This is a genomic window from Streptomyces jeddahensis (assembly GCF_001642995.1).
GTDB lineage: Bacteria > Actinomycetota > Actinomycetes > Streptomycetales > Streptomycetaceae > Streptomyces > Streptomyces jeddahensis.
This window is the reverse complement of record NZ_LOHS01000066.1, coordinates 1-49366: the sequence shown is the minus strand read 5'-3', so window position 1 is coordinate 49366 and position 49366 is coordinate 1. Positions and strand designations below refer to the sequence as shown.

General features: G+C 68.2%; 52 protein-coding genes. 24 read left to right on the top strand and 28 right to left on the bottom strand.

The features are described 5' to 3' along the window. Window positions 1–55: 55 nt before the first annotated feature. The 3 genes from STSP_RS11375 to thyX form a co-directional block, all read right to left on the bottom strand. Window positions 56–1741 (bottom strand): ribonuclease J, encoded by a 1686-nt coding sequence (locus STSP_RS11375; protein ID WP_067275604.1) that lies wholly within the window; start codon window positions 1739–1741, stop codon window positions 56–58. Between the two features lie 132 nt (window positions 1742–1873). Next, the gene (dapA, locus tag STSP_RS11370; RefSeq protein ID WP_067275601.1) at window positions 1874–2773 is read right to left on the bottom strand and encodes a 4-hydroxy-tetrahydrodipicolinate synthase; all 900 of its coding nucleotides are present in this window, start codon (window positions 2771–2773) and stop codon (window positions 1874–1876) included. 225 nt (window positions 2774–2998) lie between these two features. After that, the gene (gene thyX / locus STSP_RS11365) at window positions 2999–3739 is read right to left on the bottom strand and encodes an FAD-dependent thymidylate synthase (RefSeq protein WP_067275598.1); all 741 of its coding nucleotides are present in this window, start codon (window positions 3737–3739) and stop codon (window positions 2999–3001) included. 201 nt (window positions 3740–3940) lie between these two features. Between thyX and STSP_RS11360 the strand changes: the two genes are divergently transcribed. Further along, entirely contained in the window at window positions 3941–4180 is a 240-nt protein-coding gene (locus tag STSP_RS11360) for a hypothetical protein (protein WP_067275595.1), read from the top strand. A gap of 144 nt (window positions 4181–4324) precedes the next feature. Next, window positions 4325–4876: a hypothetical protein gene (locus tag STSP_RS11355; protein ID WP_067275594.1), complete on the top strand. Its 552-nt coding sequence runs from the start codon at window positions 4325–4327 to the stop codon at window positions 4874–4876. Window positions 4877–5034: 158 nt separating this feature from the next. On the opposite strand, the gene STSP_RS11350 is transcribed toward STSP_RS11355, so the two are convergent. The 6 genes from STSP_RS11350 to eccD all read right to left on the bottom strand — a co-directional run bounded on the left by STSP_RS11350 (window position 5035) and on the right by eccD (window position 12333). Then, window positions 5035–5487: a tetratricopeptide repeat protein gene (locus STSP_RS11350; protein WP_067275591.1), complete on the bottom strand. Its 453-nt coding sequence runs from the start codon at window positions 5485–5487 to the stop codon at window positions 5035–5037. 60 nt (window positions 5488–5547) lie between these two features. Further along, the gene (gene dapB, locus STSP_RS11345; protein WP_067275589.1) at window positions 5548–6300 is read right to left on the bottom strand and encodes a 4-hydroxy-tetrahydrodipicolinate reductase; all 753 of its coding nucleotides are present in this window, start codon (window positions 6298–6300) and stop codon (window positions 5548–5550) included. Between the two features lie 143 nt (window positions 6301–6443). Beyond that, the gene (locus STSP_RS11340; RefSeq protein WP_067275587.1) at window positions 6444–7823 is read right to left on the bottom strand and encodes a M16 family metallopeptidase; all 1380 of its coding nucleotides are present in this window, start codon (window positions 7821–7823) and stop codon (window positions 6444–6446) included. After that, entirely contained in the window at window positions 7820–10042 is a 2223-nt protein-coding gene (locus STSP_RS11335) for a polyribonucleotide nucleotidyltransferase (protein WP_067275584.1), read from the bottom strand. The genes STSP_RS11340 and STSP_RS11335 overlap by 4 nt, the downstream gene beginning before the upstream one ends. 319 nt (window positions 10043–10361) lie before the next feature. After that, entirely contained in the window at window positions 10362–10649 is a 288-nt protein-coding gene (gene rpsO / locus STSP_RS11330; protein WP_067275582.1) for a 30S ribosomal protein S15, read from the bottom strand. 226 nt (window positions 10650–10875) lie between these two features. Further along, window positions 10876–12333, bottom strand: coding sequence for a type VII secretion integral membrane protein EccD (eccD, locus tag STSP_RS11325; RefSeq protein WP_078067082.1), 1458 nt, complete (start codon window positions 12331–12333; stop codon window positions 10876–10878). A 270-nt stretch (window positions 12334–12603) separates the two neighbouring features. On the opposite strand from eccD, the gene eccCa reads away from it, so the two are divergent. The 7 genes from eccCa (at window position 12604) to STSP_RS11290 (ending at window position 26640) form a co-directional block, all read left to right on the top strand. After that, the gene (gene eccCa / locus STSP_RS11320) at window positions 12604–16548 is read left to right on the top strand and encodes a type VII secretion protein EccCa (protein WP_067275580.1); all 3945 of its coding nucleotides are present in this window, start codon (window positions 12604–12606) and stop codon (window positions 16546–16548) included. Window positions 16549–16686: 138 nt separating this feature from the next. Further along, window positions 16687–17094 (top strand): hypothetical protein, encoded by a 408-nt coding sequence (locus STSP_RS11315; protein WP_107441262.1) that lies wholly within the window; start codon window positions 16687–16689, stop codon window positions 17092–17094. Window positions 17095–17245: 151 nt separating this feature from the next. Further along, window positions 17246–21694, top strand: coding sequence for a toxin glutamine deamidase domain-containing protein (locus STSP_RS11310; protein ID WP_232789595.1), 4449 nt, complete (start codon window positions 17246–17248; stop codon window positions 21692–21694). A 73-nt stretch (window positions 21695–21767) separates the two neighbouring features. Beyond that, window positions 21768–22775, top strand: coding sequence for a HEAT repeat domain-containing protein (locus STSP_RS11305; protein ID WP_232789593.1), 1008 nt, complete (start codon window positions 21768–21770; stop codon window positions 22773–22775). 103 nt (window positions 22776–22878) lie between these two features. Further along, a complete protein-coding gene (locus STSP_RS11300) occupies window positions 22879–24804 on the top strand; it encodes a hypothetical protein (RefSeq protein ID WP_067275572.1) in 1926 nt (641 codons plus the stop codon). A 126-nt stretch (window positions 24805–24930) separates the two neighbouring features. Beyond that, window positions 24931–26259 (top strand): SUKH-4 family immunity protein, encoded by a 1329-nt coding sequence (locus STSP_RS11295; RefSeq protein ID WP_067275568.1) that lies wholly within the window; start codon window positions 24931–24933, stop codon window positions 26257–26259. Window positions 26260–26313: 54 nt separating this feature from the next. Beyond that, entirely contained in the window at window positions 26314–26640 is a 327-nt protein-coding gene (locus tag STSP_RS11290) for a hypothetical protein (protein WP_067275562.1), read from the top strand. Here the strand turns inward: STSP_RS11290 and STSP_RS11285 are convergent, their stop codons facing one another. Together STSP_RS11285 and STSP_RS11280 are read right to left on the bottom strand one after the other, a co-directional pair. Next, window positions 26641–27069 (bottom strand): hypothetical protein, encoded by a 429-nt coding sequence (locus tag STSP_RS11285; RefSeq protein ID WP_157902819.1) that lies wholly within the window; start codon window positions 27067–27069, stop codon window positions 26641–26643. 145 nt (window positions 27070–27214) lie between these two features. Continuing rightward, entirely contained in the window at window positions 27215–27607 is a 393-nt protein-coding gene (locus tag STSP_RS11280; protein WP_067275555.1) for a hypothetical protein, read from the bottom strand. A gap of 68 nt (window positions 27608–27675) precedes the next feature. On the opposite strand from STSP_RS11280, the gene STSP_RS11275 reads away from it, so the two are divergent. The 3 genes from STSP_RS11275 (at window position 27676) to STSP_RS11265 (ending at window position 29506) form a co-directional block, all read left to right on the top strand. Beyond that, entirely contained in the window at window positions 27676–28338 is a 663-nt protein-coding gene (locus STSP_RS11275; protein WP_067275553.1) for a hypothetical protein, read from the top strand. A gap of 80 nt (window positions 28339–28418) precedes the next feature. Continuing rightward, window positions 28419–28733, top strand: coding sequence for a type VII secretion target (locus STSP_RS11270; protein WP_067275550.1), 315 nt, complete (start codon window positions 28419–28421; stop codon window positions 28731–28733). A gap of 26 nt (window positions 28734–28759) precedes the next feature. Further along, window positions 28760–29506: a WXG100-like domain-containing protein gene (locus STSP_RS11265; RefSeq protein ID WP_157902818.1), complete on the top strand. Its 747-nt coding sequence runs from the start codon at window positions 28760–28762 to the stop codon at window positions 29504–29506. A 161-nt stretch (window positions 29507–29667) separates the two neighbouring features. Here the strand turns inward: STSP_RS11265 and STSP_RS11260 are convergent, their stop codons facing one another. Then, a complete protein-coding gene (locus STSP_RS11260; RefSeq protein ID WP_067275544.1) occupies window positions 29668–29919 on the bottom strand; it encodes a hypothetical protein in 252 nt (83 codons plus the stop codon). Window positions 29920–30094: 175 nt separating this feature from the next. On the opposite strand from STSP_RS11260, the gene STSP_RS11255 reads away from it, so the two are divergent. Next, window positions 30095–30400 carry a hypothetical protein gene (locus tag STSP_RS11255; protein ID WP_157902817.1) on the top strand — a complete coding sequence of 102 codons (306 nt, stop codon included), beginning with the start codon at window positions 30095–30097 and terminating at the stop codon, window positions 30398–30400. Window positions 30401–30403: 3 nt separating this feature from the next. Here STSP_RS11255 and STSP_RS11250 read toward each other — a convergent pair whose 3' ends face one another. The 3 genes from STSP_RS11250 to STSP_RS11240 form a co-directional block, all read right to left on the bottom strand. Next, complete coding sequence (locus STSP_RS11250) at window positions 30404–30793, bottom strand: hypothetical protein (RefSeq protein WP_067275538.1); 390 nt, start codon at window positions 30791–30793, stop codon at window positions 30404–30406. Window positions 30794–30918: 125 nt separating this feature from the next. Then, the gene (locus tag STSP_RS11245) at window positions 30919–31953 is read right to left on the bottom strand and encodes a WXG100-like domain-containing protein (RefSeq protein WP_067275536.1); all 1035 of its coding nucleotides are present in this window, start codon (window positions 31951–31953) and stop codon (window positions 30919–30921) included. Between the two features lie 50 nt (window positions 31954–32003). After that, window positions 32004–32330: a WXG100 family type VII secretion target gene (locus tag STSP_RS11240; protein ID WP_067275534.1), complete on the bottom strand. Its 327-nt coding sequence runs from the start codon at window positions 32328–32330 to the stop codon at window positions 32004–32006. Window positions 32331–32531: 201 nt separating this feature from the next. On the opposite strand from STSP_RS11240, the gene STSP_RS39100 reads away from it, so the two are divergent. The 3 genes from STSP_RS39100 to STSP_RS11235 all read left to right on the top strand — a co-directional run bounded on the left by STSP_RS39100 (window position 32532) and on the right by STSP_RS11235 (window position 33741). Continuing rightward, window positions 32532–32852, top strand: a complete 321-nt coding sequence (locus tag STSP_RS39100) for a hypothetical protein (protein ID WP_157902816.1) — start codon at window positions 32532–32534, stop codon at window positions 32850–32852. 28 nt (window positions 32853–32880) lie between these two features. Further along, on the top strand, window positions 32881–33051 hold the full coding sequence (locus tag STSP_RS39095) for a hypothetical protein (protein ID WP_157902815.1): 171 nt from the start codon (window positions 32881–32883) through the stop codon (window positions 33049–33051). Window positions 33052–33132: 81 nt separating this feature from the next. Further along, window positions 33133–33741: a hypothetical protein gene (locus STSP_RS11235; protein ID WP_067275531.1), complete on the top strand. Its 609-nt coding sequence runs from the start codon at window positions 33133–33135 to the stop codon at window positions 33739–33741. A gap of 100 nt (window positions 33742–33841) precedes the next feature. Here the strand turns inward: STSP_RS11235 and STSP_RS11230 are convergent, their stop codons facing one another. Beyond that, window positions 33842–34465, bottom strand: a complete 624-nt coding sequence (locus STSP_RS11230; protein ID WP_157902814.1) for a hypothetical protein — start codon at window positions 34463–34465, stop codon at window positions 33842–33844. A gap of 7 nt (window positions 34466–34472) precedes the next feature. Then, on the bottom strand, window positions 34473–34610 hold the full coding sequence (locus STSP_RS39090; protein ID WP_157902813.1) for a hypothetical protein: 138 nt from the start codon (window positions 34608–34610) through the stop codon (window positions 34473–34475). A 266-nt stretch (window positions 34611–34876) separates the two neighbouring features. Here STSP_RS39090 and STSP_RS11225 point away from each other — a divergent pair, with 266 nt between their 5' ends. From STSP_RS11225 to istB, 5 genes are all read left to right on the top strand, one after another. Then, window positions 34877–35206, top strand: coding sequence for a type VII secretion target (locus STSP_RS11225; protein WP_067275523.1), 330 nt, complete (start codon window positions 34877–34879; stop codon window positions 35204–35206). Window positions 35207–35208: 2 nt separating this feature from the next. Continuing rightward, entirely contained in the window at window positions 35209–36468 is a 1260-nt protein-coding gene (locus tag STSP_RS11220) for an amidase domain-containing protein (RefSeq protein ID WP_067275512.1), read from the top strand. Next, a complete protein-coding gene (locus STSP_RS11215; protein ID WP_067275509.1) occupies window positions 36468–36908 on the top strand; it encodes a hypothetical protein in 441 nt (146 codons plus the stop codon). Before STSP_RS11220 ends, STSP_RS11215 begins: the two co-directional genes overlap by 1 nt. Before the next feature lie 377 nt (window positions 36909–37285). Then, entirely contained in the window at window positions 37286–38944 is a 1659-nt protein-coding gene (istA, locus tag STSP_RS11210; RefSeq protein ID WP_067275507.1) for an IS21 family transposase, read from the top strand. Continuing rightward, window positions 38941–39729 carry an IS21-like element helper ATPase IstB gene (gene istB, locus STSP_RS11205; protein WP_067275505.1) on the top strand — a complete coding sequence of 263 codons (789 nt, stop codon included), beginning with the start codon at window positions 38941–38943 and terminating at the stop codon, window positions 39727–39729. The genes istA and istB overlap by 4 nt, the downstream gene beginning before the upstream one ends. A 52-nt stretch (window positions 39730–39781) precedes the next feature. On the opposite strand, the gene STSP_RS11200 is transcribed toward istB, so the two are convergent. Beyond that, window positions 39782–40378: a DinB family protein gene (locus tag STSP_RS11200; RefSeq protein ID WP_067275501.1), complete on the bottom strand. Its 597-nt coding sequence runs from the start codon at window positions 40376–40378 to the stop codon at window positions 39782–39784. After that, the gene (locus STSP_RS11195; protein ID WP_067275491.1) at window positions 40375–41013 is read right to left on the bottom strand and encodes a hypothetical protein; all 639 of its coding nucleotides are present in this window, start codon (window positions 41011–41013) and stop codon (window positions 40375–40377) included. Before STSP_RS11195 ends, STSP_RS11200 begins: the two co-directional genes overlap by 4 nt. On the opposite strand from STSP_RS11195, the gene STSP_RS11190 reads away from it, so the two are divergent. Beyond that, window positions 41006–41509 carry a transposase gene (locus STSP_RS11190; RefSeq protein ID WP_269801039.1) on the top strand — a complete coding sequence of 168 codons (504 nt, stop codon included), beginning with the start codon at window positions 41006–41008 and terminating at the stop codon, window positions 41507–41509. The two genes, STSP_RS11195 and STSP_RS11190, sit on opposite strands and share 8 nt — an antisense overlap. A gap of 12 nt (window positions 41510–41521) precedes the next feature. Here the strand turns inward: STSP_RS11190 and STSP_RS11185 are convergent, their stop codons facing one another. Continuing rightward, window positions 41522–41962 carry a VOC family protein gene (locus STSP_RS11185; RefSeq protein ID WP_067275611.1) on the bottom strand — a complete coding sequence of 147 codons (441 nt, stop codon included), beginning with the start codon at window positions 41960–41962 and terminating at the stop codon, window positions 41522–41524. A gap of 66 nt (window positions 41963–42028) precedes the next feature. Then, the gene (locus tag STSP_RS11180) at window positions 42029–42883 is read right to left on the bottom strand and encodes a hypothetical protein (RefSeq protein ID WP_157902812.1); all 855 of its coding nucleotides are present in this window, start codon (window positions 42881–42883) and stop codon (window positions 42029–42031) included. A 213-nt stretch (window positions 42884–43096) separates the two neighbouring features. Between STSP_RS11180 and STSP_RS11175 the strand changes: the two genes are divergently transcribed. After that, window positions 43097–43531, top strand: a complete 435-nt coding sequence (locus tag STSP_RS11175; protein ID WP_067275479.1) for a VOC family protein — start codon at window positions 43097–43099, stop codon at window positions 43529–43531. Between the two features lie 69 nt (window positions 43532–43600). On the opposite strand, the gene STSP_RS11170 is transcribed toward STSP_RS11175, so the two are convergent. Beyond that, on the bottom strand, window positions 43601–44362 hold the full coding sequence (locus tag STSP_RS11170) for a transposase (RefSeq protein ID WP_067275608.1): 762 nt from the start codon (window positions 44360–44362) through the stop codon (window positions 43601–43603). A gap of 46 nt (window positions 44363–44408) precedes the next feature. Continuing rightward, the gene (locus tag STSP_RS40770) at window positions 44409–44681 is read right to left on the bottom strand and encodes a DUF6233 domain-containing protein (RefSeq protein ID WP_269801038.1); all 273 of its coding nucleotides are present in this window, start codon (window positions 44679–44681) and stop codon (window positions 44409–44411) included. Between STSP_RS40770 and STSP_RS11165 the strand changes: the two genes are divergently transcribed. Next, on the top strand, window positions 44610–44936 hold the full coding sequence (locus tag STSP_RS11165) for a hypothetical protein (RefSeq protein WP_157902811.1): 327 nt from the start codon (window positions 44610–44612) through the stop codon (window positions 44934–44936). The two genes, STSP_RS40770 and STSP_RS11165, sit on opposite strands and share 72 nt — an antisense overlap. Window positions 44937–45537: 601 nt before the next feature. On the opposite strand, the gene STSP_RS11155 is transcribed toward STSP_RS11165, so the two are convergent. The 5 genes from STSP_RS11155 to STSP_RS40110 form a co-directional block, all read right to left on the bottom strand. Next, the gene (locus STSP_RS11155) at window positions 45538–46044 is read right to left on the bottom strand and encodes a hypothetical protein (protein WP_067275474.1); all 507 of its coding nucleotides are present in this window, start codon (window positions 46042–46044) and stop codon (window positions 45538–45540) included. A gap of 265 nt (window positions 46045–46309) precedes the next feature. Then, the gene (locus tag STSP_RS11150; RefSeq protein WP_067275472.1) at window positions 46310–47506 is read right to left on the bottom strand and encodes a S8 family peptidase; all 1197 of its coding nucleotides are present in this window, start codon (window positions 47504–47506) and stop codon (window positions 46310–46312) included. Between the two features lie 7 nt (window positions 47507–47513). Continuing rightward, a complete protein-coding gene (locus STSP_RS11145) occupies window positions 47514–48233 on the bottom strand; it encodes a hypothetical protein (RefSeq protein WP_107441261.1) in 720 nt (239 codons plus the stop codon). A gap of 551 nt (window positions 48234–48784) precedes the next feature. Next, window positions 48785–48988 (bottom strand): DUF397 domain-containing protein, encoded by a 204-nt coding sequence (locus STSP_RS36895; protein WP_078067078.1) that lies wholly within the window; start codon window positions 48986–48988, stop codon window positions 48785–48787. Further along, on the bottom strand, window positions 48985–49366 hold a 382-nt coding region (locus STSP_RS40110; protein ID WP_232789592.1), incomplete at its 5' end, for a DUF5753 domain-containing protein. The genes STSP_RS40110 and STSP_RS36895, both read right to left, overlap by 4 nt.

The window sequence follows — 49366 nt, the reverse complement described above, 5'->3', positions numbered from 1 at the left end:
CGGGGCCTCGATGCAAATCGAGGCGCCCCGCTCCTGGCTGATGTCCGACGGACCGTCAGACGTCCACCACCACAGGGAGAATCATCGGGCGTCGGCGGTAGGTGTCCGAGACCCACTTGCCCAGCGTGCGGCGGATGAGCTGCTGCAGCTGGTGCGGGTCCACGACGCCGTCCTGGCCCGTGCGCTCCAGGGCCTCCCGGATCTTCGGGATCACGTCGTCGAAGGCCGAGTCCTCGATGCCGGAGCCACGGGCGTGGACGTGCGGGCCCCCGGTGACCTTGCCGGTGGTGGAGTCCACCACGACGAAGACCGAGATGATGCCCTCTTCGCCGAGGATGCGGCGGTCCTTGAGCGAGGTCTCCGTGACGTCGCCGACCGAGAGGCCGTCCACGTACACGTAACCGGCCTGGACCTTGCCGGAGATCTTCGCCTTGCCCTCGACGAGGTCGACGACGACGCCGTCCTCGGCGATGACGATGCGGTCGTGCGGAACGCCCGTGAGGGCGCCGAGCTCGGCGTTGGCGCGCAGATGGCGCCATTCGCCGTGCACCGGCATCAGGTTCCTGGGCCGGCAGATGTTGTAGAAGTACAGGAGCTCGCCGGCCGAGGCATGGCCGGAAACGTGCACCTTGGCGTTGCCCTTGTGGACGACGTTGGCGCCCCAGCGGGTCAGACCGTTGATCACCCGGTACACCGCGTTCTCGTTGCCCGGGATGAGTGACGACGCCAGGATCACCGTGTCGCCCTGGACGATGCGGATCTGGTGGTCGCGGTTGGCCATGCGGGACAGGGCCGCCATCGGCTCGCCCTGGGACCCCGTGCAGACGAGTACGACCTCGTCGTCCGGGAGGTCGTCGAGCGTTCTGACGTCGACGACGAGGCCCGGCGGGACCCTCAGGTAGCCGAGGTCGCGGGCGATGCCCATGTTGCGGACCATCGAGCGGCCGACGAAGGCGACCCGGCGGCCGTACTCGTGGGCGGCGTCCAGGATCTGCTGGATGCGGTGGACGTGGCTGGCGAAGCTGGCCACGATGATGCGCTTGCGGGCGCCGGCGAAGACCTGCCGCAGGACGTTCGAGATGTCGCGCTCGTGCGGCGTGAAGCCGGGGACCTCGGCGTTCGTCGAGTCCGAGAGGAGGAGGTCGATGCCCTCCTCGCTCAGCCGCGCGAAGGCGTGCAGGTCCGTGAGGCGGTTGTCCAGCGGGAGCTGGTCCATCTTGAAGTCGCCGGTGTGGACGACCATGCCCGCGGGCGTGCGGATGGCGACGGCGAGCGCGTCGGGGATCGAGTGGTTGACCGCGACGAATTCGCAGTCGAAGGGCCCGAGGCGTTCGCGGTCGCCCTCGGCGACCTCGAGTGTGTAGGGGCGGATGCGGTGCTCCTGGAGCTTGGCCTCGATCAGGGCGAGGGTCAGCTTGGAGCCGATCAGCGGGATGTCCGGCTTCTCACGGAGCAGGAACGGCACGCCGCCGATGTGGTCCTCGTGGCCATGCGTGAGGACGATGCCGTCGATGTCGTCGAGGCGGTCCCTGATGGACGTGAAGTCCGGGAGGATCAGGTCGATTCCGGGCTGCTCCTCCTCGGGGAACAGCACTCCGCAGTCGACGATCAGCAGGCGGCCGCCGTACTCGAAGACGGTCATGTTCCGGCCGATCTCGCCGAGGCCGCCCAGCGGGGTGACGCGGAGGCCCCCTTCCGGCAGTTTCGGCGGTGCGCCGAGTTCAGGATGCGGATGACTCAAAAGACTCTCCTGCCCATGCGCGCCACGTGCCGGACGGCAGATGGCGCGCATGACGTTCGTGCAATTGCGTATATGGATGGACTGCAGGTCCTTGACCTGCGGGTTCTGTGTATTGAGTTGTGAAGTCCGTGGTCAGAGCTCTACCCCGCCGGCCGCCAGATCGATCTTGAGCTGGGCGGTTTCCTCGGGCGAGAGCTCGACGAGGGGAAGGCGCAGCGGCCCGGCGGGCAGGCCCTGGAGTGCGAGCGCGGCCTTGGTCGTGATGACACCCTGTGTGCGGAACATGCCGGTGAAGACCGGGAGCAGCTTCTGGTGGATCTCGGTGGCCTTCTGGACGTCGCCGGTCGTGTGGGCGTCGAGCATGGCGCGCAGGTCGGGCGTGACGACGTGGCCGACGACCGAGACGAAGCCGATGGCGCCCACGGAGAGCAGCGGCAGGTTGAGCATGTCGTCGCCGGAGTACCAGGCGAGGCCCGAGCGGGCGATGGCCCAGCTGGCGCGGCCGAGGTCGCCCTTGGCGTCCTTGTTGGCGACGATGCGCGGGTGCTCCGCCAGGCGCACGATCGTCTCGGTGTTGATCGGCACGCCGCTGCGGCCCGGGATGTCGTAGAGCATCACCGGCAGCTCGGTGGCGTCGGCGATCGCGGTGAAGTGCCGGTAGAGGCCCTCTTGCGGCGGCTTGTTGTAGTACGGCGTGACGGTCAGCAGGCCGTGGGCGCCGGCCTTCTCGGCGGCGCGGGCCAGCTCGATGCTGTGGTGGGTGTCGTTGGTGCCGACGCCGGCCACGACGTGGGCTCGGTCGCCGACGGCCTCCAGCACCGCTCGTACCAGCTCTGTTTTCTCCGCGTCGCTGGTGGTCGGGGACTCGCCGGTGGTGCCGTTGACGACCAGGCCGTCGTTGCCTGCGTCCACCAGATGGGCGGCGAGCCGCTGCGCGCCGTCGAGGTCGAGTGCGCCGTCCGCCGTGAAGGGCGTGACCATGGCGGTGAGGACCCGCCCGAAGGGGGTCTGCGGAGTAGAGGTCGGAGCCATGGGTAACACGCTACTCGCTGCTCAGTGCGGGGTCCCCCCTCGGGGCATGCGACAAGTCGCGACAAATGCGGAGCCCGGCACTGCCTGCTCGGGGGTTCAAGCAGTGCCGGGTCCGTTTGATCAGGCTAGATGAACTTCGCCAAATGCCGCAATACGGACACTTCGCTCGGCTGATGCGCACATCTGTACCGGCTGTCTGAGCCGAGCCGCGAGCCCCTGTGGTCGCTACGGGGCCACGCGTCCGTTGGCGTTGAAGGCCGCGTACGTGAGGGGCATGAGCTTCGCCCACTCCGCCTCCATCTTCTCGCCGACCATCTCGATCTCCCGCTGCGGGAAGGACGGGACCTTCGCCAGCTCGTGCTGGGTGCGCAGGCCGAGGAAGTGCATCAGCGAGCGCGCGTTGCACGTGGCGTACATCGACGAGAACAGGCCGACCGGGAGGACCGAACGGGCCACCTCGCGCGCCACGCCCGCCGCGAGCATCTCCTGGTACGCCTCGTACGACTCGCGGTACGAGTCCTCCATCACGCGGCCGACGAGCTCCTGCTGCGCCTGGGTGCCCTCGACGAAGACGTACTTCCCGGGGCGGCCCTCCTGGACCAGCTTGCGGGACTCGTCGGGGACGTAGAAGACCGGCTGCAGCTCCCTGTACCGGCCGGACTCCTCGTTGTACGACCAGCCGACGCGGTGGCGCATGAACTCGCGGAAGACGAAGATCGGGGCGCTGATGAAGAACGTCATCGAGTTGTGCTCGAAGGGGCTGCCGTGCCGGTCCCGCATCAGGTAGTTGATCAGGCCCTTGGAGCGCTCCGGGTCCTTCTTCAGCTCGTCCAGGGACTGCTCCCCTGCGGTGGAGACGCGGGCGGCCCACAGCACGTCGGAGTCGCTCGCCGCGTGCTTCACCAGCTCCACGGTGACATCGCTGCGGAAGCTGGGCTTGGGGTCGTCGACGGGGCTGTCGGTCACGGCTCTGGGGGTCCTTCCATCACTTCTCTCGGGCGGCGCCCACTCTACGACCCGGCACTGACAACCGGCCGATCCAGGAGTGCCGCGACATTCGGCGTCGAACTTCGGAGAATTCCCCAAATCAGGGCACCATGGGAGATCGTCGAGCGTCTGTGTAGGTAGCAGCGTTCCGTTCGATTCATCCGAGGAGAAGCACCACCCATGTTCCGTCGGCGCGAGCCCGTCCCGTTCGCCTTCATCGCCGAAGCCGACAAGTTCCGCAGCAACGTCACTCCCCCTCCCCGTGAACGCGCCAGCGCCGGCCAGATCGCCGGGCGGACGCTCATCGGGCTCACCGTGGTCGCCGGGCTCGTGGGCTCCCTGCTCTTCGGGGTCCCCGCGCTGTCGGCCGACCAGTCGCCTGCGCATACGCAGCAGTCCGAGGCGTCCGACGGCCGCTGACGCTTCTGGCTGCCCGAACGGCGGTGCGTACCCCCATGGCCCGAGGGGTGCGTACCCCCATGGACCCCCAAGGGTGGTAGGCGGGGGCGCGGCTCGGTAGCCTCCTCGGGCACGAACCCGTGCGTGATCGAGTGAGGAACAGTCGTGCCCCTGCCCTTCCTGACCGCAGACCGCGCGTTTGACGAGGCAGCTAGCGATATCGCGCTGCCGTTCGACGACCGCGACCGGTGGCGGCGCCCCTACCGGCCGGGGCCGTGGCGGGTGGGTGCCGCCGCGCTTCTGCTGCTGCTCGCGTCGTACGTCCTCGTCGCCGCCGTGATCATCACCTTCGCCGGCAAGGCGTCGGGCGGTGCCGCGTGTGGAGGGCTGGCCGCGCTGATCATCGTGAGCGCGCTGCGGCTGCTGCGGGTGGGCACCTGGGTGAGCGCCCACGGGCTGCGCCGTGTGCGCTTCTTCGTGACCCGTACGGTGCCCTGGGGGCAGGTGGCGGCCGCGCGGACGGTTCAGCAGCCGGTGCGGTGGCTGGGCCTGCCGCGGACCGTGCAGGGGCAGGCCCTCGTCCTCGTACGCGCGGACGGGAGCGGTGAGCAGGAGCCCCTGCTCACCACCCACGACGCCGACTTCCTGGCCCGCCTCGAGGCCTTCGACCGGGCGGCGGACTCCGTCGAGGCGTGGGCCTACGAGTACCGGCGCTAGGCGCTCCGCGCTCCTCTGCTGGGGGGTGCCACGCTATGCCGTCGTATCGGTGCGGCGCCGTTGTGGCTGGTCGCGCAGTTCCCCGCGCCCCTATTGGGTGCAGCCACCGTCAGAAGGCCCCTGCCCGCCGTGGCCGGGGCCTTCAGAGGCGTATGCCTTCAGGCCCCGACCTCTTTCCCGTCGTGCAACGCGATCGCGCGTTGCATCGCCTTGCGGGCGCGTGGGGTGTCGCGGGCGTCGTGGTAGGCGACTGCGAGGCGGAACCAGCAGCGCCAGTCGTCCGGGGAGTCCTCGGTCTCGGCCTTGCGCTTGAGGAACACGGCGTCGGCCGAGTCGCGGTCGATGCGGCCGCCGGGCGTGCGGGCCAGCTCGTCCACCGGCAGGCCGCCCTCGGCGTCGAGCTCGGCGGCCAGCCGGTTGGCCTTCTGCACGAACTGTGTGTTCTTCCAGAGGAACCACAGGCCGATGACCGGCAGGATCAGCACCGCGACACCGAAGGTGACGGTGAGCGCGGTGCCCTGCTGTATCAGCAGCACCCCGCGGCTGCCGACCAGGACGAAGTAGACGACCAGGACGGCAGCCGTGACGACATAGGTGATCTTTGCGCGCATCTCTTCAGCTCTTGCAGCTCGTGAAGTTCTTGCAGCTCTTGCGTCGGCTCGGCCCGTGCCTCAGCCCAGGTCCAGGAAGTGTTCCAGGCCGAAGGTCAGGCCGGGAGTGGACACCACACGGCGGACGCCGAGCAGGATGCCCGGCATGAAGCTGCTGTGGTGCAGCGAGTCGTGGCGGATCGTGAGGGTCTCGCCCTCGCCGCCGAGCAGGACCTCCTGGTGGGCGAGGAGGCCGCGCAGGCGGACGGAGTGGACGGGGATCCCGTCGACGCTCGCGCCGCGCGCGCCGTCCAGGGCCGTCTCCGTGGCGTCCGGCGCCGGTGCCGTGCCCGCCGCACGCCGCGACTCGGCGATGAGCTGGGCCGTGCGCGTGGCGGTGCCCGAGGGGGCGTCGACCTTCTTCGGGTGGTGCAGCTCGACGACCTCCACCGACTCGAAGTAGGGCGCGGCGATCTGCGCGAACTTCATGTTCAGTACGGCCCCGATGGAGAAGTTCGGCGCGATGAGCACGCCCGTCTCCGGGGACTCGGCCAGCCAGCCCGTCAGCTGCGCGAGGCGCTCGTCCGTCCAGCCGGTCGTGCCGACGACGGCGTGGATGCCGTGGCGTACGCAGAAGTCGAGGTTGTCCATCACCGAGGCCGGCGTGGTCAGCTCGACGGCGACCTGGGCGCCGGTCTCGGCCAGCGTCTCCAGCTTGTCGCCGCGGCCCAGGGCCCCGACCAGTTCCATGTCCTCGGCGGCCTCGACGGCCTTGACCGCCTCGGAGCCGATGCGCCCCTTGGCTCCGATTACCGCCACGCGCAGCTTGCTCATCCCTTGTTCCTTACGTTCCGACGGGAGTGGGGAGACCGCCCGTACGACGGTCAAGCGGTCAAGCGATCCGGCGATCAGGGACCGCCACCACGGCGGTTCCCGGGCACGACACGCGCGCAGCCCGGAAACCGCCCTCAGCGCGGTCAGGAGACCGCTTCGTGCAGACGCGCGGCCTGCTTGTCCTTCAGCGGGCCGATGACCGACAGGGACGGCCGCTGCCCCAGGATGTCGCGGGCCACCTCGCGGACGTCGTCGGGGGTGACCGCCGCTATGTTCGCCAGCATGTCGTCGACCGACATCTGCTCGCCCCAGCACAGCTCGCTCTTGCCGATGCGGTTCATGAGCGCACCGGTGTCCTCCAGGCCGAGGACGGTGGAGCCGGAGAGCTGGCCGATGGCGCGGCCGATCTCGTCGTCGGACAGGCCGTGCTCGGCGACGTGCTCGAGCTCGTCGCGGCAGATCTTGAGCACGTCGTGGACCTGGCTGGGCCGGCATCCGGCGTAGACGCCGAAGAGTCCGCAGTCGGCGAAGCCCGAGGTGTACGAGTACACGCTGTAGGCCAGGCCGCGCTTCTCCCGGACCTCCTGGAAAAGCCGCGACGACATGCCGCCACCGAGCGCGGTGTTGAGCACGCCCATGGCCCAGCGGCGTTCGTCCGTGCGGGCGAGGCCGGGCATGCCGAGGACGACGTGGGCCTGCTCGGTCTTGCGGCCGAGCAGCTCGACGCGCCCTGCGGCGCGGATCGCCTTCCGGCCCTCGCGCGGGCCGAGGGGTTCGGCTGCGTTCCCCAAGAGCGCTCCGGCCTTCTCGAAGGCGGCGCGGACCTGGCGTACGACCTTGGCGTGGTCGACGTTGCCCGCGGCCGTCACGACCAGGTGCGTCGGGTCGTAGTGGCGCTTGTAGAAGCGGCGGATGCGGTCCGCGGTGAGGGCATTGACCGTGTCGACCGTGCCGAGGACCGGGCGGCCGAGGGGCGTGTCGCCGAGCATCGTGTGCGCGAACAAGTCGTGCACGCAGTCGCCCGGGTCGTCCTCGGTCATCGCGATCTCTTCGAGGATGACGCCGCGCTCGGCGTCGACGTCCTCTTCCTGGATCAGCGAGCTCGTCAGCATGTCGCAGACGACGTCGATCGCGAGGGGCAGGTCGGTGTCGAGCACGCGCGCGTAGTAGCACGTGTACTCCTTCGCCGTGAAGGCGTTCATCTCGCCGCCGACCGCGTCGATGGCGGCTGAGATGTCGAGGGCGCTACGGCGTGACGTGCCCTTGAACAGGAGGTGCTCGAGGTAGTGCGTGGCGCCGTTCAGCGTCGGGGTCTCGTCGCGGGAGCCGACGTGTGCCCAGATGCCGAAGGTCGCCGAGCGTACGGAGGGCAGGGTCTCGGTGACGACGCGGAGGCCGCCCGGCAGGGTCGTACGGCGGACCGTGCCGATGCCGTCCTTGCCCTTGAGGAGGGTTTGGGTACGGGCGACGGCCCGCGCCTCCGAAGAGGTGCGGGCCGTCGCCTTGGAGCTACGGGACGTCACTGGTCGGCGTCGTCCTTCTTTTCGTTGTCGGAGCCTTCCTCGCCCTCGATCACGGGAACGAGGGAGAGCTTGCCGCGGGAGTCGATCTCGGCGATCTCGACCTGGACCTTCTGGCCCACGCCCAGCACGTCCTCGACGTTCTCCACACGCTTGCCGCCGGCGAGCTTGCGGATCTGCGAGATGTGCAGCAGGCCGTCCTTGCCCGGGAGCAGCGAGACGAACGCACCGAAGGTGGTGGTCTTCACGACCGTGCCCAGGTAGCGCTCGCCGACCTCCGGCATGGTCGGGTTGGCGATGCCGTTGATCGTGGCGCGGGCGGCCTCCGCGGATGGGCCGTCGGCGGCGCCGATGTAGATCGTGCCGTCGTCCTCGATGGTGATCTCGGCGCCCGTGTCCTCCTGGATCTGGTTGATCATCTTGCCCTTGGGGCCGATGACCTCGCCGATCTTGTCCACGGGGATCTTGACGGTGATGATCCGCGGGGCGTTCGGGGACATCTCGTCCGGGCGGTCGATCGCCTCCATCATCACGTCGAGGATGTGGAGACGGGCGTCGCGGGCCTGCTTGAGGGCCGCGGCCAGGACGGAGGCCGGGATGCCGTCCAGCTTGGTGTCGAGCTGGAGGGCGGTCACGAACTGCTTCGTGCCGGCGACCTTGAAGTCCATGTCACCGAAGGCGTCCTCCGCACCGAGGATGTCGGTGAGGGTGACGTAGTGCGTCTCGCCGTCGATCTCCTGGGAGATCAGGCCCATGGCGATACCGGCGACCGGGGCCTTCAGCGGCACACCGGCGTTCAGCAGCGACATGGTGGAGGCGCAGACCGAACCCATGGACGTCGAGCCGTTGGAGCCGAGGGCCTCGGACACCTGACGGATCGCGTACGGGAACTCCTCGCGCGTGGGCAGCACCGGCACGAGCGCGCGCTCGGCCAGGGCGCCGTGGCCGATCTCGCGGCGCTTGGGGGAGCCGACGCGGCCGGTCTCACCGGTGGAGTACGGCGGGAAGTTGTAGTTGTGCATGTAGCGCTTGCGGGTCACCGGGGAGAGGGTGTCCAGCTGCTGCTCCATGCGGAGCATGTTCAGGGTGGTGACGCCCAGGATCTGGGTCTCGCCACGCTCGAACAGGGCGGAGCCGTGGACCCGCGGGATCGCCTCGACCTCGGCGGCGAGCGTACGGATGTCCGTGACGCCGCGGCCGTCGATGCGCTTCTTCTCCTTGATGACGCGCTCACGGACCAGGGTCTTGGTCAGCGAGCGGTACGCCGCGGAGATCTCCTTTTCGCGGCCCTCGAACTGCGGGAGCAGCTTCTCGGCGGCGAGGCCCTTGACGCGGTCCAGCTCGGACTCGCGCTGCTGCTTGCCCGCGATGGTGAGCGCCTGGGCGAGCTCGTCCTTGACGGCGGCGGTGAGCGCCTCCAGGACGTCGTCCTGGTAGTCGAGGAAGATCGGGAACTCGGCGGTCGGCTTCGCGGCCTTGGCGGCCAGGTCGGCCTGGGCCTTGCACAGGACCTTGATGAACGGCTTCGCGGCGTCCAGGCCCGCAGCGACGACCTCCTCGGTCGGCGCCTCGGCACCGCCCTCGACGAGCTTGATCGTCTTCTCGGTCGCCTCGGCCTCGACCATCATGATCGCGACGTCGCCGTCCTCCAGGGTGCGGCCCGCGACGACCATGTCGAAGACGGCGTCCTCGAGCTCGGTGTGCGTCGGGAACGCGACCCACTGGCCGCGGATCAGCGCGACGCGGACGCCGCCGATCGGGCCGGAGAAGGGCAGACCGGCCAGCTGGGTAGACGCGGACGCGGCGTTGATCGCGACGACGTCGTACAGGTGGTCGGGGTTGAGGGCCATGACCGTCGCGACGACCTGGATCTCGTTGCGCAGGCCCTTCTTGAAGGACGGGCGCAGCGGGCGGTCGATCAGACGGCAGGTGAGGATGGCGTCCTCGGAGGGACGGCCCTCACGGCGGAAGAAGCTGCCGGGGATCTTGCCGGCGGCGTACATCCGCTCCTCGACGTCCACCGTCAGGGGGAAGAAGTCGAGCTGGTCCTTGGGGTTCTTGGAAGCTGTGGTGGCCGACAGCACCATGGTGTCGTCGTCCAGGTACGCCACGGCGGAGCCGGCGGCCTGCTTGGCCAGGCGGCCCGTCTCGAAGCGGATGGTACGGGTGCCGAAGGAGCCGTTGTCGATGACGGCTTCGGCGTAGTGGGTCTCGTTCTCCACCAGCGGAATCTCCTCGTTGTCGTCCCCGAGCCCGTGTGGCGGGGGACGGTGGCGGAGAAGCGCGCCTTGTGTGCTGGCCGGTCTTCGATCGAAGCACCCGGGGGTTGGTGCCCGGGGGCCACTACCGAGGACCGGCGGCGGCTAGGGGCGCTCCTCCTCGATGTGTGGTGCGTGGCCGTACGCCGCGTCGCTTCGCGTACGTCACGTGTCCGATTTCGTATTGCGTTGTGCCAGCCAGCCTACAAAGTCGCAGTGACACTCCGCACGTACAGCAAAGGGAGCGGCCCCCTGTAGCGGGAACCGCTCCCTTCACGGCGTCTTACTTGGCGCCCGCCGCACCGCGGCGGATGCCGAGGCGGTCGACCAGCGCACGGAAGCGCTGGATGTCCTTCTTGGCCAGGTACTGCAGCAGACGGCGGCGCTGGCCGACCAGGATCAGAAGACCACGGCGGGAGTGGTGGTCGTGCTTGTGGGTCTTGAGGTGCTCGGTCAGGTCGGAGATCCGGCGCGACAGCAGAGCGACCTGGACCTCGGGGGAGCCGGTGTCACCCTCCTTGGTGGCGAACTCCGACATGATCTGCTTCTTCGTAGCGGCGTCGAGCGACACGCGTACTCCTCGTAGTCTCTTCGTGGCCACCGAGTGCCCCTGGTCCACTTCTCAGGGGAGCTTCCGTTACTCGGGAGGCGGGGCTCGCTGGGCGCGTCCTCCAGGGCCCTTGGGTCAGCCCTTGCGGGGCTTTCGGGCGGTCCGGGGGTGCGTACACAAACGGCCGTCACACAGCGTACCAGCCCGCACGTGGCCGGTTTTCCACCGGCGGCTCGGCGGGACCCCTTCAGACGCCGCCGCGGACCTTGCTGTAGACGTCGAGGACGGCCAGGCAGACCGGGACCAGGGACAGCAGCACCAGCGAGTCCGCGAGGTCCAGCATGCGGCCCCAGAAGGGGGAGAGGCCCTTCCGCGGCACGATCAGGGCGATCGCGATCAGGAGCAGTACGCCGGCTCCGACCGAGGCGCCGAGCCACAGGGTCCGTACGTCGACGGGACCGGAGTTGCCCTGGGCCAGGTCCATGAGGATCTGGTCCGGCGGCGAGATCGCGAGGCCGAGTACCAGCAGGCCGAGTGTGACGACACCGGCCACGAAGAGGCAGGTGACCTGCGCGGTGTACCGGAACAGGCGCGCCCGCAGCATCGCGGCGAGGCCGGTGCACAGGGCCAGCAGCTGGGCCCAGCCGCTGTCGCTGAAGCCGAGCACCGCGCCACCCGCTCCGATGACGACGACGGCGCAGCCGCCGACCAGTCCGAGCAGCAGTTCGTGGCCCCGGCTGGTCTGGGCGACGATGCGCTGGACGTCGACGGCCTCGAGGTCGCCCTCCTGGCCGTCGCGGCGGGCCCTGGCCAGGTCCTCCGGGTTGCGGAAACCGATCGGCAGCTTGGCGAAGCGGGCCGACCAGCCGGGCAGGAAGCCGACGACCGCCAGGGCGACGACCGCGGTGCCGGCGGCGATCTCCCGCGGTTTCGCCTCGGTGAGCACACCGCAGAACACGGCGAGCGTGCCGATCCCGGCGGCCAGTGCACCGGCCACGAACGGGGCGTCCCCCTGTGGCAGCAGCATGATCAGCACGACGGAGAAGATCAGTACGGCGACGCAGCCGACGAGGAACTGGAGCCTGCCGGGGCCTTCGCCCGCGTCCTGCGGAATGACGCCGGAGCCCGCGATGAGCGCGTGCGGCAGCGCCGAGACGCCGAGCGCGACGGCCGACCCGCGGTCCTCGTACACCCGGGCCCGTACGCCTGCGAGTGCCGTCAGGGCCAGTGCCGTCACGCCGGCGAGGATGCCCTGGAGGCCGTGCATGTCGTGCCGTATCGGGTCCGCGAACCAGAAGACGAAGCCGAGCATGATCAGCAGCAGCGATCCCGCGACAAGACCGGCAACCCGCATCAGGTTGTCGTTCCAGCTGCGGACGTCCTGCTTGACCGCGGCGGCGATCGCGTCCACCACGTCGTCGTGGACGGCCGGCGGCAGTGAGTCGGCGAACGTCCGCAGCAGGAGCACCTCGCCGTCCCTGACCCGGTGCTCGAGCAACGAACGGCTCGCGTCGAGCACTTGGCCGTCGCGGCTCACGAGGTGGTAGCCGGCGGGGCTGGTGTCCGACTGGACCAGGCCCGAGAGCCTGATGATCTCAGGAAAGAGGTCCTGGATCGGCAGGTCCTCGGGCAGCGCGACATCGACACGGCTGTCCGGCGCTGCGATGGTGATTCGGCAGAATCCCGTCGAAGTCCCCGTGCTCACCTGGTAGTTCCCCCTGCTAGACAAGGCTCCTTCGCGCCGTTCGTACGACGCGAAGCGCCACCCTATCCGTTGCCGTGGCGGGCGCAGGGCCTGCCTCCCTCATTCCTTCCAGGACCCCCTCCGCATCTCCATGCTCCTGACTCCCTCGGGCACTGGTCGCATCAGTAGGATCAACGCCTACGCGGACGACGCCTACGCGAACGAGAACACGTCGCGGTACACGGGGGCGTCGGTGCCAGGACGTATCAATCGCGAAGGATGAGTGCATCGGTGAGCGTCGTCATCATCAAACGGCCGCCGCGGATAGCGCCCCCGGTGGTCCCGGACGGCGAGGTCAAGCTCGAGACGCCGCCCGAGATCCCGCGCGAGGGCGACGAGAGCATGCTCATGAACCTGCTGCCCATGATGGGCATGGTGGGTTCCGTCGGCTTCTTCTTCATGCCGGGTCTGCCCTCCTACATGAGGGTGGTCGGCGGGCTGATGCTGGCCTCCACCTTGGCCATGGCCATCGCCCAGTTCGCCAGGGCCCGGCAGGGCGGCGGCGCGGGGATGGCCCAGGACCGGCGTGACTACTTCCGCTATCTCGAGCAGGTCCGCAAGGACGTGCACAAGACCGCGGAGCTGCAGCGGCGCAGCCAGCTCTTCCAGCATCCGGACCCGGACCAGCTGTGGGCGGTGGCGGCGGACGGCAAGCGCCTGTGGGAGCGGCGCCCGACCGACGCGGACTTCGCCTCCGTACGGGTCGGCCGTGGCGTCCAGCAGCTGAACACTCCGCTCGTCGCTCCGGAGACGGCGCCCAAGGACGAGCTGGAGCCGCTGACCGCGGCGGCCATGAAGGCCTTCCTCGACGCGCACGGCAGCCTGTCCGACCTGCCCGTCTCCGTCTCGCTGCGCGCCTTCTACCACGTGACGGTGTGCGGGGACACCGACACGGTCTACGGCAACGCCCGTGCCGCCCTGTCCCAGCTGGCGACGTTGCATTCGCCCGAGGACCTGCTGATCGCCGTGGTGGCGCACCCGTCGGCGGCGGCGGACTGGGACTGGATCAAGTGGCTGCCGCACAGCCAGCACCCGAAGGCCAAGGACGGAGCGGGCTCGGCCCGGCTGCTCTTCGACGATCTGGGAGAGCTGGAAGAGGCGCTGGCGGACCAGCTGGACGACCGGCCCCGCTGGAACCGTGAGGCGACTCCGGTCTACGACCAGCCGCACCTGATCGTGGTGCTCGACGGCGGCACCGTGCCCCCCGACTCCGAACTCGCCAGTGCCGAGGGGCTCCAGGGCGTCACGTTCCTCGAGATCGCCCCCGGCGAGCTGGAGGAGGAGCTCCGCGCCGGACTGACGGTCTACGCCAAGCCGGACAGGATGCGGCTGTTCGTCGGCCACGAGTCCGCGTACAGCGGCAAGCCCGACGTATTGAACGCGGCGCAGGCCGAGTCGCTGGCACGGCAGCTGGCCCCCTTCCGGGTCGGCTCCGCGGAGGAGGGCGAACCCCTCCTGTCCAACCTGGACTTCACGGATCTCATGGGCATCGGCGACGCGGGTTCCGTCGATGTCTCCCGCACCTGGCGTCCGCGCACCCTGCACGAACGGCTGCGGGTGCCGATCGGTGTCGGCGAGAACGGCGAGCCGGTCATGCTGGACCTCAAGGAGGCCTCGCAGGAGGGCATGGGCCCGCACGGCCTGTGTGTCGGCGCGACCGGCTCCGGCAAGTCCGAGCTGCTGCGTACGCTCGTGCTCGGTCTCGCGGTGACGCACTCCTCGGAGACGCTGAACTTCATCCTCGCGGACTTCAAGGGCGGTGCAACCTTCGCGGGTATGGCCGACATGCCGCACACCGCGGCCGTCATCACCAACCTCGCGGACGACCTCACGCTCGTCGACCGTATGCGGGACGCGATCACCGGTGAGATGCAGCGCCGGCAGGAGCTGCTGCGCACGGCGGGCAACTACGCCAACCTGCACGACTACGAGAAGGCCCGGGCGGCGGGCGCCGCCCTCGAGCCGATGGCCTCGCTGGTGATCGTGCTCGACGAGTTCTCCGAACTCCTCACCGCCAAGCCGGACTTCATCGACATGTTCATCCAGATCGGCCGCATCGGCCGTTCGCTGGGTGTGCACCTGCTGCTGGCCTCGCAGCGCCTGGAGGAGGGCAAGCTGCGCGGCCTGGACACCTATCTGTCGTACCGGATCGGTCTGCGCACGTTCTCCGCCGCCGAGTCCCGTACGGCGATCGGTGTCCCCGACGCCTACCACCTGCCGTCGATCCCCGGCTCCGGCTATCTGCGGTACGACACCGACACCATGGTCCGCTTCAAGGCCGCGTACGTGTCGGGGCCGTACCACGGCGAGGGCCCCTCCCGGGTGCACCGCTCGACCCAGCTGCGGCCCGCGCTGTTCACGGCGGAGCACGTGGCGCTGCCCCCGCAGCCGGTGATCGAGGAGCCGGAGGCGGACAACAGGGTGGACGATGCGCTCGCCGACACCGTCCTGGACGTCATCGTCGGCAAGATGGTCAACCAGGGACCGCCCGCCCACCAGGTGTGGCTGCCCCCGCTCGACGAGGCACCCTCCCTCGAGCAGCTCCTCCCCCAGCTCGCCGTCACCCCGGAGCGCGGCCTGACCGCGCCCGAGTACACGGCGCTCGGCCGGCTCACCGTGCCGGTCGGCCTGGTGGACAAGCCGTTCGAGCAGCGGCGCGACGTGCTGTACCGGGACTTCTCCGGCGGTGCGGGCCACGGTCTGTTCGTCGGTGGCCCGCAGTCCGGCAAGTCGACGCTGCTGCGCACGCTCATCTCGTCGTTCGCCCTCACCCACACGCCCACCGAAGTGCAGTTCTACTGCCTGGACTTCGGCGGTGGCGGTCTGATCTCGATGGAGGACCTGGCGCACGTCGGCGGGGTCGCCAACCGGCTCGACGCCGAAAAGGTCCGCCGGACGGTCAGCGAGGTCGAGGGCATCCTCAACACCCGCGAGGAGTACTTCCGGGCGAACAACATCGACTCGATCCAGACGTACCGTCAGCGCCGGGCGGCGGGACAGCTGCCCGACCAGCCCTGGGGAGACGTCTTCCTCGTCATCGACGGCTGGGCCACCTTCAAGACGGACTACGAGCTGCTCGAGTCCACCGTCACCGAGATCGCGACCCGCGGCCTCGGCTTCGGTGTGCACGTGATCCTGACCGCGAGCCGCTACACCGAGGTGCGGCCCGCGCTGAAGGACATGCTGCAGAACCGCATCGAGCTGCGGCTCGGCGACCCGACCGAGTCCGAGATCGATCGCAAGGTCGCGCAGAACGTCCCCGCCACCGTGCCGGGCCGTGGTCTGAGCCCGGACAAGCTGCACTTCATGACCGCACTGCCCCGGGTCGACGGCTCCTCGGAGACGGAGGACCTGGCGGAGGCGACGGCGATCCTCATCCGCGGCATCAACGACAACTGGGGGGCCAGCCACGCTCCGGCCGTACGGCTGCTGCCCACGCTCCTGCCGGCGGACCGGTTGCCCAAGGGTTTCGAGCACCCCGACCGCGGTGTGGCCATCGGTATCGACGAGTCGTCGCTCTCGCCGGTCTTCGTCGACTTCGAGACGGACCCGCTCTTCATCGTGTTCGGTGAGAGCGAGTCCGGTAAGTCCGCGATGCTGAGGCTGCTCGTCAAGCAGATCACCGAGCGGTACACGCCGGATCAGGCGAAGATCGTCATGGGTGACTACCGGCGCGCCCATCTGCAGGGCGTGCCGGAGACGCACCTGTCGCGGTACTGCGCGGCGGCGCCGGCCCTGGCCGAGACGCTGGAAGGTCTGGCCGGCTCCATGAGCCGTCGTATGCCGGGCCCGGACGTCACGCCCGAGCAGCTGCGCAACCGCAGCTGGTACAGCAGCCCGGACGCATTCGTCATCGTCGACGACTACGACCTGGTGGCGACGGGCATGAACCCGCTGGCCCCGCTCCTCGAGTACCTTCCCTTCGCCCGTGACGTCGGTCTGCGCGTCATCATCGCGCGCTCCTCGGGCGGTGCCAGCCGGTCGCTGTACGAGCCGGTGATGCAGCGGATGCGCGAGCTCGGCGCCCAGGGCGTCGTGCTCTCCGGCGACCGGACGGAGGGCGCGCTGCTGGGCAACATCACTCCGTCGCAGCTGCCGCCCGGGCGAGGGTACTTCCACACGCGGCGGCGCGGTGGGCAGCTGATCCAGACCGGGTGGCTTCCGGCCCGGTTCTGAGTCGCGGCGCTGAGTCGCGGCGCTGAGCGCGGAAGGGGCGGCACCCAGGGGGTGCCGCCCCTTTCTTGGGGTGGGTCTTGTCGGATGCCCTCGCTAAGGTGGCGTTGCGACAGAAGTGCCGAGTTACGGGGGGCAGTTGTGGCCAGCGACTGGATGGACGCCGATCCTGCGGTCCTCAAGACCGAGGGCTTCAACATGTTCACGGTGGGCCAGGACTTCAGCAAGGCCGTGCAGAGCCTGCAGAAGGGACTGAGCGCGCTCGAGGGCGGCACCGGCGCCACTCCGCCCTGGGGCGACGACGACATCGGCGAGAAGTTCGGAGTCGTCTACGAGGGCCTGCGCGACGGCATGTACCAGTCGATGGGCAGCCTGGCGGAGCGGCTTGCGGGGATAGGGCTGGCCTTCACCGAGATGGGCGTGCGGCACGAGCGCAACGAGGGGAACGAAGAAGCTGCTTGGCGTGACCTGACCTCCCAGCACGACGGCCAGGTGGAGATGCCGTCGGGCCCGATACACGGCACGCTGCGTCCTCATCAACAGCTCTGACCTGCAACGGATTTGTGACAGCAGCCTCTCAAGGTGCCTGCGGGTAAGTCCGTAAGCTTTGGGGAACGGCTGTCCTTCTGCGTGATGTCCCTTGCTGCTGAGGGGAGTTGTACGGCCGTTGGTCGTCTGACGGGGGAGCTTTGCTGTGTCGATGATGCTGCCGGACGAGCTCGAATGGGTTCTCGAGATGCTCGGCTACAACTGGCCGACGGCAGACGAGGACAAGCTGAGAGAATCCGCCGCCCTGTGGCGGAAGTTCGGCGACGACGTCACGGAGCTGCACGCCGCGGCGAACACCAGCGCCCGGACGGTGACCGCCCACAACGCCGGCGAATCGATCGACGCGTTCACCAAGACGTACGCCAAGTTCGACGGCGGCAACGGCTCCGACGGCTACCTCGCGAACGCGGCGCAGGCTGCCTACATCATCGCGACCGTGATGGAGTCCTGCGCCTACCTCGTCGAGTTCGCCAAATGGGCGGTGATCGCCCAGCTGATCGCCCTGGCCATCGAGATCATCGCAGCGCAGGCCGCCGCCCCCTTCACCTTCGGCCTGTCCGAGGTCGCCGCACTCGGCGCCACACAGGCCACCCGGCTGATCGTGCGACGCCTCCTCGACGAGCTCAAACAGGCCCTCATGGAGGCGATCGTCGAGGCGATGAAAGAGCCCGCCGTCTCGGCCATCGAGGCGATCATCACCGATCTGGTGAGGCAGTCGGTGAACGTCGGGTTCGGCGCCCAGCAAGGCTACGACCTCGGCCAGACCGTGAAGGCCGGTGCCGTGGGCGGCTGGGAGGCCATCAAGCAGACCCCGCAGACCCTCGCCGAAGGCGTGCGCGACAGCCTGGGCAGCAAGGCCGGCAACCGCTTCCACCACGCCATCGACAGCCGCATCGACGGTTACCACACACCGTCCGAGAAGCCGGGCAGCGACAGCGGGACCGGTAAGGGAGACGGCGACGGAAGTTCCGACTCCGTCTCCAAGTCTTCCTCTGGCTCCTCTTCGTCCTCCTCCAACGGCTCCGGGTCGTCGGGGCCGGACTCCTCCCCGTCGACGCGTACGAGCACCGGCTTGGGAACGAACATCGGCGGCGGGATATCCGCCGACACCGGCGGCACCGGCATCGGCACTCCGGATGTGGGCGCGGGCCCCGGCTCCGACTCGGACTCCGGGTCCGGGTCCGGGTCCGGGTCCGGGCAGAGTCCCTCTTCCTCGGACTCGCCGTACTCCAGGCCGACGCCGTCGCTGTCAGGGCCGTCCCTGTCGGACTTCGACGACCCCACGTCCGGCGGCCCGTCGTCCAGCGGCCCCGACACCAGCAGTTCCTCCGGCACTCCCGGCACCTCCGGCCCAACCGGCAACAGCGGCGGTCCTTCCGTCTCCGGCCTCTCCTCGCCGTCCCCACAGTCCGCACCCACGCCCGCGTCCTCCGGCGGTACGTCGTCGTCGCCGGGGGGCGGTGCGATCGGCACCTCGATCGACAGCCTGGCGGCGAGCGTCCCCACGCAGTCCAACGCGGCGCCCACGCCGACGACGACCGATCCGTCCCCGGCCGGCACCGGCGGCCGTACGGATGGCGGCTCGACCGTGCCGACGTCGCCCATGGCATCCTCCACCGCGGGTGGTGGTCCCGGAACGCACCACGGCGCGAGCGCCTCCGGCGGCACCCCGTCCGCCACGGGTCCTACCAGCCCGAATCCCAACTCGGGTGCGGCGAGGAATCCTTCCGCCAGCACACCCGGCACATCCGGCATCCCGTCCCCCACGGGAACCGGTCCCGCCTCCACTCCGAACCCCACGTCGCCGACGACGCCTCGGTCGACCCCGACGCCGACACCGGACGGCCGCGTACCCGGTACGGCGGACGGCCGCACTCCTGGCACGCCGGACGGCCGCTCGACCGGCACGCCGGACGGCCGCATACCGACTCAGCGCACCCCCGGGGGCACAACGCCGGGTGACGGCACCACGCCCCGCAACACCCCCGGGAGCACAACGCCGGGTGACGGCACCACGCCCCGCAACACCCCCGGTACGACGCCCGGCGACCGCACACCGCCCCGCAGCACCACGGACTCGATCGGCGGCACCCGTACCCACACCCCGGGCCAGAACCCGAGTACGACCACCCCGAACCAGAACCCGGCCCAGTCGACTCCCCCGAGGACCGCATCGCCGTCCACCAGCACACCGAACTCCCCGACCCAGCCCGGCCCCACCGCGCAGGGCGCCCCCGGCACACCCGGCACCCATAACCAGCCGGGCACCGGCACCGGCTCCACTCCCACCAGGCCGCCCCACCAGCACGCAGGCAGCGCGCCCAACACCCCCAACGCCCCGCAGCAGCCGCCCGCACAGCCCCACAAGCCGGAGAACACGCCGCCCAACCCGCAGCATCAACAACAGCCGCAGGTCACGGCGGTGCCGATCCACACCGTCGTCACCACCCCGAGTTCCTCCGGGTCACCGTCGCATGCGGGCCACGCCACGCCGCAGCCGCCGGGCTCATCCCAGGCCGACCCCGGAGCCGCCAAGGACCAGCAGCCGCAGCAGGACAGCCTGGACGACATCCGCGCCGACCTGGACCACTATCCGGGAGGCCTGTCCGAACCGGACCCGGCTGATCAGCAGGCACTGGTCGACGCGATCCCGCACGACGAAGACGGCACCCCGGAACGCTTCCCGGACCCCTTCGGCCCCTGGACCCAACTGCAGAACGACGGCGGCAACACCGTCCCCGGACGCAGCAACAACTGCGCCGACTGCTCCCGTTCCTTCCTGGAGACCTGGTACGGCAACCCCCAGGTCTCCGCCCCCCGAACCCTCGACCTCGACGAGAACGGCAAGCACAACCCGTTCACCCCCGAAGACAACGCGAACGACAACCAGATCCGCTGGACAGGCGCCGCGCACACCTACGCCGGCCCGGGCAACGACCCCGACACCGCCGACAACATCGCATCGGTCCTCCAGCAAGCCGGACACGGCTCAGCGGCCATCGTTCAGGTCGACTGGCCCGGCGGAGGCGGCCACGCCTTCAACGTCGTCAACCACAACGGCGACATCATCTGGATCGACACCCAGAGCGGAGAGGTCAGCAACGAGCCCCTCCACATCGACAAAGCGACACACGTCTGGCACATCCCGCTGGACGCCGACCGCAACCCCATCGACACCACACAGGCCGACGCCGAGGACTCCGAGAGCCAGAACAACGGATCGCAGCAGCCGACCGCGGCGACGGAGAGCCCGGCCCGGCCTGCATCCCCTGGGTCCACCCAAGACACCACAGATGACCAGGCCAATAAGCCCTACACCGATCCTCACGACCGCGGCGACAGTGACACCTCAGACGAGAGCCGCCGTGTCACCGAGGACGGCCCGGACAGCGACACCTCGCGTACACATGCAGATCCGGAAGACAGGTATTCCAGGGAATACGGTATTGAGCCCGACCAACTGCAGAGCGATCTGCGCGAGGATCGGGACGTCCACAGGGTCGAGCTGGACCGGGTTCACGACGGCCTCCAGCGGTGGGCGGAGTCGGGCGAACTCACGCGCGTACTGCAGGCGACCTCCGGAGACGGCCCGCACCCCAACCCCGACGGCCCACGAAGCTTCACCCGGGCCCAACTCAGCCAGCATCTGGACCGGTTCGATCGACTTTCGCGGGGGGAGCAGCAGGCAGTCGTGGCTTCGCTCGCCCGGCTCAGCCGCTCCTTCCACCAGCAGCACAGCGTGGGCGTCAACCCGGAGCGAGTCAGCCGCCCTTACCGAGGTGAGAACGAGGGCGACCCCGCTCCGAAAACACCCGACCGGGGCGCCAAGATGTCCAAGGAGTCACTCGGTGTACGACTGCACCGAATGGCGGTCAACCAGCTCTTCAAGAAGGCGGCTTTCAAGAAGCTTCCCTCCGACGAGGCAGGAAAAGTCAGGCGCAACGGACCAGATTTCAGCGGCAAGAACTTCGCGGTCCTCGAAGTGCAGGGCCCGCCACCGGACCACGAAGTCACCTATGTCGTGGACTCATCGGTTCCTGCCAATCAGAAATTGCCAGGCGTTCAACCACGCCACTCGGAGAGGCATCTGCTGGACTGGCTCAAACGTGTGGACCCCGAGGGCACTAAGTACACACCGCTGGGGCTCTATACCGAGCGCGAACCCTGCGGGCAGGGCGAGGGTCACATGAAGTGCGCCACAGTCCTCTTGGACGATCGCTTTGAAGACGTTCCGATCCATTACAGCACCACCTACCGGGATGACCCTGAAGGCGTCGCAATACGCCAGAAGATGCTTGCTGAGAGGGACGAAACCCTCGAGAAACTAAAGGACATACCGGACGACAAGATCAAGGAGTACATGACAGAGCAGTGGAGCGAGCGCTACAAGGACGACGAACAACGCCTCGCGAAGGCCCTGAACAGACTTGAAGGGAAGGCCGGTACCGAACTCATCGACTCCATCACCAAAGAGCTGAACGCCCAGCGAAAGGAGACCAGGACCCTCAAGGAGCAAGCCATTACTGCTGAATTCGATCGGCACATCGATGCCCTCAGGAACACCTGGGACACGATCCTCCCTGAGCTGAAGAAGAAGTGACGGCACACAAGCCGGATGCCGCGCAGGGAAACACCCTCAACCGCTCCCATGGACCAGAACTAGGCTATGCCCCATGCCAGAAACCATTGACGCCCTCGTGGAAGACCTCTCGTCCAGGAACCGCGCCGTTCGCCGGGCCGCAAAAGACGCCCTGGTCGCACTCGGGCCTCAAGGCATCGACCAGCTCCTGCCCTACACCCTCGACCGACGGCCGAGGAGCCCGAGGCGCGACGTCCAGTCCATTATTGAACGTATGGGGGACGAGGCGCTCCCGCGCCTCCGTGAAATCCGACGTGAGGGACCCGGCCGGCTGCGCAGCAATGCCCTTGAGATCCTGGTCAATCTGGGCGGCGCGGACGCGCTCGACGAGATCGACCGCCGTGCCGTGGAACGCCTCGTGCGGATCAAGATCCTGGACGAACGCCCGGTTTCCGTCCCCTCGGAAGCCGGCCGCTGGCTGGCCTTCCCGGCGGACCGCCTAGACGACGCCGTAGCCGCTCTCGGCTTGCACGACGTTCGGCCGGTCACCACCGTCATGGGCGTGGCCGCCGCCACCCAAGCCACCGACTCCCTCGACTTCCAGGATTCCCAGGGTGAGACCCAGAGGGCCTACCGGGTGTTCATCACCCCGGAATTCGAGAACTGGCGCGCAAAGGGACAGATCAAGAACTGGCGCATGCTGTGGGGAAATTCGTTCCTGGACGAACTCGACGGTTTCCGGCTGGCCAGGGAACTCAGCGAGCGATGCGGTGAGGCTCACTTCTACATCCTCGACCCCTACAACTCCGCCGAGAACTGGTACGTCGCCCGCGATGGCCACATGGTGCGGAGCTACGGCACCTACGACTACCCGCAGTTCGAAGGAGAACCACTGCCCTTCGAGGCCTGGCACATGGAGAACGCGGACGAGGACGAGGCCGAGGAGTACGCCGAAGGCGTTCCCGACGCGTCCACGGCAGCCGACAGCCTCTCGGTCGCACCCGGCCCCCAACTCGCGAAATACACCCACGGCCACGGCTGGCTCGCCACCACCCACCCCGACGTCCCCAACTCCCGCTTCAAGGGCGCCCTGCCCATCTGAAGTCCGCACCGGCCCATGGCCTGAACCTGAACCGCCCGACAGTCGAAAGCCTTCGCACACGTCAGCCTTCGCACACGTCCGCACCAGCGGAGGACGGGAATCCATGACCGATTCAACCGGCGGCTACGCTCCGCACCCCCACATAGGTGGCCGCACTAACGCCCTGCGTGCGCTCGCCGCCTGGCACATGGCGTGGCCGGGGGCGCCTCGTGTGGTGGCTCTGACGGGAAATTCCGGCAGCGGCCGCTCGCGGCTGCTCACCGGGTTTCTGATGCTCTGCGACCCAGAGACCCGTAAGCAACTGGATCTCAATCGGCTCGACCCGTCAAGCGTGCCTCCAGAGCTGCCCGCACCCGCAGCGGCGAATGCGCGCGGACTGACAGCCCAGCAATTCCTCTGGGCCCTCGCCGATCACTACGAGGTGCAGGCGGACCGCACCGAGGACATCTACGCGGAGCTGGCAGCCATCGACGAACCCGTGTCCCTCGTCGTTCTGGATGTGGATCAGGCGGGCCCGGTCCGGCACACGGACGAACCCTCCGTACTCGTACGCCACGTACTGAGGCCGCTCGCCGCCCTCGACTCAGTCCGTCTTGTGGCGGAGCTGCCGCGGCATCTCGTCACCGAACTGGCTGAGGGTCTTCCGTCCGGCGCACTGCGGATCATCGATCTCGACGAGCCGCAGTGGGCCGACCCCGAAGGGCTCGTACGGCACGCCGAGGCGGCTCTGAGCCCGCAATTCGCCGGAACGGACGTGCCGTTCACTGAGCACCCGGAGGACCGACGCGCCCTGGCCGCGGCCATCGGGCGCCGTGCCGGCACCAGCCCACTGGTCGTACAGCTTGCCGTCCGGAGCATTCTCACCGCTCCCGGGGGCTTCGACCCGGCCGACGAAAGCCAGTTGCCGACCTCCGTCGGCGAGGCCCTCGACCTGCACGCCGGCCGGCTCGGCGCCGACCCGCGGACGCTGCGGCTGATGCTGGCACCACTCGCCCTGGCCGAGGCCGACGGCATACCGGCCCACCTCTGGGCGCGACTGGCGAGCGCGGTCGCCGGACAGGACATGAGCCAGGCCATCGCGGACGGGATGCTGCTCGCTGGCCCCTTCGTACAGCCCGTGGCGCAGAAGGCGGACGAAGGCGACGAGAACAGCGGTCGTACGCTGCTGCGCCTCCTGCACCCCGCTGTCGGCGACGAGATCCGGGCCGGCCTGCCGAACGTCCGCGCCGCTCAGACGCAGATCGCGATGGCGCTGTTGGATGCCGTGCCGGAGCAGGACTGGAGCAAGGCCGACCCGTACGTACGCGACCACATCGCGGGCCACACGCTGGCGGCGGGACTTCTGCCCCAACTCCTCACGGACCCGGGCCTGTTCGTCCACGCCGACCCGGTGCCGCTGCGTGCCGCCATCGAAGCCTTCCCTGTGGAGGCATTGGGCGCACCGGCCCGTACGTATCTGCGTGCCGCACCCCTGCTCACCCGTAACGAGGTCTCCGAGCTGTGGCGTGCCGCTCTGCTGGAGACGGCGTTCGTCGAGGACGGCCTGCCCGAGTATGCCGACGCCCTGCACCGGCTCGGATTCGAACTGCCCTGGCAGACCTTGTGGAGCCTGCCTGTCGCAGGCATCAGTGACGTGACAGTCGGCAGCCTCCCCGATGCCGAGGGATCCGCGACCCGCGTGGCGGTGCTGGTCGTGCCACCGGGCACTCCCGGCGCGCATCCGATCGATGAGGGTGGCGGATCCGCGGTGCTCGTTCGCGGCCTCGTACCGCCGGATGACCTCGGCGACGCGGAACCCGGGCAGATCCTGCGTCCGTCCGAGGAGGAGCGTGCCGCCGCCCCTCTGGGGCTGAGCCGCGGCGCGGACTACCTTCGCGTCTGGGACCGGGCGAGCGAGGAGGTCGTGGCTGCGCTGATCTCCGACGTACCGTTCACCTCCGCCGACCTGTCCCCCGACGGCATCCTCGTCGTCGCGACCGAGCGCGGGGCAAAGGCCCTCCGCATACGCCCGGTGGACCCGCGACGATAGCCTCGTAAACGCATGCCGCTCGTTGTTCTCCACCCTTCTCCACCCTCTCGACCGCCTCACCCCTCGACCGCCTCACCCTCTCGACCGCCTCACCCTCTGGACCGACCACATCGAAGGAGCCTCCTCGTGATCAGCCAGGAGCAGGCGCTGGCCCTCGCCGACCGTTGGCTCAACCCGGAAGGCTCGGCGGAGCCGCGCCGCGAGGTCCGGATGCAGGAGTTCGACCTGGGCTGGGTCGTGTGGGCCGCGCCCGCGGAGCCCGAGCGCGACCCGGTGACCGGGGAGCGCCGGCCGCCCGCCGAGGTCGGCAACGCGTGCGGGGTCGTGGACCGCCGTACCGGCGAGCTGACGGTCTGGCCGTCGGTGCCGGTCGACGAGGTCGTGCAGATGTACCGGCAGAAGCACGGCGGCGCGGCACAGGGCTCGGACGCGCCCGAAGGCGCCCGTCCGGTCACCGGCCCCGGCAACACCGCAGTCTTCACCTACACCGACCCGGCCACCGGCGAGGAGACCACCGTCTTCCGCACCTCCGGCCCGGGCCTGCCCCCGGCCGAGTACCAGGCGTGGGCCGACCTGCGGCGCATGAACGTACCCGCCGAGAACGTGGTCGCCATCCACACCGACCTGCGCCCCAGCCTGCTCCCCGGCGGCTACACGGCGGAATTCCTCAACACCTTCCCCAACGCTCAGCTCTCCTGCTCACAGACCTACGGAGCCCGTCCCGAGGCGCGCGCGGAGGGGATCGCCGCGCTGGTCGAGCAGGTCGAGACGATGAACCGGATCGCGGGTCAGCAGCCGCCACCCCGCCCGCACCGCCTCCCGGTTCCCGCCCAGGTGACACCCGCGGAGCCGATGCGTGACGCGGCCCTCGGCCGCCATCTCGTCGAGGTCTTCGGCCAGGACGGCGTACGCCGCTACGACGCCGACGACATCGCGGGCAGCCCTCTGCCCGAGACCGCCAAGTCCACGCTCACCTGGGCAGGGCTCCCCGCCGACCTCCCGCTCTTCTTCACCGCCGACCGACCCGACGCCCCTCCGGCGGGCGGCCTGTTCACCGACGTCGCCACGCATCTGCGCGAGCGCCGCAGCCCGGCGGGCGAGGAGAAGATCGGCGCCCTGGCGCACCTGGCCCGGATCGGCTTCGACGGGGTCGCGGTCGTAGCGGTGCAGTGCCTGCCGGGTACGGGGCAGCCGGACGGCCTCGGCGCGGTGTGGGCGGTGGACCCGGTCACCGGCGCGGCTCGCTACGTCAACGTCTCGGCCGCCGCCTTCGCCCGCTCCCTGGCCTTGCTCGCGACCACACGGCAGCGGATGCAGGGCCTGGACCCGGTCGCGGCCGGCGGGGAAGTGGCGACGCTGCAGGAGCAGCTGGCGGCCATCGACGCGTCCGCGCTGGCCGACGCGGACACCTGGTGGTCGCTGGTCGTCGAGCAGATGTGGCACGGGTTGTTCTGACCGGCCGTCTGAAGAGCCCCACCGAGACACCCGAGAGAACCAGGAGAGCAACCCGTGACCTCGGACAACCCGGACAACCCTGCCGACCCGGCACCGCCGACCACCCCCGAGCAGGCCCTCGACATCGTCCGCACCCGGTATGCGCAACCCAAGCTGCCGGACGGCACCCCCGCCGAGCTGCGCGTCGAGGAGTTCGACATCGGGTACCTGGTGTACGCGGAGTTCCCGCCCGCCACGGACGCCGCCGGCCGGCCTCGGCCCGCTCCGCCCGGCGGCAGCAAGATCGTGGTCTCCAAGGAGACGGGCGAGACCGTGACGGTTCCCAACTACCCGACGGAGGCGGCCATCGCGCTGTACCGGAAACAGCGCCAGGCTCAGTGATCAGTACAGCGAGAATCCGCCGCTGTGGCGCCCTTGGCTCTTCTTCCCGGACTGCGATGACTGCCCTTCGGAGCCCCTCTGCTCGGAGGAACCCGAAGAGGGACTCCCGCTCGCCGGGGCCTCCCCGCGCCTGATCCGCTCGCGCTCCTCCTCGGGGAGCGCGTCCCACTGACCGCGCAGAGACGCCATGCCCCCGCCCAGCGCGCGTGCCACCGCGGGATCGTCCAGGGCGTCGCGCAGGGCAAGGCGGCCGGAGAGCAGCCTCTTCGCCGCGTCCTGCAGCTCCTTACTGGCGCCGTCGGTTTCGGACAGCTTGCGCAGGGCGGAGTTCAGAGAACGTACCTGCTCCGGTTCGAGTGCCTCGTCCAGCACACCTCGCTCCGGTGAAGAGCCCTGCGGATTCGGGGAGTTCTCGGGCTGCCTGGTCATCTGAGCTTCTCCTCGCCTCTCGTCACCCGAAGTATCTCGCGTCACCGGCAACGCCACGGTGGAGAGCGACGCGACGGGCCGCGATCGGGATGACCGGCGTGGGGGCCGTGAGGGTTGTGGGCGCCGCCTTCACTATCGACCGGCCTCAGCGGAACGTTGGGCTGTCGCCGAGACTCGCCAGCGCTACCGCGACACACGTGACCGCCAGCGCCCAGCGGGTGCGACCGCTCCGGGCCAGCACAGCACCCACACCGCTGACGCCCCCACCCACGGCGTACGTGGCGACCCAGACACCCATGGCGTCGCCCCTGCCGAGGCGCACGACGATGAGGACGAGGCAGATGACGGCGACCATCCCGGCGAACGCCGCGTACATCCGACGTGCCTGCCGCGCGTCGCGCCGCCGGTCCTCCGCGAGCCCCGGCCGGCCCCGCGCCTGGAACTGCGCCCGCAGCTCCTCCGTGCTGCCCCCGGAAGACAGTGGCTGCCCGCCCGTCCTGTCCGGCCTGGTCGCCGAGTCACCGCCATGCGCTGTCATGGCGGTGGAGCCTAGCGGTCAAAGCCCGCCTGGTGGCGGCGCGGAGACGTTCCCTACACTTCCGCCCCATGTCGATTTCCCGCGGGCTCTCCCCCTCCCCCACCGCCACTGTCGTACGCACCGGACAGCGGGCCTCGCGGCGGATGATCCCTCTGGGCATCGCGCTCACGGCGATCAGTGCCCTGGTCCTGTTCGGCGGCATAGCGATGACCGCCGGGCTCGGAGACGGCGGGCCGAACCCCAAGGGGATCGGGGGAATCGTCATCGGGCTGTTCATGGGCTTCATCAGCGTCGGCAGCCTGATCGCCGCCTGGTCGAGCCGGCACTCCAGCGTGAGCATCGACGACACGGGGCTGTGGGTGAGTAACGGCAAGGCGCAGAACGTCATCCCCTGGCAGAGCCTCGCCGGAGTCGGGCTGCACTGGAGCAAGGTGGGCAAGAGGGGCGGTGTGAAGGTGTACTCCATCGAGCTGTGCCCCAACACTCCCATCGACCGCGACGACCCGGTCCTGTGGCCCCTGGTCCGCGACGAGGAACCGCTGCACCCCACCCTGCCGCGGCTGCGCTACCGCGTCCCTGTGCCTGCGGGTTCCCGAGTGGCACTGGTCACGGCGATCCAGCAGCAGGTCCCTCAGCTGTGGCTCGGCGAGACCGAACGCGAGGTCGGTTACATGGGTGTTCCGGATCGCAAGGGGCACCGGGAGCGTACGCGCGGCGGATCCTCCCGCTAGAGGCTTTGTTTCCGGTGGATCGTCCGGTGGATCGTCGGTGCTTGTCACAGCGGCTGTGACGGGAAGGCAGAGGAGAACACATGGGGTTCAAGGTTCAGGCTGGCGATCTCGAAAGCTTCGCGGACCAAGTGGCCAGAGCTGCCGAGGACGTTCAGCAAGCAAGGAAGTACGCACAGGAGAACAGCGACGTAGGCGTCTCCGACCAGGGACTGATCGAATTGATCATCGGTGCTCACCGGACGGTGGTCGACGAGGTCAACTCCGCTCTGACACGAGCGGAGTCGGTGCTGCGCGCCGCAGAGGCGGAAATGAGGAAGAGCGCCAACTACTACAGGACGACCGACGAATCGACCGCTCAATCCATGGACGCCACCTTCCCGCCCAGCAAGCGCTGAGTCCGCCACCCCCGAGAGGCCCCTGCATGTCCGGGTTTGCAGACATATCCGAGCCCACGAGCCACCTGACCGCTCCCCAAAAGCCCGAGGAGTTCTCACAAGGGTTCCTGTTGGACGTCTTCAACGACGCCAGCGACCTCGTCAGCCCCTCGTATTGGATCATGGAGGCGTACAACGCGGTCTTCGGGTTCAACCCCCTGGAGGAAGTCATCCAGTGGTTCGCCGGGGACTGGGAGTCCTTCGCCGAGTGCGCTTCCGTATGGCAGAACATCGGCAAGGCATGCGAAGGCGTAGCAGCGAACCTGAAGTCGGGGAACTCGTCTCTCGATTCGACATGGGACGGCAATGCCGCGGATGCGGCCTATATCTACTTCGACGAGCTGGCCAAGAAACTCACCGGGTGCCGCGAGACCTTCGATTCCCTGCAAGCCACGTACGAGAGACTGGCCCACGCCGCCTATTCGACGGCGGAAGCCATCAAGGGCGTGCTCAGCGGCATCATCGACGGCCTGATCATCGTTGGTATCGAAATGGCCGCGGGTACAGCGCTGTCCTGGACAGGCGTGGGGGCCGTCGTCGGATATGGACTGGCTGCCCTTGAGATCACGCGGCTGCTCAAGATGTGGGGGGACGCGACCAAGATGTTCGCCCAGGCGCAGACCATCGTCAACGGCGGAATCGGAGTCCTGGAGTCACTGGGAGCCGAGATCTACGGGCACTTCCAGAACTTCCCGTCCGTGGGCGGAAATTACGACAACCCCGCGGTCGCCTGACCCTGTCCTGACCCTGCCCTGACCCTGTCCTGTTGCCCAATCGCCCCGGCAATCGCCGGTAGTAAGGAGAGACCCACACCATGGGTGAAGAGCGCCAGATCGGCGACGCAGACCTGATGGACATCGCGCGGGACGAGGCACGGGCCCGTGCTCTGCGGAAGTCACTCCAGCGCCTCGCCGACAATCCGTCCGGCAACGGTGCACTCCAGGAGATGGCCCGGGAGGTCCTCGCAGGGCGAGTCGGCCTCCGCGAAGCCCTGCGCGTGGGCGCGTACTCCGATGCCCTCGGCGAGCGCATTGCACAGGCTCGCCAGGAGTACGAGCAACAGTCCCCGGAAGAGCGCGAACGGCAGCGCGCCGAGGCCGAACGCTACCTCGAAGCGCAGCGCGCCGAGATCGAACAGGAACGCCAAGAGGCAGCAGAGCGCTCAAGGGGGGCACATCACCGGCCTCGCCACAGTGGCCACGACTGGAAGCTGTGAAGGGGGAACGGCTGCCGCATACTGCAGGCCGCATACTGCAGGCGCGGCGGATGGACGAGGCTCCCGTCGGCTGCTCCCATCCGTGTGATGGCGTAGCCTGCCGCCCATGCTGATGAATGACATGGGTGACAGCAGCCGGGAGCGACTGTCGTCTCGCACCTGGTGGAACGCGGCGATGTTCGCCGGCATCCTCAGCGCGATGGTGGCCCTGGGCGGCCTCGCAGCGGCTACCATGCCGGGCTTCGACGTCGCCATGCGCCTGGTGAACGGAGCTCTGGCTGTCGTCGGCGCCACCGGAATCTGGGCGGCCGTGCGCGGCTACCGCAGCCGCAGTGGCAAGTTGCTGGCGCTCGCCCTGTCGTGTGCTCTGGGGAGCAGCGTGGCGCTGGTAGTACTCCGCAGCGTGGCCTGAGCCTCAGCGCTGAGCGGGACGCTGTCTCCGGCCGGAGATGAGCACCGGCGAGTCCCGCTCGGCACGTTCCCGGTCCAGCTCCGCCTGCTGCCGCGCGTCCCATTCCGCGAACCGGGCCTTGGACTGCCGGCGTTCCGCGTACGTCTGGTCGTCGGCCGCCCGGCGCATCTCGTGGATCCGCTGGTATACGGCCTCGGTGTAGCGCGGGTCCTGGAAGGCGTCCTTGATGTCGACGCGCCCGCTGAGCACCGCACGCGCCATGTCGCGCAGGTCCGGGTGGAGCGATGTCGCATTGGCGATCGTGCGCAGGGAGCGGCGCAGCCGCAGGGCTTGCTCGGGGTCCTGGGCGATCCCCATCAGTTCCTCGTCCTGGATTTCCCGGTCCGCGGTCATGGGCCCGGCACGTCCTTCCTGTCGGCGGTGAGGTGCCTGTCGGCGGTGAGGTGCCTGTCGGCGGTGAGGTGCCTGTCGGCGGTTAGGTGCCGGTCGGCGGTGAGGGCGGTGAAAAGCAGCGGGCGTCATCCGAACTCGTTTCGAGCCCAGTCATCCGCGCTCCCCGAGGAGCCGGAGGAACTGGAGGCACGGGAGGAACTGGAGGAACCGGAGCCCGCGGCGGAGGCGGTGGCCGCAGCCCCGCCGGACGTCTGTGTGGTGTTGGCACCCTGTCCGGCCAGCGCGTCGACACCCTGCTGTGCGCGATCCCCGACCGCCCCGATTAAGGCCTCCTGCGCGGTGTCCACGTGCGTGGTCGGATCCGCGTAGCCGGCGAGTGCCGATCCCTCGCCCGCGGTGACCTCGTTCTTGAGGCCGTCCACATAGTCGCCGGCCGCCGCCTTGGCTACGTCCGCCGTCTCTCCGAGGTCGATGCCGGTCCGCGCGTCGAAGTAGGTCTCGATGCTCTGCTGGCCGATGTTCTGCACCATTCCGATGGCGGCCTCGCGGGCCGTGTCCTTGGCGGTGTCGACCACCCGTTCCTGGACGATCTGCTTGACCTGCTCCTTGGCGATCCTCTTGAGGGTGTCCATGGTGGCGTGCTCCATGGCCTTGGTGATCGCCTCCATGACCTCCTTCTTGAGCCGGTCCAGCAGTTCCCGGACGATCACCCGCGTGGCCTGCGTCGCGCCCAGCGCGCCGAGCTCGGACAGTCCGAAGGTGAAAGGAGCCGCCGCCTGCGCCGCGATGATCTCGATGGCCAGGGCGACGAGCTGCGCGATCACGGCCAGCTTCGCCGTGAGGACCGCCACCGCGGCCGCGTCGAAGGCGAAGGCGATCACTTCGCACACGATCTTCGCATCAGGGATGTAGCTGTCCTCGCCGTTCGCGCCGGTGTAGGCGCCCCAGGCCCTGCTGAAGCCGTCGACAGCCGAGCCGATGTTGCCGGCGACGACGGTGCGGGCGAGGCCCTCGCCCTGCGCCTGAATCTCTTCGAGTTCCGCGCCGAAAATCCGCCAGGTCTCGGCGATCTCATGCAGTGCTTCTTCGTCGGCCTCGGGCCAGTTGTAGCCGAGGAGGTCAAGCACCCAGACAAGCTCGCTGGGCAGCGTGAGCGACATGCCAATAGCCCCGAATTTCGCTTAGATTCGCTTGGATTCCTTAGATTCGCTCAGAGTTGAGCGGAGATCCCGTTCAGCAGGCCGCTGTTCGACGTATCCGATGCGTCGTAGTTACGCGCCATGTCCTGCAGGTTGTACCCGATCTGCTGAAGCCGTTCCGCGAGGCTGTCCATCGACGTGAAGATCCCGTCGCGAATCGGCGTGTAGACCTGCCCGAAGATCTCTCCGAAATCCGCCGCCGCCCACGGTTCGCCGATCCCTTCAAGGGTGCTCTGAAGCCGTTTGGAGGCACTCGTGAAATCACCCCCGAGGGCAGCGAATCCCTGCCCCTGCTGTCGGAGTACAGCCGTGTCCACATGAAAGGAATCGAACATCATTGTTCCCCCGAACTCCCCCTGCTGTACGTCATATTGAACGACAGGCCGGTAGCTTAGACTCCTCGCGCATGAACCAGAAAATCCATCGATCAAGAGGTCGTCAAGTAATTCAAGGGACGTCCAGAAGTGGTGACAACACAGCCGCGTTACGGACCGCGTTACGGCAGCTCAGGGAGCCTGCGGGCGGGAAGACTCCTCGGATTGGGACTGCTTCTCGCGGCCGCGGCCGTCGCTGCGGTCACCATTCCCGAACTGCGCAGCGAACTTGTCGGTCACGGCACCGAAGGAACCCTCACCGTTTCTTCATGCGAAACGCACAAGAAGATCCACTACGGCACGCATCGACGCTCCACAGAACTCCAGTTCAGCTACACCGGAAGCTGGACCGCACACGACGGTGAGGCCACCCGCCAAGACGTAGAAGTGGACACTTCATCGCGTTTCGAAACCGGGGCGAAAATCCCCGTTGTGCACGTGGACGACACCTTCGCGCAGCCCCAGGACCGGGACCCAGGAGATTGACGCCGCCATTCTCACGCTCTGCCTCGCCATGCTGGCATTCGGCAGCTACTGCCTCCTCACCGGCTTCGGCTCCCGCAACGGCCCCGGCTTCGCGGCCTCCTGGAATTCCCTGCCGGCCCCGACCGTCACCGGCCCCGTCGTGGGCGGCCTTTTCGCCCTGGGCATCCTGGCAGCGCTCGTCTGCGCACTCGTCCTGTGATGTCCGTGCCCGTATCCGTATCCGTATCCGAATCCGTATCCGAATCCGTATCCGAATCCGTATTCTGAGGAGTCAGCCTAAATGGCACACGTCCACGGGAACGACACGACGAACGCCACCGCGCCAAGAGGGCAGGCGGGCCTCGGCCGCCTCATCGGCGCAGGCCTGATACTCGTAAGCCTCGCCCTCATGGCCCTCGGCGCCTTCCTAGGCCCCTACTCCTATGCCACGTCCACACCAGGCACGCTCACGGTCGAGACCTGCTCGGTCGACTACAAGTACTCGAGCCCGTCGAGCAGTTCGCGGAAGCGGACCAAGACCAAGTGGTGCTACGGCACCTTCACCGCCACCGACGGCACTGCCAAGGACCTCAACGCAGAACTGAAGAGCGATGCCCTGTACAAGCGCGGCGACATCCTCGAGGCCCGCAAGACCGGCGACACCTCCTACCAGCAGGACCACGGCTGGGTCGGCGCCATCGCCGTCGGCTGCGTGTGGTGGTTCGGCGCCCTGATCCCCCTCGCCCTCGGCCTCTTCGGCACCGACACCGGCTTCGCCTTCGGCGGCACCTCCGACGCCCGCCGCTCCCAGCAGGCAGCGAGCCAGGGCCTGCTCGGCACCGTCTACGTACTGATCGCGACAGGCTTGATCGGCTTCGCCATCAGCCTGCTGGTGATGTTCTTCGCGTGACCTCCGCGTGACGGAGGCCCCGGCGCGTCACCAGGGAGAAGAGGGGCGCCGGGGGCTTGCGAGGGGCTGGACTTCGGCTGAGCCTGGGTCGTGGGCCGCGTCAATCGGCGACACGCGCACCGATGGCCCGGGCGCGACGGCGGGCTTCGGGGCTGAGGCCTTTGCGGCGGGGGGTGGTGCGGGGGTTGAACGCCGTGGGCTGGGCAGCATACGTCAGCGTCTTCAGGCCAGGTTGAGCGATGACGCAAGCGAAGCGAGGGTCGCCCGCGTACCACAGGTCACCGTCGAAGCCCTTGCGGGCGATGCGGTCCCAGGGCCGGAAGAAGAATCCGGAGATCTTCGGCGACACCGTCTTCTCCGGCCGGTCGGGGTCGGGCAGGAGGAAAGACGCCTTGCGCCCCCGTGCGTCGTACCTAACGCCACCAGGCTGCCGACGCCAGGGGTAGACCGTCAGGATCCGGCGCATAGGCCCAAATCTGCACAGCTTGATGAGCGACATGACGGCGTTGTACATGAGCACGGCCAGCACGACCGTCATGGGCACCACGGCCCCCACGGGCAGCAGTCCGACCGTGGCGAACACCGCACCCCACCACAGCGCCACCCAGCCGAGAAACCTGGCCAGCTGAGCTGCGGCCCAGCGGGACAAAGCACTTGCGGTGCCCGGACGGTCCCAGGCCACCGGGCCGTCGAACCCACCTTTGGTGTTCAGGTTCATGCTCACTCGTCGCTCACCTCGGCCGGCCGAAGTCGGCCGTGATGCCGTCCTTGATGCGGTCGGAACTTCCGTCGTGCTCGTCCCCGCGTACGGTCCGCTCAATGTCCGGCAGCGGATCGTGGAACGCCACGGTGTGCGCGACGGCCTTCATCAGGTCACGGTAGTGCCCACGGGCGGAGACGGCCGTGGTGCTCAGCGTGAGGACCGCTTAGAGGCATTGGTGGCGTGAACGCAGCATCGTGAGTATGGAGGTTCAGAGGAGAATCGTGGGATCGATGGTCAAGAGCCCTCCAAGCCGGAGGAGTTGGAACCGGGCGAAGGACAAAGGCCCGTACGCTGGCCGCCGTATTCGAACGAGTTCGGTTCGTCGATTTCAGCAACTTCAGCAACAGCCTATTCACATCGGGGGAATCGCCCATGGGCGACATCGACATCGAGATCGACGCCGCGCGGGTACGTGCTGCGGCCAATGACACCGAGTCCCTGTCCCACCAGGTGATGAGGCGCCTCAGCCACTCCCTCGACACCAGCGACGAGGTGTACGGCTCCCACTACGGCAATGGCTGGGAGAGCCCGGTCCAGCTCAAGGTCTGCGCGCTCAAGTGGGAGGAGCACATGGTGTCCCTCGCCAAAAGGATGGGCGAGCTCAGCCAAAAGCTGCGGGACTCCGCCGACGGCTACGACCGCGCGGACGCCGAGGCGGAGTCGCGGCTGCGCGCCGGCCTCAACGATCTGGGGAGGGCCTGACCATGGTCTCGTACGAGGGGATCAACAGCGCCCGCCCCAGTAAGTGGGCGACCGCAGCCGACGAATGGCACGCCCTCGCCAAGTACGCCCTGGACGCGGCACGGGATCTGCGTGAGTACGGTGCCAAGCCCCTCAAGGACAACTGGACGGACGAGGTCGGCGCGACGGCGGCGGCCGAGTTCGAACAGCTCGCCAACCAGCTGGAGGCGGCGTACGACATCCTCCTCGCCGTCAACATGGTCGCCGACGGCATGACGACGACCATCGAGACCGCGCACAGCACCATGCATGCGGCGGTGGACCTCGCGGGCCGCTACGGCCTGGAGATCGGCGTCGACGGGACGATCACCGGCCCACCTCCGCGCAGCCGCATGGAGGCGGAGGAGATGGGCCCGTACCGTGCGGAGGTGCAGGACCTCATCGACCAGGCCGTGGAACAGGTCACCGCCGCCGACAAGCTGGCCGCGGCGGAGTTCGCCAAGCTCGCCGACCAGACGAGCGTCACCGACCCGACCAAAGCACTCAACGACCTCCAGACGCACGCCTCGCACGTCCAGATGCAGATGCTCGCCGCCGACATCCCGGTGGACGAGGACCCCGCCACAGTCCGCCAGTGGTGGAACGGACTGACCCCCCAGCAGCGCAAGGACATGATGCTGGCCCAGCCGGTCGCCATCGCCAACCTGGAGGGCATCCCGGCCGACGTACGGCAGGAGCTGCGTGGAAACGGCAAGTACGACCGCGTGAAGCTGGTCGAGTACGCCCTCGCCAACTGGAACAAAGAGGACCCGACCGACTTCGGCAACAACTGCACCAACTTCGTCTCCAACGCCCTGCTGCACGCGGGAATGCAGGAGAAGACGAGTATCTGGGGCACCTCGGACGACGACTCCTGGATGATCGGAAACCGCACCGGCGTCGACTCGGTCGACAAGCGGCTCGCCTACTCCGACACCTGGGCCGCGGCCGAGAACCAGCAGAACTTCATGCTCAGGCACGGCGGCACCGACGTCCCGCGCTCCGATGTGAAGCCGGGCGACATCATCTACTACGAGCAGGCCGGCCCCAACGACTCGATCGAGAAGGGCAACACCCACCACGCGGCGATCGTCACCGCGGTCATGCCAGACGGCGAGATCAAGTACACCCAGCACAGCGACTCGTATCAGAACGTCAGCCTGGAAGGCCGGCTCCCCGCGACGGAGAAGCACGAGGGACAGCAGAACGTGCGGATCGTCCGCCCCAACCCGGACTGGTACTGATGAGCACACACACGCACCCCACGCCGACCTCCAGCGCCCCCACCCCCTCCTGGCGCCGCTGGTCCCTGCTGGTGCCGGCCCTGGTGGCCGCCTCAGCCGCCCTGCTGGCGGTCCACTTCTCCTTCGACGGCGACACCTTCCAGAACTGCCGGTACCTCGGCCCGTCCACCCGGATGTACGTCACCGCCTGGGCCGCCCCGGCCTGCGGCCAGGCCGCTCTGCTGCTCCTCCTGGCCCTGCGCCGCGGGGCACACCGGCGGGGCCAGCGGCCGGGGGCGGCGTGGCAGGGACGCGTGGCCATGGCGGCCGCTTGCCTCGTCCCCGTACTGGTACTGGTGCAGCTCGCGGCCCTCTACTGGGTGTACGAACCGGATCCCTCGGGGGGGCACGACTGCTCGGGGCTGACGCTGGTCGACGACCGGGCCGCCGCACATCCCTGAACACTCGGCGCTGCGAGATCCCCGAATGGCAGTGGCGTCACTCGCCCTCAGAGGCCGCGGGAATCCCCACTGCCATAGGCGCGGCACTCCGCCCGACGACGATCCCAGAAGCTCTCAGGCGCCTACCTCTGCGGCGAACGACTCCGCATGTGTTGGCACCAATGCCACCAATGCGATCCACGACCCGTCCAAAAACAGGATCTCGAAGCGGCCTCGCTGGAAAACACCCTTGGGGTGGCTATGTATCTCAGTGCGGGAGTCGTTTCGAGGTGATTCGGGGAGTCGCCTTCTGACCGAGTTTGCGATGACGGTTTGTTTTGACGTCACCCAGGGGCTTGCGGTGGGACGGTGGTTGTGCTGCTGCCGCTGGGGGCCGTATGGGGACGTCGCAGTCGAAGATCGATCTGTACGCGGCGATCCGCCGTGACCATCAAGAGGGCATGTCGCAGCGGGCGTTGCAGCGCAAGCACAACGTCACGTGGCGGACGGTACGGCGGGCGCTGGACGGCAAGTGGCCGGAGCCACGCAGCAATCACCGGCGCCGGGAATCGCGGCTTGATCTCTACAAGCCGCTGATCGATGCGATCTTGCGGGCGGATCTGGACGCGCCCGCCAAACAGCGCCACACCGCTCAGCGGATCTTCGATCGGCTGGTCGACGAGCACGACGCCCATGAGATCTCGTATCCGATGGTCCGCGTCTATGTGAAAGACCGGCGTCCGCAGATCAGGCGGGATGCGGGGATCGGTCCACAGGCCATGTTCGTGCCGCAGACGCACCTGCCGGGGGCCGAGGCGGAGGTCGATTTCGGTGAGGTCAGCGTGATCCTCGCCGGTGAGATGACACGGCTCTACCTGTTTTCGCTGCGGTTGTCGTACTCGGGCAAGGCGGTGCACCGGGTGTTCGCCACCGCAGGTCAGGAAGCCTTCTTCGAAGGCCACGTGCACGCCTTTCGGGTCCTTGGCGGTGTCCCGCGCCGGCACATCCGCTACGACAACCTGCGGGCCGCGGTCGAGCGGGTGCTGGGGTTCTACCGGGGCCGGAAGGAGGCGGACCGCTGGACCGCGTTCCGTTCGCACTGGGGCGTTGAGGCGTTCTACTGCCGGCCGGGCATCGAGGGCGCCCACGAGAAGGGCGGAGTCGAGGGGCAGATCGGCTACTTCCGCCGCAACCACTTCGTTCCCGTTCCCGAGGTCGCCTCGCTCACCGAGCTGAACGCGTTGGTCGAGCAGTGGGACCAGGACGACGAGGCACGGAGGCTGCGGGGCCGCACCCGCACCGTCGGTGAGTACTTCGCCGGCGAGCAGCACCTGCTCAAGCCGCTGCCGACCGAACCGTTCGAGACAGGCCGCTGGTTCACCCCCAGGGTCGACCGGTTCAGCCAGATCAACGTCCGCGGCAATGCCTACTCAGTGCCGGTCCGCTTCATCGGGCGGCAACTGCGGGTTCTGCTGCATGCCAACGAGCTGATCGTCTACGACGGCCGGAGTGTGGTGACCCGGCACGAGCGGCTCGGTGGCCGCCACAGGTCGCTGCTGGTCCTGGACCACTATCTGGAAGCGCTGCTGCGCAAGCCGGGTGCCTTTCCCGGGTCGACGGCGCTGGAACAGGCCCGCTCCGCAGGCCGGTTCACTCCCGTTCACGACAAGTGGTGGGCGGCGGCGAAGGCCGCCCACGGTGACGCGGCCGGCACCCGGGCCCTGATCGAGGTGTTGCTGCTGGGCCGGCACATGGACCACGAGCAGGTCGTCGCCGGTCTGGCCGCCGCCTACCAGGCGGGGGCTCTGACTGCGGACGCGGTTGCGCTGGAGGCCCGCAAGCTCGCCGAATCCGACGGGGACCCGGTCCTGCCGGCCCGTTCCGGGGCGGAGGCGAGGGCGACGGAGGACGAAGGACCGACCGCGTCGGTGACCTTTCTCGCCGACTGGCGACTGGCCCACCTGCCACCTGACAACCGGCCGCTTCCCTCAGTGGCCCACTACGACCAACTCCTCAAACGGCCCGGCCGCACGGCGGGCGAGAAAGAAGGATCATGACGCGCAAGCGCGGGCTGACGGAAGAAGCCGCCACCGCCTCCATCAACCAGGCATGCCGCATGCTGCGGCTGCCCACCATCCGCCAGCAGTTCAAGGATCAGGCCGACGGCGCTGCCCGTGAGCAGATGTCGTATCGGGCCTTCCTGACCGAGCTGCTGATGGCCGAGTGCGACGACCGGGCCCGCCGCAGGTCCGAACGCCGGATCCGGGCTGCGGCCTTTCCCCGCGAGAAGTCGCTGCGGGCCTTCGACTTCGACGCCAACCCCAATGTCGATCCCGCCACCGTCAACACGCTCGCGACCTGCGAGTGGGTCAAGAAGGGCGAACCGCTCTGCCTGATCGGCGACTCCGGCACCGGCAAGTCCCACCTGCTGATCGCCCTGGGCACCGAGGCCGCCATGCAGGGCTTCCGCGTCCGCTACGTGCTGGCGACCAAACTCGTCAACGAACTGGTCGAAGCCGCCGACGACAAGCAGCTGTCCAAGACGATCGCCCGCTACGGACGTGTCGATCTCTTATGCATCGATGAACTCGGCTACATGGAACTCGACCGGCGCGGAGCCGAGTTGCTGTTCCATGTCCTGACCGAACGCGAGGAGAAGAACAGCGTCGCCATCGCCTCCAACGAGTCGTTTTCCGGCTGGACGAAGACCTTCACCGACCCCCGGCTCTGCGCGGCCATCGTCGACCGGCTCACCTTCAACGGCTCCATCATCCAGACCGGCACCGAGTCCTACCGCCTCGCCCACACCAAAGCCCTGGCCGAGCAAACCGCAGCCGACTGAACGGTGCCCCATGGCCGACCCCGGAGCCAATGGGGTCGGCAGCAGGGCAAGATCAGCCGTTCACTTCCCGCGCCACGCGCTCCAGTCGGCTCCGATGGCCCTCCCACCACGCCTGATCCCCTGGTGGCATGTTGTCGTTGCCTTGCAAATAGCCGACGGATCCGTCGATGAGCTCTCGCACGATGTCGGCGTGACCGGCGTGCCGCTGAGTATCGGAGATCACGCGCACCAGGATGTGGTTCAGCGTCACCTCTCGGCGTTCCTCCGGCCACCACGGGACGTGACCGATCGCATCAAGCGGCAGCGCCGCGATCGTGCTGTTGGAGTGCTCCCACGCCTGGTGATACAGCCCAACGATCTGTTCCCGTGATTCGTCTGCTGCGGCCCACATGTCCGAGTTGGGCTCTGACTCCTCGGTATACCACCAGGACGGTGGCTCCTCGTCGAAGAACGGCCGCCCAAACGTGTCGCCGAAGTACCCCAACTCCACGCTGGCGACGTGCTTGACCAGCCCCAACAGGTTCGTGCCCGTGGGGGTCAGCGGGCGGCGGATGTCGTACTCCGAGAGCCCATCGAGCTTCCACACCAGGGCGTCACGCCCTTCTTGCAAGTACCGGAGAAGGTCCGCTTTCGGGTTCGGTTCGATCATGCCGGGCAGTTTCCCACCCGGCACTGACAGCCGGGAGTGACATCAAAAGTCACTGACATTGATCTTGCCTGCTGCCGCGAAACGACTCCCCAAGTCACCTCGAAATGACTCCCCTCGAAAGTGACACAGCCATTGGGGTTCGCACGGACTCCGAGGACCGTAGACCGTGGGGCCTCCCACTGCAGTTCGTACGCCCGATTGGTCTGCCAGAGTTTTGCGCGGTCCGCGAGTGCGAGCACCCGGCGGTCGGTGAACGCGACCGCCAGCGTCGTGGCGGGCAGACGCGCGGCAGTGTAGTGCGTCACCAAGAACTGCCCGGCCTGGCTCTCCCAGCCGCCGTGCATGCCCTTGCCGTGGGCCGCCTGGGTGAGGGCATTCTCGGCCGTCTGTTCGGCGCCTTCCATCGTCCGCTCGAACCGGGTGACGGGCTTGGGTTCACTCGGCCGCAGGAACCTCTGTACTACCCCGGGCAGGCGGGACTTGAGCCGACGCTCCAGCTCTGACTCCTGGGGTGGCTGCCGTAGCCAGACCGGCCGCTCCGGTACCCCAGGAGCCGTCTCGCACTCGCACACCGCGAGCAGCTGCTCTCCGGGCTGGAGATGCGGTTGGACCTGGTCACGGCAGTCCTTGTTCATCCTGCGTTCGCTCCGATCAGATGGGTGGTCAGCCGAAGCACGCCGCCGGGGCGAGCTGCACTCGGCAGTCGGACAGGGCCAGAAGCCCATGTCCATCGTGATTACGGCCGGGCAGCGGGGCGACTCCCCACAGTTTGAGCCCGTCCTGAACAAGGTCCGCGTCCCGCGTCTGGGGCCGGGCAGACCGCGTACCCGGCCCGATCGTGTGCGCGCCGACAAGGCGTACGCCTCCCGGAAGAACCGCGCCTACCTGCGACGGCGCGGGATTCGCTGCACCATCCCGGACAAGGCCGACCAGGCCCGCAACCGCAAGAAACGCGGCTCGCCCGGCGGCCGGCCGCCGAAGTTCGACCCACAGGACTACAAGGCTCGGCACGCGGTCGAGTGCGGCATCAATCGCCTCAAGAGACACCGGGCCGTGGCGACGAAGTACGACAAGCTCGCGGTCCGCTACGAGGCAACCATTCTCGTCGCGACCATCAACGACTTGCTGTGACGGAACGGATCCTCAGCTGCCGAAACCGGTCAACGCGCCACGGTCATCGAACCTCGCGCTGGATGCCCAGGCGATCTCCCAGCGATTGCCTTCCGGGTCGGCGATGTACGCCGACCGGCCGCCCCAAGGACGGTCCACCGGATCAGCAACTGCGATGGCACCCGTTGCCACCGCGGCCGCGAAGGCAGCATCCACTTGCTCACGACTGTCCACATTGCAGGCGAGCGTGATCCCCGACCACACAGAGGGAGACGGGGTGACGGTCGCCGCCTCGGCAGCCAGCTCATCCACCGGGTACAGCGCCAGCAGCACACCACCGAGCAGGAAACCCGCCCAATCATCATCGCTGGAGGGGATCTCCTCCCATCCCAGACCGCAGTAGAACCGGCGCAACCTTGGCAGGTCACGAGTGCCGAGGGTCACTACGGAGAGCCGAGAGGGCAGTTCAGACATGGCCAAGATCATGCCTCTGATCAGCTCCCGGCAACAAGCAGGTCGCAATCGCCCTCGATACAGGCCCTAGTAGGGGCCGGTCACCGTGCTTCGTGGTGATGCCGGGCACTCGCCCAGGTCAGTCCACCCGTCCTTCTGCTCGGCGAATTCCTGTCCCCATCGGGGCAACGGCTCATCCGGCACCACCAGATCATGACCGAGTTTCTGTCCTTGGTATGTCTCGAATGCGCCGTCGCCCGTCGTCTGGTAAATCAGCAGCCGTGCGGAGGCCGGGTTGGCGCTGGCGCTGGCGCTGTGCTGGTTGCCCGCCACCGCACGCAAACCGTCGATGTAGTAACCGTGGCTCATCCGGATCGAACCCCGGCTCTTGCCCCTGAGGTCACGGCCCAGCGGCCCCCAGCGCACTTCGAGCATGCTCGCCGAGTCGACTGGATCGTCGCTCTTGTCGCGTGCGGTATACGTGACGGCCATGTCCACGCGGCCGTTGTTGTCGAAATCTCCGAACGCTGCCCGGAATCCTTCCTCGGGCGACGCATGGGCCTTCTTGCGCCCTTCCGCCGTGGTGACGATCGACCACACGGGGTGCCGGATCTGCTTGTTGCCAGGTCCCTCGAACGTGACGACCGTGCGCCCGTCACGGTCCTTGCTGTCGTGCACCTCGTCCACCACGCCGTCGCCATCCACGTCTGCATACAGCGTCCGCCCGTCCGACGAGGCGCAGATCGGCTGTATCTTGCCCGGGTTACGCACGTGGGGGTCCGCGCTCGGCTCCTGGCTCGTCGGCCACGCGTACCAGCCCACCCCCACCGCTACGATCACGGCGGTTGAACAGCCCACCAGCCATCTGCGACGCCGCGCTGCCTCGGCGCTGGGCGCGTCTACGAAGGCGTTCTTGCGCTCGGATATGTCGTCACCACGCATTTGGGAACCCTAAGGGTTGCCCCGTAACTGATCTTTGGCAGCACGAGAGTGGCTGGCCGAAATCGCATCCCGTCCCCCGATTTTTGGGAGACACCGACCTCGGTTCACCCCTGCGACCGCACGACACAGCAGCGGATAGCAGGGGCCTCCTCCCGACAACGTGCGGACCTACCCACCTGGGGAGATGAGCAGGGCCCCTGTTATCGTGCGCCGATGTCAACGATCAAGCAGTTCCAAGTGACCTTCGACTGCGCGGAACCTGCGCGCCTCGCCGCTTTCTGGTGTGAGGTGCTGGGGTACGTCGTACCGACGGTCCCGGAGGGCTTTGCCACGTGGGAGGAGTACCACCGCTCGCTGCCGCCTAAGGAGCAGGTGATCTACTTCGCGTGCACTGATCCCTCGGGTGTGGGCCCGCGCCTGCTCTTCCAGCGAGTTCCCGAAGGCAAGGTCGTCAAGAACCGGCTGCATCTCGATGTGCGGGCCGGTATCGGGCTAGTGGGTGAGGAGCGCCTTGCCACACTCGAGGCCGAGTGCGCACGACTGGTCGCGCTCGGCGCGGTACATGTGCGAACGATGCGTGCCGACGGCGAGAACGAGTCCTGCATTGTGATGCAGGACATCGAGGGCAACGAGTTCTGCCTCGACTGAATCTCCTCCGAGACTGCGAGGTGGGGAGCCGTCTCCCCTGGACCTCTCAGGTCCCGCATGCGGCGGGAGTTATCCCGTGAGAGCGAGGTTGTGTAGGCGGGCGACGCCGTGCATCGCGTGGCGCACACCGTCGCCTCTCAGGCGGCAGTCGCGCAGGATCTTCCAGGTCTTCATACGGGCGAAGGCGTGCTCGACGCGGGCGCGGACCCGTTTGTGGCTCCTGTTGTGGGCCTGCTTCCAGTCCGGCAGTTCCTCGCCCTTGCGCCGGCGGTGCGGCATGATCAGGCCGGTGCCCAGGTAGCCGCCATCCGCGATCGTTGTAGTGTTGCCGACCGCCTGCTGCGCACCGGACTCGGCCCAGGCCCGGCAGTCGTTGCGGTTCCCCGGCAGCGGCCGGCCGACCACCACGACCAGGCGGGTGTCGGCGTCTATGACCACCTGGTGGTTCGTCGAGTAGCGATGGTTCTTCGACTGCTCGGCGACCTGGTGGTCGCGGGTGGATACCAGCGTCCCGTCCACGATCAGCACCGCGTCCTTGGCGAACCGCCTGCGCGGGGCCAGCGCGAGCCTGGGGCCGAGGTGGTCGATGACGCGATCGGCGGTCGACTTCGACACTCCGAAGAGCGGCGCGAGTTGGCGCAGGGTCAAGTTGGTGTGCCAGTACGCGGCCACCAGTAGCACCCGGTCCTCCAGGGACAGCTTCCACGGCCGGCCCGGCGCGTCGCCGCCCTCGCGGCGCAGCTGCGTCATCAACTTGCCGAAGGCACGCGGGCTCAGTCCGGCGAACGGGGCTATCCAGGACGGCTCAGACGCCGTGATCACACCAGCCACGGCCAAGATCATCCCACAGCAAGATCGCTTACGGGACAACCCTTAGCTAATCCAGCACCCCGAGATCGGCGTCCGGCCGACAGTGCGAGCAAGCTGCGATGCCCTCGGCGAGCGCCCGCACAGCGGCCTCTCGCGGCACGCCACGGACGCGCTTTAGAGCATCCCGATCGCTGTCCTTCTCACGCGCACCTGCCGCAGGACGCTGGCCCAGTACTCCTTCGACACGTTCTGCCCGCAGATCACCAAGGTGGACGGCGCCCAGGCGACCAAGGGCCGCCCGAAGAGCATGACGCTCACGCTGCGCACCGCCGAGGGCCACGAGTCGCCGCTGATGCGGATGAACCCGGTCCCGCGGCGCGGCCCGTGGCGCAACCCCTGGCCCGAAGGCATCGAGAACGGCGTGTATGTCGCGGGCGACCTGCCCTTCGGCGCGGTCGGCTACGTGCCGAGCTCCGGCGCGTTCTTCCTTATGCAGCCGGAGGACTGGGACGCGACCGCGAACGACCGCAAGCAGGCGTCCCACGACCGCGTCACCCGCGCCCAGGCCGCAGACCTCGCACGAAGGATCATCTAGCCCCACGTGGACAACCCGCCTGTGGCACCCGACATCGCCACAGCGACCGCCGGCCTCGCCCCGTCCACAGGTCTCCACGGCACCCCCGCATGTACAAGGTGGGCACCTGCGTCGACACCAGCAACAGCCGTAGGAACTCCCACTACGACTGTTACGGGGACTTCACGCCGCACGTCGGCACCGCCGACTACGTGCAGCTAGAGGACACCGGGCACGGCCACCCCGATGGCACCGAGTTCGACGCGCGACAGGGTATCGAGCCGGAGACGATTCAACGGGTCGGGTTCTGGGGTGTCGTGGGCGAGCTCTGCCAGGTCGCGGTCTGCGTGGCCGTCCTCGGGGTCCTCGGGTACCAAGCGATCAAGCCGCGCGGGAAGGCCCACCGCCGGGAGCCCTCGCGGTGCCAGAAGGTGGCCGACCCGGGTGGGCCACGCCGTCGTGGTCGCCATTGCCGTGGGCATTCTTAGCTGGATCGCCATGGCCGCGGAGCCGAGTCCCTAGACGCAACGCCGGTGATTATCAGCCCCGTTACCGCCAAGCTCCGGGTTCTCCCCCTCAGCGAATGAGACTCACGCAGGTTGGCGGTGTGGTACCGCCAATTTCACAGCTTGCCGGTGATGACTCCGCGCCAGGTCCAGCCCGACTTCAGGACGACGCTCTGCAGGGGGTCCTTCAGGTCGTCGCTGTCAAAGCTGAACGTCTCTTCGCGCCTGCCGTCCTCGTCGCTGCCGAACGACCAGCGCTTCGAGACAGTCTTCACCTGACCGCTCTGGGCCTCGGACGACAGGGCGAGCCTGGGAGTGTCGCCGACCCAGTCGACCTCGAATTGCTGATCGAGGGCACGGACCTCATTCTTCTCCGGGACCAGGCGCATATGAACCTTGAACGTCCGGCTCAGCTGCGTGCGGAGGAAGAAGGTCCGCCAGGCCGGCTCTAGGACACGCCACTCGGCCACCAGGTCCGCGCCTTCCGCGCGGCCGTCCCGGATGACGTACGGAACGTCAGGACTGTTGAGGCCGAGCAGGGCCGCTTGGACCTCATCGGCGGATCGCGGGGCGATACCGTCGGCGGGACGCTTGGTTCCGGTCAGCTTGTCGAACAGTCCCATGAAGTCAACCTACGAGGGCTCGGGTTGCAGGTTCAAGATTGGCCGCTTGCCGGACGTGCTACGAGGCAGCGCCGGGTGTCCCGGCGGCTGACCGTGCGCACGAAGTCCTGGAAGCCGCCGAGGACATAGGGACGTTGAGATGCGGTGCCCTGACGCAGGCGCTCCACGGAAGGCCACAAGCACGGAGCAGGCGAAAGCTCCCGTTGAACAGAAGATCACGATGCGCTTCCAACCAACAGGAGCTTTTGCTGCTCGGCCGCGGGACTCAGCGTGGGAATGGCCCCTGAGGCTGCACCATGCCAGCCGCTCCCGTCGGCACCTTGCGTCGGCCCGACAGCGCAAGGAGTACACCGCCGATCAGGAACACCAACCCGCCGCCAGCAGCGACCAGGCCCGTCATCCACAGCCCCTGGTCCAGCTCCGGGTGCGTCGTCTTCGGTGTGCCGTCCGGAGTCGCAAGGTGCTCCTTGCCCGTGTACGCGACCGCCCTTGTCCTGTCCTTGGGGGGCGATGCCGCGGCCTTCACAGCCGCGTCTGCGTTGATCAGTCCGTAGCCGAGCAGGGCACTGCCGCCCCCTGGAGGGCGATGGGTGGTGGCGATCAGGACGTCGTTCGCCTGCGCAGGGGTCAGTTTCGGGTTCTTCTCGTACATGAGCGCTACGACGCCGGCGGCCAGCGCACATGCCGGCGAGGTGCCGTCGACCGGCCTGTAGCCGCCCGTGTTATTAGCACTGACGATGTCGACGCCGGGTGCGGCCACATCGTTGTACGTGTGCACGGTGGAGAAGTCAGCACGCCCACCGCCCGGCTTCGTCGCAGCCACCGCGATCACGCCCGCATAACCGGCCGGGTACGAGACCTCGTTGAGCACGTCGCCCGCGTTCCCGGCCGAAGCGAGCACCGTCACGCCTTCGCGTGCGGCACGCGCGAGGGCAGCGGCCTCGTCTTCGTTGTAGTGCCCGATGATGTCCTCGCTGCCGAGCGACATGGAGATCACGTCGGCACCGTGCTCGACGGCATAGTCGATGCCTTTGGCGATCGGGCTTGCGCCGCTGTCCCGAAGGTCTTCCATCTCCTCCCGATCGCTCTCCTCACTGTTGTCGTCGTCGAGTACGCGCACAGAAAGGATCTTGGCCTTCGGGGCCACCTTCAGGACATCCGAGGCCATGGCAGTCCCGTGCCGTCCCCACTTCGGGTTCCCCGGCTCCAGCCCGTCCCTGCGGAAGTCGGGCCCGGTGGTCACTCTGCCTTTCAGGGCTGGATGGTCGACTTCTACACCAGTGTCGAGAACTGCAACCGTCACTCCCTCGCCCTGGCTCTGCTTCTGCGCTGCGGACAGGCCGAGTGCCGCCCCTTCCCATCCGACCGGGGTGGCCGCTTGTGCGGGCGCAGTGGCAAGAGTGCCCAACAGACCGGTGAGGGCGACCGCAGTGCAGGTTGCGCGTATGGTCTGGAACTTCACTCTGGCCTCACCTCTCCAGGCGCGTGATGTGGACGTTGAACACCTGGCTGAGGGCCTCGGCCGCATCCATCCAGGGCCGTCTGTCTTCGTTATCCGGGCCGTACTCGCCGAATTCTTCGGGCAAGTAGCCCGCAGCGCGGCCGTCGACGGCGCCGGCAGTGACCGCGATGGCGTACGGGAGGTTCCCGCCCAGGCCGGTCCCGCCCACGCCGTTGCGCCTGCTCTCCTGCCACTTGGCCGCGAGCGTCCCCGGAACCTTCAGCGGGATCACAGCGCCGTCAGGGACTACTTCGGACGACTGGTTCCGGAGATACTCGCCCATCTCCTGCGCTTCGGTACCACCCTTGGGCAGCACAATGATCGCGACTGTGGCGACCATCTCCCCGGTGAGATCGACGTATGTGGCCCGCACCACGGCCTCGCACCCGAGCCGCTGCGCGGTCTTCTTGGTCTCTCCACTGAGGCCTTTGGAACACGACGTGTCCTCGGAGATACCCATCCGACGCCACCGCGCGACCGTCTCGTCCGATACCTCGTACTTGTAGCTGGGCGGATCCCCAACGGTCGCCGGGAAGAGCTGGTCGGCGGCCTCATTGCGCCAGAGCACCGGCCCGTAGGCCTCAGCGTTGGGCACATTCTGCTGACTGTTGCTGTACGCGTGAGCTGCTAGCGCACCGCCGCCCAGCATGCCGAGGACGCCGAATACGCCGAGCAGAGTTCCGATCACCTTTCGGGCAGTGCCTCCCCCACTGGAGGGGGGTACCGGCGCCCCGGGCACAGGACTGCCGGGCTGGGAATACGGACCGAAGTGGTATGGGCCCGGTTGGGCTGGAACGGCAGCCGGAGTCGCCCCTGGGGGTGCCGTCGGCATGGGCGGTGGCGGCACAGGGCCCGACCCTTGCCATTGCTGTTGCCAACCACTCTGCGGGGGCGGCTGCCCATACGGATGACCGCTGCCCGGCGGCGTGGGGTAAGACATGGGTTCCCTCTCACAGGTCAAGCTGCGAGGGAGCACGATGGGTGGTCCGGCCTCACACGACAGAGCCCGCATCTCAACTGACCCGCACCCCAGGTTGCTGCGAGGCTCAACTCGAGCCACTCGCACACCTTCCGGCGCCCCCGCGAATCTGACGACAGCTTATGGCCTTCGCAGACGCAAGGCGTATTCCGCCCGTAGAGCTCATATAACGATCTCATTGAAGAGCCCGGGCGGAGCGTGACCGATGTGACCACTCAGCTGTTCGGAGCTGTGAGTGCTCGGCGGTGGCCCGCCGTCAGTTACCGCAGGTGGTTCAGGAAGGCGCTCCACGCGTGATGGCTGAAGGCAAGCACAGGGCCGACGGGACGCTTGCTGTCGCGTATCGGAACTATGTGGGGGAAGTCGTCTGCGACCTCGACGCACTCATTATTTCCGCCACTGTATGTGCTCCTGCGCCACCTTGCGCCTGTCAGTTCGGGCGTGCTGCGGCGTGCGTCCTTCATGGTCCATGCTCCTTGGCCCTGCGGTGGATGAGAGTGCGAGACTCCACCGGAGAGAGAGCGGATGTGCGTGCAGCGTCGAACAGGTCCCGATATCGCGCGACCTCTGCCTCTCGCTCAAGCCATGTGGATCCAGTCGGGTTGTCCGCCAACACCACGTCCAGCGCTCCCTCTTCGGGAAAGCCCAGCACCACGTACGGGCCGAACATACTCGCATGAGCACCACGGGAGAACGGCAGTACCTGGATGGTCACATTGGAACGCTCCGAAGCATCCAGAAGGTGCTGCAGCTGCGCCTTCATCACCGGTGGCCCGCCGACTTGCTGGAGAAGTACGGCCTCCGACAGAACAGCCCAGAGCCGCAGAGGCGGGTCATCGGCC

What these genes read in the sequence shown, in the direction of transcription:
- dapA (WP_067275601.1), bottom strand. Translation starts at nt 2,773, where the DNA reads ATGGCTCCGACCTCTACTCCGCAGACCCCCTTCGGGCGGGTCCTCACC.
- STSP_RS11360 (WP_067275595.1), top strand. Translation starts at nt 3,941, where the DNA reads ATGTTCCGTCGGCGCGAGCCCGTCCCGTTCGCCTTCATCGCCGAAGCC.
- STSP_RS11350 (WP_067275591.1), bottom strand. Translation starts at nt 5,487, where the DNA reads ATGCGCGCAAAGATCACCTATGTCGTCACGGCTGCCGTCCTGGTCGTC.
- dapB (WP_067275589.1), bottom strand. Translation starts at nt 6,300, where the DNA reads ATGAGCAAGCTGCGCGTGGCGGTAATCGGAGCCAAGGGGCGCATCGGC.
- STSP_RS11310 (WP_232789595.1), top strand. Translation starts at nt 17,246, where the DNA reads ATGATGCTGCCGGACGAGCTCGAATGGGTTCTCGAGATGCTCGGCTAC.
- STSP_RS11305 (WP_232789593.1), top strand. Translation starts at nt 21,768, where the DNA reads ATGCCAGAAACCATTGACGCCCTCGTGGAAGACCTCTCGTCCAGGAAC.
- STSP_RS11300 (WP_067275572.1), top strand. Translation starts at nt 22,879, where the DNA reads ATGACCGATTCAACCGGCGGCTACGCTCCGCACCCCCACATAGGTGGC.
- STSP_RS11285 (WP_157902819.1), bottom strand. Translation starts at nt 27,069, where the DNA reads ATGACCAGGCAGCCCGAGAACTCCCCGAATCCGCAGGGCTCTTCACCG.
- STSP_RS11280 (WP_067275555.1), bottom strand. Translation starts at nt 27,607, where the DNA reads ATGACAGCGCATGGCGGTGACTCGGCGACCAGGCCGGACAGGACGGGC.
- STSP_RS11275 (WP_067275553.1), top strand. Translation starts at nt 27,676, where the DNA reads ATGTCGATTTCCCGCGGGCTCTCCCCCTCCCCCACCGCCACTGTCGTA.
- STSP_RS11270 (WP_067275550.1), top strand. Translation starts at nt 28,419, where the DNA reads ATGGGGTTCAAGGTTCAGGCTGGCGATCTCGAAAGCTTCGCGGACCAA.
- STSP_RS11265 (WP_157902818.1), top strand. Translation starts at nt 28,760, where the DNA reads ATGTCCGGGTTTGCAGACATATCCGAGCCCACGAGCCACCTGACCGCT.
- STSP_RS11255 (WP_157902817.1), top strand. Translation starts at nt 30,095, where the DNA reads ATGCTGATGAATGACATGGGTGACAGCAGCCGGGAGCGACTGTCGTCT.
- STSP_RS11250 (WP_067275538.1), bottom strand. Translation starts at nt 30,793, where the DNA reads ATGACCGCGGACCGGGAAATCCAGGACGAGGAACTGATGGGGATCGCC.
- STSP_RS11245 (WP_067275536.1), bottom strand. Translation starts at nt 31,953, where the DNA reads ATGTCGCTCACGCTGCCCAGCGAGCTTGTCTGGGTGCTTGACCTCCTC.
- STSP_RS11240 (WP_067275534.1), bottom strand. Translation starts at nt 32,330, where the DNA reads ATGATGTTCGATTCCTTTCATGTGGACACGGCTGTACTCCGACAGCAG.
- STSP_RS39095 (WP_157902815.1), top strand. Translation starts at nt 32,881, where the DNA reads ATGCTGGCATTCGGCAGCTACTGCCTCCTCACCGGCTTCGGCTCCCGC.
- STSP_RS11235 (WP_067275531.1), top strand. Translation starts at nt 33,133, where the DNA reads ATGGCACACGTCCACGGGAACGACACGACGAACGCCACCGCGCCAAGA.
- STSP_RS39090 (WP_157902813.1), bottom strand. Translation starts at nt 34,610, where the DNA reads ATGAAGGCCGTCGCGCACACCGTGGCGTTCCACGATCCGCTGCCGGAC.
- STSP_RS11225 (WP_067275523.1), top strand. Translation starts at nt 34,877, where the DNA reads ATGGGCGACATCGACATCGAGATCGACGCCGCGCGGGTACGTGCTGCG.
- STSP_RS11220 (WP_067275512.1), top strand. Translation starts at nt 35,209, where the DNA reads ATGGTCTCGTACGAGGGGATCAACAGCGCCCGCCCCAGTAAGTGGGCG.
- STSP_RS11215 (WP_067275509.1), top strand. Translation starts at nt 36,468, where the DNA reads ATGAGCACACACACGCACCCCACGCCGACCTCCAGCGCCCCCACCCCC.
- istA (WP_067275507.1), top strand. Translation starts at nt 37,286, where the DNA reads ATGGGGACGTCGCAGTCGAAGATCGATCTGTACGCGGCGATCCGCCGT.
- istB (WP_067275505.1), top strand. Translation starts at nt 38,941, where the DNA reads ATGACGCGCAAGCGCGGGCTGACGGAAGAAGCCGCCACCGCCTCCATC.
- STSP_RS11200 (WP_067275501.1), bottom strand. Translation starts at nt 40,378, where the DNA reads ATGATCGAACCGAACCCGAAAGCGGACCTTCTCCGGTACTTGCAAGAA.
- STSP_RS11195 (WP_067275491.1), bottom strand. Translation starts at nt 41,013, where the DNA reads ATGAACAAGGACTGCCGTGACCAGGTCCAACCGCATCTCCAGCCCGGA.
- STSP_RS11185 (WP_067275611.1), bottom strand. Translation starts at nt 41,962, where the DNA reads ATGTCTGAACTGCCCTCTCGGCTCTCCGTAGTGACCCTCGGCACTCGT.
- STSP_RS11180 (WP_157902812.1), bottom strand. Translation starts at nt 42,883, where the DNA reads ATGCGTGGTGACGACATATCCGAGCGCAAGAACGCCTTCGTAGACGCG.
- STSP_RS11175 (WP_067275479.1), top strand. Translation starts at nt 43,097, where the DNA reads ATGTCAACGATCAAGCAGTTCCAAGTGACCTTCGACTGCGCGGAACCT.
- STSP_RS11155 (WP_067275474.1), bottom strand. Translation starts at nt 46,044, where the DNA reads ATGGGACTGTTCGACAAGCTGACCGGAACCAAGCGTCCCGCCGACGGT.
- STSP_RS36895 (WP_078067078.1), bottom strand. Translation starts at nt 48,988, where the DNA reads ATGAAGGACGCACGCCGCAGCACGCCCGAACTGACAGGCGCAAGGTGG.